At 67.7% G+C, this 40566-nt stretch carries 35 protein-coding genes and 1 pseudogene; 15 read left to right on the plus strand and 21 right to left on the minus strand.

The genetic code is table 11. The features are described 5' to 3' along the window. Positions 1–70: 70 nt before the first annotated feature. Together AB0I10_RS29560 and AB0I10_RS29565 are read right to left on the minus strand one after the other, a co-directional pair. Positions 71–1696, minus strand: a complete 1626-nt coding sequence (locus AB0I10_RS29560; protein WP_363155718.1) for an FAD-binding protein — start codon at positions 1694–1696, stop codon at positions 71–73. A 404-nt stretch (positions 1697–2100) separates the two neighbouring features. Next, positions 2101–2727, minus strand: coding sequence for a DNA-3-methyladenine glycosylase I (locus AB0I10_RS29565; protein WP_363155747.1), 627 nt, complete (start codon positions 2725–2727; stop codon positions 2101–2103). Positions 2728–3448: 721 nt separating this feature from the next. Between AB0I10_RS29565 and AB0I10_RS29570 the strand changes: the two genes are divergently transcribed. Beyond that, positions 3449–4165 (plus strand): hypothetical protein, encoded by a 717-nt coding sequence (locus AB0I10_RS29570; protein ID WP_363155719.1) that lies wholly within the window; start codon positions 3449–3451, stop codon positions 4163–4165. Positions 4166–4437: 272 nt separating this feature from the next. Here AB0I10_RS29570 and AB0I10_RS29575 read toward each other — a convergent pair whose 3' ends face one another. Next, positions 4438–4623, minus strand: a complete 186-nt coding sequence (locus AB0I10_RS29575; protein ID WP_363155720.1) for a hypothetical protein — start codon at positions 4621–4623, stop codon at positions 4438–4440. Between the two features lie 490 nt (positions 4624–5113). Between AB0I10_RS29575 and AB0I10_RS29580 the strand changes: the two genes are divergently transcribed. Then, positions 5114–6244 (plus strand): MFS transporter, encoded by a 1131-nt coding sequence (locus AB0I10_RS29580; RefSeq protein ID WP_363155749.1) that lies wholly within the window; start codon positions 5114–5116, stop codon positions 6242–6244. Between the two features lie 190 nt (positions 6245–6434). Here the strand turns inward: AB0I10_RS29580 and AB0I10_RS29585 are convergent, their stop codons facing one another. The 3 genes and pseudogenes from AB0I10_RS29585 to AB0I10_RS29595 form a co-directional block, all read right to left on the minus strand. After that, positions 6435–6782 carry a hypothetical protein gene (locus tag AB0I10_RS29585; protein WP_363155721.1) on the minus strand — a complete coding sequence of 116 codons (348 nt, stop codon included), beginning with the start codon at positions 6780–6782 and terminating at the stop codon, positions 6435–6437. A gap of 239 nt (positions 6783–7021) precedes the next feature. Further along, entirely contained in the window at positions 7022–7747 is a 726-nt protein-coding gene (locus AB0I10_RS29590) for a hypothetical protein (RefSeq protein ID WP_363155722.1), read from the minus strand. Between the two features lie 284 nt (positions 7748–8031). Further along, a pseudogene (locus tag AB0I10_RS29595) lies at positions 8032–8781 on the minus strand (helix-turn-helix domain-containing protein); the annotation flags it as partial. A gap of 513 nt (positions 8782–9294) precedes the next feature. On the opposite strand from AB0I10_RS29595, the gene AB0I10_RS29600 reads away from it, so the two are divergent. Then, positions 9295–10017, plus strand: coding sequence for a haloacid dehalogenase type II (locus AB0I10_RS29600; RefSeq protein WP_363155723.1), 723 nt, complete (start codon positions 9295–9297; stop codon positions 10015–10017). A 488-nt stretch (positions 10018–10505) separates the two neighbouring features. Then, entirely contained in the window at positions 10506–11711 is a 1206-nt protein-coding gene (locus tag AB0I10_RS29605; protein ID WP_363155724.1) for a cytochrome P450, read from the plus strand. 48 nt (positions 11712–11759) lie between these two features. On the opposite strand, the gene AB0I10_RS29610 is transcribed toward AB0I10_RS29605, so the two are convergent. The 4 genes from AB0I10_RS29610 to AB0I10_RS29625 all read right to left on the minus strand — a co-directional run bounded on the left by AB0I10_RS29610 (position 11760) and on the right by AB0I10_RS29625 (position 15388). Continuing rightward, positions 11760–12770 (minus strand): glycoside hydrolase family 19 protein, encoded by a 1011-nt coding sequence (locus AB0I10_RS29610; RefSeq protein ID WP_363155725.1) that lies wholly within the window; start codon positions 12768–12770, stop codon positions 11760–11762. A gap of 681 nt (positions 12771–13451) precedes the next feature. After that, positions 13452–13832 carry a hypothetical protein gene (locus tag AB0I10_RS29615; RefSeq protein WP_363155726.1) on the minus strand — a complete coding sequence of 127 codons (381 nt, stop codon included), beginning with the start codon at positions 13830–13832 and terminating at the stop codon, positions 13452–13454. A gap of 370 nt (positions 13833–14202) precedes the next feature. Further along, positions 14203–14718, minus strand: coding sequence for a secondary thiamine-phosphate synthase enzyme YjbQ (locus AB0I10_RS29620; protein WP_363155727.1), 516 nt, complete (start codon positions 14716–14718; stop codon positions 14203–14205). A 163-nt stretch (positions 14719–14881) separates the two neighbouring features. Beyond that, the gene (locus AB0I10_RS29625; RefSeq protein ID WP_363155751.1) at positions 14882–15388 is read right to left on the minus strand and encodes an SMI1/KNR4 family protein; all 507 of its coding nucleotides are present in this window, start codon (positions 15386–15388) and stop codon (positions 14882–14884) included. A 550-nt stretch (positions 15389–15938) separates the two neighbouring features. Between AB0I10_RS29625 and AB0I10_RS29630 the strand changes: the two genes are divergently transcribed. From AB0I10_RS29630 to AB0I10_RS29645, 4 genes are read left to right on the plus strand one after another with little or no spacing between them, the layout of a single operon-like run. Beyond that, on the plus strand, positions 15939–17561 hold the full coding sequence (locus AB0I10_RS29630; protein WP_363155728.1) for a Y4yA family PLP-dependent enzyme: 1623 nt from the start codon (positions 15939–15941) through the stop codon (positions 17559–17561). Continuing rightward, positions 17558–19012 (plus strand): pyridoxal-phosphate dependent enzyme, encoded by a 1455-nt coding sequence (locus AB0I10_RS29635; RefSeq protein WP_363155729.1) that lies wholly within the window; start codon positions 17558–17560, stop codon positions 19010–19012. The genes AB0I10_RS29630 and AB0I10_RS29635 overlap by 4 nt, the downstream gene beginning before the upstream one ends. A gap of 1 nt (position 19013) precedes the next feature. After that, positions 19014–20231 carry an aminotransferase class V-fold PLP-dependent enzyme gene (locus AB0I10_RS29640; protein ID WP_363155752.1) on the plus strand — a complete coding sequence of 406 codons (1218 nt, stop codon included), beginning with the start codon at positions 19014–19016 and terminating at the stop codon, positions 20229–20231. Between the two features lie 54 nt (positions 20232–20285). Next, positions 20286–21041, plus strand: a complete 756-nt coding sequence (locus AB0I10_RS29645; RefSeq protein WP_363155730.1) for a methyltransferase domain-containing protein — start codon at positions 20286–20288, stop codon at positions 21039–21041. Between the two features lie 15 nt (positions 21042–21056). Here the strand turns inward: AB0I10_RS29645 and AB0I10_RS29650 are convergent, their stop codons facing one another. The 7 genes from AB0I10_RS29650 to AB0I10_RS29680 form a co-directional block, all read right to left on the minus strand. After that, entirely contained in the window at positions 21057–21902 is an 846-nt protein-coding gene (locus AB0I10_RS29650) for a YrhB domain-containing protein (RefSeq protein WP_363155753.1), read from the minus strand. A gap of 177 nt (positions 21903–22079) precedes the next feature. Continuing rightward, the gene (gene argF / locus AB0I10_RS29655; protein ID WP_363155731.1) at positions 22080–23057 is read right to left on the minus strand and encodes an ornithine carbamoyltransferase; all 978 of its coding nucleotides are present in this window, start codon (positions 23055–23057) and stop codon (positions 22080–22082) included. 102 nt (positions 23058–23159) lie between these two features. Next, the gene (locus AB0I10_RS29660) at positions 23160–24458 is read right to left on the minus strand and encodes an MFS transporter (RefSeq protein ID WP_363155732.1); all 1299 of its coding nucleotides are present in this window, start codon (positions 24456–24458) and stop codon (positions 23160–23162) included. Next, a complete protein-coding gene (gene pdxA / locus AB0I10_RS29665; RefSeq protein WP_363155733.1) occupies positions 24455–25525 on the minus strand; it encodes a 4-hydroxythreonine-4-phosphate dehydrogenase PdxA in 1071 nt (356 codons plus the stop codon). The genes AB0I10_RS29660 and pdxA overlap by 4 nt, the downstream gene beginning before the upstream one ends. A gap of 4 nt (positions 25526–25529) precedes the next feature. Beyond that, positions 25530–27155, minus strand: coding sequence for a four-carbon acid sugar kinase family protein (locus AB0I10_RS29670; protein WP_363155754.1), 1626 nt, complete (start codon positions 27153–27155; stop codon positions 25530–25532). Between the two features lie 224 nt (positions 27156–27379). Further along, complete coding sequence (locus AB0I10_RS29675) at positions 27380–28114, minus strand: DeoR/GlpR family DNA-binding transcription regulator (RefSeq protein ID WP_363155734.1); 735 nt, start codon at positions 28112–28114, stop codon at positions 27380–27382. 561 nt (positions 28115–28675) lie between these two features. After that, the gene (locus tag AB0I10_RS29680) at positions 28676–29377 is read right to left on the minus strand and encodes a 2-phosphosulfolactate phosphatase (RefSeq protein WP_363155735.1); all 702 of its coding nucleotides are present in this window, start codon (positions 29375–29377) and stop codon (positions 28676–28678) included. Between the two features lie 45 nt (positions 29378–29422). Here AB0I10_RS29680 and AB0I10_RS29685 point away from each other — a divergent pair, with 45 nt between their 5' ends. After that, positions 29423–29743, plus strand: a complete 321-nt coding sequence (locus AB0I10_RS29685; RefSeq protein WP_363155736.1) for a DUF6333 family protein — start codon at positions 29423–29425, stop codon at positions 29741–29743. A 429-nt stretch (positions 29744–30172) separates the two neighbouring features. Here the strand turns inward: AB0I10_RS29685 and AB0I10_RS29690 are convergent, their stop codons facing one another. The 3 genes from AB0I10_RS29690 to AB0I10_RS29700 all read right to left on the minus strand — a co-directional run bounded on the left by AB0I10_RS29690 (position 30173) and on the right by AB0I10_RS29700 (position 31130). Beyond that, positions 30173–30406, minus strand: coding sequence for a DUF6296 family protein (locus AB0I10_RS29690; protein WP_363155737.1), 234 nt, complete (start codon positions 30404–30406; stop codon positions 30173–30175). A 254-nt stretch (positions 30407–30660) separates the two neighbouring features. Next, positions 30661–30891, minus strand: a complete 231-nt coding sequence (locus AB0I10_RS29695) for a hypothetical protein (RefSeq protein WP_363155738.1) — start codon at positions 30889–30891, stop codon at positions 30661–30663. Then, complete coding sequence (locus AB0I10_RS29700; protein ID WP_363155739.1) at positions 30888–31130, minus strand: DUF6400 family protein; 243 nt, start codon at positions 31128–31130, stop codon at positions 30888–30890. The genes AB0I10_RS29695 and AB0I10_RS29700 overlap by 4 nt, the downstream gene beginning before the upstream one ends. A gap of 615 nt (positions 31131–31745) precedes the next feature. On the opposite strand from AB0I10_RS29700, the gene AB0I10_RS29705 reads away from it, so the two are divergent. Together AB0I10_RS29705 and AB0I10_RS29710 are read left to right on the plus strand one after the other, a co-directional pair. Further along, positions 31746–33446 (plus strand): amidohydrolase, encoded by a 1701-nt coding sequence (locus tag AB0I10_RS29705; protein ID WP_363155740.1) that lies wholly within the window; start codon positions 31746–31748, stop codon positions 33444–33446. A 12-nt stretch (positions 33447–33458) separates the two neighbouring features. Continuing rightward, positions 33459–34541: a hypothetical protein gene (locus AB0I10_RS29710; protein ID WP_363155741.1), complete on the plus strand. Its 1083-nt coding sequence runs from the start codon at positions 33459–33461 to the stop codon at positions 34539–34541. Between the two features lie 21 nt (positions 34542–34562). On the opposite strand, the gene AB0I10_RS29715 is transcribed toward AB0I10_RS29710, so the two are convergent. Further along, positions 34563–35834, minus strand: coding sequence for an ROK family protein (locus AB0I10_RS29715; RefSeq protein WP_363155742.1), 1272 nt, complete (start codon positions 35832–35834; stop codon positions 34563–34565). Between the two features lie 152 nt (positions 35835–35986). Here AB0I10_RS29715 and AB0I10_RS29720 point away from each other — a divergent pair, with 152 nt between their 5' ends. The 4 genes from AB0I10_RS29720 to AB0I10_RS29735 are packed head-to-tail and all read left to right on the plus strand — an operon-like array spanning position 35987 to position 40521. Continuing rightward, positions 35987–37303 (plus strand): sugar ABC transporter substrate-binding protein, encoded by a 1317-nt coding sequence (locus AB0I10_RS29720; protein ID WP_363155743.1) that lies wholly within the window; start codon positions 35987–35989, stop codon positions 37301–37303. Continuing rightward, positions 37300–38226 (plus strand): sugar ABC transporter permease, encoded by a 927-nt coding sequence (locus AB0I10_RS29725; RefSeq protein ID WP_363155744.1) that lies wholly within the window; start codon positions 37300–37302, stop codon positions 38224–38226. Before AB0I10_RS29720 ends, AB0I10_RS29725 begins: the two co-directional genes overlap by 4 nt. Further along, a complete protein-coding gene (locus AB0I10_RS29730; protein WP_363155745.1) occupies positions 38219–39106 on the plus strand; it encodes a carbohydrate ABC transporter permease in 888 nt (295 codons plus the stop codon). The genes AB0I10_RS29725 and AB0I10_RS29730 overlap by 8 nt, the downstream gene beginning before the upstream one ends. After that, positions 39103–40521 (plus strand): GH1 family beta-glucosidase, encoded by a 1419-nt coding sequence (locus tag AB0I10_RS29735; protein ID WP_363155746.1) that lies wholly within the window; start codon positions 39103–39105, stop codon positions 40519–40521. Before AB0I10_RS29730 ends, AB0I10_RS29735 begins: the two co-directional genes overlap by 4 nt. The last annotated feature ends 45 nt before the right edge of the window (positions 40522–40566 follow it).

Here is a 40566-nt window from a genome sequence, read left to right on the forward strand (position 1 = left end):
GCAACCAGCCCCGGGCGAGACAACTCCACCGTGCAGCCCGGTCTACACAGTCCGGTGCACGCGGCCCGGTCTACGGCAAACGCACCGACTGCCGGTGGCTGAAGTGGTTGCCCGGATCCCACTTCGCCTTGACGTCCTGCAGCCGTGGATAGTTGTCCCCGAAATACAGGGTGTGCCACGGCACTCCGGACGTGTTGTGACGCGGGTCGTTGAGATCGATGTCGGCGTAGTTGACGTAGCAGCCGTCGGTGGTGTCGTCGAGGACCGGCACACCGCCCGTTTGCTTGTACACGTCCTCGTAGAAGTCCCTGAGCCACGAGATGTTCGCGTCATCGTCGGCCGGATCATTCCAGTACGTCTGGTACAGCAGCTTGAAACGTGAATCACGGTGCACGCTCGCGGTTTCCCACGGCTTTACGCTGTTCACCGCACATCCGAACGAGCTCAACTGGACCATGGCGCGCGGGTTTTCCAGATCGGTGTGAGCCAAGTGCTCATACAGTGCCGCGATCTGGACGTCCGTCATGGGGAGTTTGTTGTAGGCCGACTTGTAGTCGGCACGCAGCGTCGGGTCGACCAATGTGTTGTTGGTGGTGCCGAAGTACCGTGTGGCCTGCAACCACGGCATCCGCTGGGGCTTGTGGTACTGCGGCATCGGTTTGTGCTCACCCATTGTGTTGGTGACCGGGCCGTGCTCAATATCGACACCCTCGGTGACCGCGGCGATATAGAGCTCCAGCAGTTTCTCCGCGTTCGGAGCCGCGGCATCCATCTGGGACACCAGCCCTATCTGGCCGTTCGACCTGTGATTGAGCAGCAGCGAACTCATCAGCCCGCTGTAGGAGCTGCCCGGCATGGAGTTCTCGTCCGCCACATGCCAAGCCGCGTAATTCTGCGTGAGCCTGGTGAACGCTTCCTTGGTCATGTCGTCCCAGGACCAAGCAACGGCGCTGATCAGCACCTCGTTGGGGGGTTTGATGAGAGCCTGTTCCGGCCTGCGGCCCGTGGCCTGCGGGGAACGGAACCAGTACCGGGTAATCGCCCCGAAGTTGCCGCCGCCGGCCCCGGTGTGGGCCCACCACAATTCCCGGTTGGGGTCGGACTCCTCACGCGTGGCGATCACCGTGCGGGCCTTCCCGTGGGAATCGACCACGACGACCTCGACCGCATACAGATGATCGACGACCAGTCCGTGCTGGCGGGCGAGCATGCCCCACCCGCCACCGCTGACATGACCACCCACACCCACCGAATAGCACATGCCACCGGGGACGGTGACGCCCCACACCTTGTACAGCCGCTCGTAGACGTCGAGCAGCGTCGCGCCGGCCTCCACGGCGAACGCAGATAACCGTTCGTCGTAGTAGACCGATGTCATCTCCGACATGTCGAGCACTATCTGGGTGTCGGCATTGAAGACGAAGTCCTCATAGCAGTGCCCGCCACCACGGATCGTCAGTTTCTTGCCGCTTCGCACCGCCTCTTGCACCACGGCCACGACCTGCTGAGTGGAGTCAACCACCCGCACGGACTCGGGCCGCCCGACCCAGCGCTGATTCATACCGCGCACCAGGTCCCCGTAACGGGGGTCGGCCGCCGCGATCTTCGTCGCACAGAACTCGGCCGCGGGAGCCTTCTCGGGCCGATGCCCCTTCGGCTTCCCACCCCGTACCTGATTCTCGTGATCGTTCGTCATGGCTGTTGTCGAGCCCTTCCTCAGTGAATTGCCCCGGATCTACACGATCCCCGCGAGACGGGAATCCCTGTTCTGTCCGCAAAGCAGCAGCGGACGGGTTGGCGCGTACGCCACCAGGGCCGAAGGTGCAACCTTCGCGCGATCAATGTCATGTCGCAGACAGACAGAGCGCATAGAGGTGCGGAGAGGCGCATAAAGCGCACGGAGCGCCAAAGAATCGCCAAAGAACAGATCTCCCCCCGGATCCTGGACACCCTCGGTATAGGGCTCAATGGCCCCGTGCGAACGGGAGTCTCCGCGATAATGAATCGCAAGCCGCCGGATTTCAAGCCGGTAGCGGATATTCCCACAAACTTTCTGCAAGGCCGGCAGGACATCTCACCGAGCGGCAGACGTGGGCCGCCCTACTCGTCGTACTGTCCCGAGGACCCCCGCCGATGGCACCCGACCAGATGCGTGTCGACCATGCCAATGGCCTCCATCAGCGCATAACTCGTAGTGGGCCCGACGAACCGGAAGCCGTACGAACGCAGTTCGGTGGCCAGCACCTTCGACTCGGCGGTGCTGGTCGGCACTTCGGAGACCGTACGGGGCACCGGGGTGCGACCTGGCTTGTGGGACCAGATCAGCCGATCGAGCCCGCCGTGCTCGCGCAGCGCCAGAACGGCGCGGGCGTTGGTGCGCGCCGCCTCGATCTTCGCGCGATGACGAACGATCCCGGCATCTCCCATAAGGCGTTCGACATCACCGTCCGTGTATGCCGCTACGACGTCCGGCTGGAAATCGTCGAACGCCGTACGGAAAGCCGGGCGCTTGGCGAGAATCGTCAGCCAACTCAGCCCGGCCTGAAAGGCCTCCAGCGTGATCCGCTCGAACAACGCCTGTTCCCCGCGGACGGGCAGCCCCCATTCGGTGTCGTGATACCGCAGGTTGAGCGGATGCGAGACGGCCCACAGGCAGCGCCCCAGCCCGTCCTCACCCAGCACGGCCTCCCCCACCTTGGTCTCCCCGTCTGCCGATTCCCTCTCCATCGACTCATGCACAGCCTCCGTCGGCGCGGCGGCCGACGCGCTGGTGGACGTACTGGTCACGCGCTCACTCTCTCTTCCGGGGCTGCCCTGGCGCGGGAGCCCGTTCCTCTCAACCCTCCACTGTGCGTACTGACGGGGCATGCACACCGCGCACGGTCGGTATCCCGCCGCGACAGCGGTGCCTTCGTCGGCGAAGAAGACCCGGTGACGTACGTAATGACCGCGGGCGATGGCGCGGAGCGCGGAGGGGCAGTCGAGCCTCCCGTACAGCTTGCCTGGCCGGTATCCACCCAACGAGCCGGGTGCAGCACTCCGGTAGGGCCGGCCATCGCGCCCGATCAGCGTGTACGTCGCACCTGCCATATACGCGATATCCGCCATGCACATTCACTCGTCAACCGGCGCGGCCCAGTCGCCGCAGTCCAACCGCATACGCGGGGTCGCCCCCAGCTGGGTGGTGCTCATGTTTCTCTCCAGAGGACTGGGGCCAGACGGGGGCCACCTGGGCCGACCGCAATGCGGCCACCACCGCGGCACCGGATGCGGCACCGGATGCGGCACAGCCGAGTGTGTACGCATCGGGGCACTGAGGTCCGGCGGTATTCGGACATCGTGCTGCCTCCGTCGGCGTACAGCCCCCGGATTCCGGGTGCCTTCCTCGTCGCCGGCCGGAACAATCACGGTCTGGAACATCAGCGCGAGAGAGACAGGTGAAGACAGGATGACCGCATCAAGGGCTGCCATCGGCCGGGATGACCTGCGGCTGAAGATCGCCGTCCACCAGGTGCGGCTGGGCGCCGAGGAATTCCGGGTGATCCGCCCGGCCAAACCCCTCAAGAACGGGGCGCTTTACCAAACCCGCAACTCGTACGACATGTATGTGGACCGGACGGACGGCCGGCGCATCGGCACCCTGTGGCTGCTCGCGGCACGATCCCCACGGACGTTGATCTATCTGCCGATGCGCACCACCCCGACCGCACCCGGGATCGGCTGGGAGGACGAGAAACCGCTCGATCTCGTACTGGCACACCGGTCGATACAGTTCCGGCCGACCCGCTGGAAACGGTTGCGGGAGCGCATCACCGCGGGGAACGCTCCCCAGGAGATACGGACCGCGAGCGTGCCGGAGAGCGACCTGCCCTCCGATGAGGGGACCGAATACGCGGCCCCGGCCAACCACGAGAACGAGGACTTGCTCCGCCAGCACGTCTTCGCCGAGACGCTGTTCCTGACCGGTGGTACGGCGGCATTCCGGGAAGCGGCGCGAGAGATGTTCGCCGTGACGAAGGAGGGGCCGCCGGCCGCCGCCACCGAGTTGTACATTCCGGGCGGCTGCAACTACCACGTCTGCCGGTCCCTCTACGACTGGCCAGATGTGACCACGCACGACTGGGAACCGTTCCACGTGGAGTTCAGTCCGTCATGGACGAGGTGAACGGGACGACCCGGCGGCCCACCAAGCCATCGAGCCATCGACCTACCTAGCCACTTACCTACCGAGCTACCGGGCTTCCGCGCCATCGGACTGCACGCGGTGGCGGTGCCCGTGACTCAGGCAAGGAAGTCAATCGTCGTGCCGATACCTCGGCCCTCGGCGTCCTGATACGCGGCCCAGCCAACGACGAGGTCCTGCCAGGGCAGGCCGACGGGAGCATAGACCGTGATCTCCTCGGGGCGGGTACGTCCAGGATGATCGCGGCGAAGGATTTACGCATCGAGGCAGGCGCCGGGATCGAGTACGGCGAGCAGATCACGGCGGGCGAGTAGGCGCGTCATGTCGACCATGCTGCCGGGGGTCAGCGGTACGTTGTGGCCACGCCCAGTGCCGGTACGGCGGCTCTGGGCGACCGACGCGGGAGACTCGCCGCTCTTCGCCGCCTCCAGCGGGATCACCGGGCCGGGAGGGAACGAGCGCGCTGGCCGACAGGGCGAGTGCCGTGATCCCGGCGGCGAGGGCCCGTAAGGCTCCTAGGACTTACTGGCCCCATGAGTCTCCACGGTGACGCAGAAACGTGTCGGGTTCGTTTGCCTCGGATAGCGGCTCCGGTCAGAGCTCCCGTCAGCGATTAGATGGAGCGGGGTGGAGTGGAGCGGGGTGGAGTGGGTGGACGACCGTGACGGTTATGACGCAAAACTGCCAGACCTCGGCCGGTGATTACGGTGAACTGGTTTGCAAAACCAGCGAAATGCATATCACTGGACGGATTCCATGACCGCAAGCACAACCGCTTCCGCAACCGCCAAGGGACCTGCGGGGTCCACGGACTCCAGAGGCTCCACGGACTCGGCGGGCCGCACTGCCGCCTCAGTCTCCACCTCCGCCGACGATACTGCCGTATCAACTCAATCGCCCCTGATTGGCTGGCTCGCCGTGATCTCGGTCATGATGGGGATCTTTTCGATTGTCACCACCGAGATCCTGCCCATTGGCCTGCTGACGTCGATAGGGTCCAGCTTCCGGATCTCGGACGGAACGGCGGGTCTGATGATGACCCTGCCGGGATTCCTTGCCGCGATATCAGCTCCGGCCGTCACTCTGGCAACCGCCCGGATCGACCGCCGCCTGATGCTGTGTGCCTTGATGTTCCTGCTGGCGCTGGCGAACTTCCTTGCCGCGGCGGCACCAACCTACTGGCTTGTGCTTGTTTCCCGTGTCATGGTCGGGATCACCATCGGTGGATTCTGGTCGATCGGCGCCGGTCTGGCCACACGTCTGGTCCGGTCGGAATCGGTCGGCAGAGCAACTGCGGTGATTTTCTCGGCGGTTCCACTCGGTTCTGTGCTCGGCGTCCCCGTGGGCACGTTCATCGGCGATCGCGCCGGCTGGCGGACGGCGTTCGCTGTGATGGGAATTCTGGCATCCGGGGTGTTCCTCATGCTGCTCCTGGTGCTCCCCGCGCTGCCTGCCGTGCAGGTCACACGCCTGCGTGTGCTTCGTGACATGCTTCGGAGCATCAGTACCCGCTTTGCGCTTCTCGTGACGTTCCTCATCGTGATGGCGCACTTCGGAACGTACACGTACGTGGCCCCGTTTCTTGAGCAGGTCACCCACGTGGGTCCGGGCCTGATCACCGTGTTCCTGCTGGCATACGGAGTCGCTGGTATCGTCGGCAATTTCGTGGGAGGCGCTATGGTGGCCCGCCGTCCGCGTGCCGCTTTCGGAGTCGCCGCAGGGATGCTCGCCGGTGCAACCTTGCTGCTTCCCGTCCTCGGCCGGTGGGAATTCGGTGCGATTGCGCTACTGATCGTCTGGGGAATTGCCTACGGCGCCGTGCCTGTCTCGTCTCAGACATGGTTCTCCAGGTCAGCCCCGCACGCACCGGAGGCCGCCTCGGTGCTCTTCACCGCTTCATTTCAAGCGACGATTTCCCTTGGGGCGCTGGCCGGCGGGGTCATCGTGGACCGCGCTTCTCCATCGACGGTCATGGCGCTTGGTGGTGCGACGGCGACCCTGATGGTATTGACGGTGTGGATCCACTTCACGAAGCGCATTTCCTGGGCCGAGGACACCTGACGTCAGGTCCGATTTGCTCACCATCCCTCTCAGGTGAGTTGGCCTTTCAGGCAGGACATGGGGATCTCACGGGCGGTCATATCCATGGGCCGGTCAACTCCAGATCCGGGTGCCCACACGGGCGGGACACCAGCTCAATCAGCGGATTCCCATATTCGTACCAGCTGGAGAAGACCGACCCGCCGCCCCCTCAGCTCCCATTCACTCCCGGACTCCCGTTGATCCTCTCGATCGCCTGCCGGGCCTGTTCACCCGGGGAGCCGACAGGGAGGGCGGCTCCCGCGGTGGGCTGAAGTGCGGCGGCGGGTTGCGGCCGCTCCTGGGCGGCCGCCGGTTTCGCGTGAGCTGCGGTAGGCCGGGTACGCAGCCGGTGGCTGGCGGCCTCGTCCAAGGTGACCGGCCGCTTCAACTGGGCGGCGAGCCGACCGGCCTCCTTGCCGAGTGCGGCGACGTCCTCCCACTGCAGGCGGAGCACCACACGGATTTCGGCGTCTCCGTCCGGCAGGGCATGGATCGGTGAACTACCGGGGTCGGTCATGGGCCCCTCCTCACGTCTCGGAAGTAAGAGCTGAGCCCCCACGGGAGCGTGACGCCCCAGGCCGGGGGCGCACAATGCGTGATCACGATGAGGAATACGGGAAACTGACCGGTTCCGTTCAATCCCTGGCGTCATCGGGCCCAGTGCGACGATGCCCGCGCTCCAAGCTTCCCCACTTCCCCGCTCCCCCCGCTCCCCCCGCTCCCCCACCAGGCAATCGGCAATCGGCAACGCGGCGGCTACACAAGAGAGTTCAGGTCCTCATGGCCGATGCCCGGCGCGCTGAGCGCCAGCCAGCCGTGGCCACGCACCCGGGTGGCGGGGCCAAGGGCCGTCGGATCCACGGACAGCCGGGCGCAGGCGTAGGCGGCCCTCGCCGTGCCCTCGTTCGGCTCGGCGTGGTCGTGGTCCGGATCGAAGTACTCGTCATCGATACGAAGGTGTTCCCATGGAAGCGGCTCGCCGATCCACTCGGGATCGTCCTCGGCTGTGTAACGCCTGCGGATCCGGCCCTTCTCGGCGACCACCCAGATGTCTGTACCCTCCGCATTGTCCTCGTAGAACATCTGCGCTTCGCCGCAATGGGCACTCAGCCGCTCGACCGCACCCATCCAATCGCTCCAGTCGTAGCCGATCACGTCGACCAGGTTTCCGAAGATCAGCCGCCAGCCGTCCAATTCAGGAGTGATACAGACCGGCAGCGCACCCTCGCGCCACGGCAGCTCCTCCACATCGGTGCCTTCCCACAGCGTGATGGGGAATCGGTCGTGCAGGTCGAGCGCTTCGAAGAGCCCTTCGTACGTCGCGGCGGGCACCGCGTACCACCACCCGCGAGGGTCGAACGGAAGCAGCTGGTCGCCGCTGGTCATTATCAGCGCGCGGCGTTCCAGCAGCATCCTGTCGCGGGCGTCGAGGCGGTCGATCAATCCGACGGAGAGGAGGTCGCGGAGCCTGTTGTGGGTCATGGAGCTGTCCTATGGGCCTAAGGGATGGTTTGGGAAAGAGGAGCACGCGTGGTGTGTTGCTGAAGACCGGCGATGGTGGTGTCGGGGCGGGCATGGCGGCGGATCCCCATGCTGGCTGCGCTTTCACCGCGCGGGCGAGGCAGGGGTCCTTGGGTCTCTCTGAGGCCGTACGTCGGCTTCCCTCTCCCCCTCCCCTCTCATCACGCCACGAGCCTCATCCCTCATCACCGTCAGTTCCCTCATCACCCTCAGCTCCGTCAGGTCCCTCAGCTCCGTCAGGTCCCTCAGCCATATCCATCCCGCTGAGCCTTCACCAACGCTTCACCGGCCTCCGTACGGTAATAGAGCACGGACCGCCCGGCACGCCGGCGCCGGACCAGGCCGGCGTCGAGCAGGACCTTGAGATGACGGCCCATCGATCCCGGCACCTGGCCGGTGAGGGCCACCAGCTGTGCCGTGCTCTTCGGGGTGTCGAGGAGGACGAGGGCACCTGCCCGTGCATGGCCGAGCAGCGCTCCCAACGCCTCAGGTACCGCCGCACGTCCCGCTTCCGTCAGAGTGCCCGAGCACGGATACACCACGGCGTACCGGTGCTGGGGGCTGCCCCGGCCGGAGGCCTCAAGAGCGTCGTCCCACGAGGCCCAACTCTGGCGTGGTGTAACGGGAACGGACATCAGCCGCGTGCCTGAGAGGTCTCGCGGCGGGTGGTCGCGCGTACTGATCTGCAGTCGGCTCTCCCCGAGCCAGGACATCCCGGGTCGCATGTCGTCCAGGGCCTCGGCCCAGCCTCCTCGGCTCAACTGCGCCGTACACGCGATGACATCGGCCTCGATGATCCGTCGGCGTCGTGGCCAAGACGGGAGCACCGTTTCCGTCCACACCCACTCCATCAGGTCGGCGGTACGTTCCGGCAGATCGGGGCGCTGTAGCGGGGCGGGGAGCGGGCCGCGCAGCGACACCGTGAGATCAGCGCGGGCGATCTCAGGCGGTGTCTCACGGATGCGCACCAGCTCCTCCGCGAAGGTGACCGGGGGCGCGGCGCCGGGAGCCCGAGGCGGCAGCCGATGTTGTCACGGCCCCAGCAAAGAGCCAGCGCCGTGGATCGGCGGTGAACCGTCGTCAGTGGGCGTGGGTGCCGCCCTCGCGGGCGCCGTCGCCCAGTGCGCGTCGCCCGGGACAGCGGTGGCCGCGATGGCAGCGGTCTCCGTCGCCGTCACCCTGATCCTGGCGCCTGGGCTACGGCCGTACCCAAGACCGGCGGAACGTGCGGAACTCCGCGGACTTCCAGGAGCACGTGCAGTCGTCGCTAGGGACGAGCACCGAGGGCCTGGGTAGCTGCTGTGGACCGGACCGTGCGAATGGGCGAATTGCCGAATGGGCCGTATGGCCCCCGGCGGGATGGGGCCGCACCGCGCCCACGAGCTCCGCAGGGTTGAACTGCGGTCCGAGAGAACCGTGTTGCATGATCAAAAGCAAGTTGCGGCATGATCGGAAAGCACCAGGCCACTGGTTGCAATGACAAGCTGAGGGGTGGGTGGGTACGTCTCATGGACGTTGATGCCGCCGTATTCGATGTATTCGGGACGATGACCGACTGGCGGTCCAGCGTGACGGCCGAGCTGGCCGACATCGGCGGCCGGGCCGGGTTACGTGCCGACTGGCCCGCGATCACCGACGCCTGGCGGCACCGATACCGCCCGGTCCTGGGCAGGTTCTTGAGCGGAGAGCTGCCCTGGCAGCCGCTGGACGACATGCACCGGCTCATGCTGGACGAGGTGTTGGCCGAGCACGGGCTCAACGCCCTCGGCAAGGCCGAGCGGGACAGGCTCGTGCGGGCCTGGCACCGTCTGCGCCCCTGGCCCGACGCGTCGCCCGGATTGGAGCTGCTCCACAAGACGCCAGTGGTCACCGCGACGCTGTCCAACGGAGGAGTCGGCCTGCTGACACGCCTCACCAAACAGGCCGGGCTCCGCTTCGACTGCATCATGTCGGCCGAGCTGGCCAGGTCCTACAAGCCCGACCCTCAGGTCTATCTCACGGCCGCCAAGCTACTTGAGGTGGAGCCACGACGGCTCCTCATGGTGGCCTGCCACCCCGACGATCTCGAAGCGGCGGCCAAGGCCGGACTCCGCACCGCCTACATCCCGCGCCCGCTGGAATGGGGCCCGGACGCCGACCCCGTCGATCCTCCCGCCGAGGTCGACCTCGTCGCCAACGACGTCATCGACCTGGCCGGGGCGCTGGCGGGGACCAGGACGAATGAGGGGTGATCGAGCTTGGGCGTGCTCGAAGGCGGTGTCGCCGCCGTGACGGAGTCCGGCGAAGTAAGGCAGACGCGTCAAAGGTCACCGGTCCCCCGAACAACACGGCCGGGAGCTCGACAATCAGCAGGCTGGAGTCGAGGCCACCTGCCATGAACGCACATCGAATGGCCATAGTTCCCGGCGAAGCTGCTGTATTCCCCAGCATTGGGCTGCAAGGGCGGATGAAGCCGAGTCAATGCACAACCAGCGGAGGACGAGGCTTGGTTGGGATCATCCGCTGGGGCGATGTCGGAGCCCACGAACCTGCGTACGATGACAGGGAGTGCAGCGTCATTAGCAGAATCTCAGCTGCGGAACACTCAGTAGCCAGCAACAGTAAAATGAAGCGGCAAGTAATCAGTTGACAGTCAACAGTTACGCGAATCGTCGAGCCGGCTATCAGAATTGACGATCCCGCTACTGGAATTGATTGTCGAGAGAAGCGGGGGCGGCACATGTCGGAGATCGTCGATCTGGGGGCTTACGGAGCGGATTTTGTCGCAGACCCGTATCCCTACTACGCAAAACTGCGCGCCCAGGGACCGGTGCACCGTGCGCGGATTCCTGAAGGGATGGAGACGTGGCTGGTCGTCGGCCACGAAGCGGTTAGGGCCGCGCTGAGCGACCCTCGCCTCAACAAGGACTGGCGTGCTGCCGGATTGTTGAACGGCGATGACGGCGATTCGCCGCTGTTCAACAACATGCTGGACGCGGACCCGCCGCGCCACACCCGCCTGCGGAAGCTGGTGGCAAAGGAGTTCACCTCGCGCCGCGTCGAGGCGCTTCGCCCGCGGGTGCAGCAGATCACCGACGAGCTGCTCGACGCGATGCTCGACGCCCCTGACGGCCGTGCCGATCTCGTCGAGGCGTTCGCCTTCCCGTTGCCGATGACCGTCATCTGCGAGCTGATCGGCGTCCCCTCCGTGGAACGGGACGACTTCCGCGCCTGGTCGAACGAGATCGTCGCGCCGACCAGCCCAGAGGCGGGGCAGGAGGCGGTCCGGGCAATGGCCGAGTACCTCGTCGGCCTCATCGATGACAAGCGGGGCGCCCCATGCGACGACCTGCTCAGCGCCTTGATCCGTACCAGCGACGAGGACGGCGACCGGCTCTCCCGCGACGAACTGGTCGGCATGGCGTTCCTGCTGCTGGTCGCCGGTCACGAGACGACCGTCAGCCTGCTGGCCAACGGCGTGCGTGCCCTGCTGCAGCACCCCGCCCAACTCGCCGCCCTGCGGGCCGACCCCTCCCTCCTCGACAACGCCGTGGAGGAGATGCTGCGCTACGACGGCCCCGTGGAGACGTCCACTTGGCGCTTCACCTCGGAGCCGGTCGAGATCGGCGGCACGGTCATACCCGCCCGAGCCCCCGTACTGGTCGTCCTCGCCTCCGCCTCCCGCGACCCTGAGCGCTTCACCGTGGCCGACGACTTCGACATCACACGCGAGACACGCGGCCATGTCGCCTTCGGCCACGGCATTCACTTCTGCCTCGGCGCCCCGCTGGCCCGCCTGGAGGCGCGAATCGCCATCCGCGCCCTCCTGGACCGCTGCCCCGACCTTGCCATGGACGCGGACCCGGACGCGCTGGCCTGGCGCGCCGGGATGCTCATCCGAGGGCCGCAGCGTCTTCCGGTCCGCTGGACGGGGCGGGGCGCGTAGGCCGCCGTTGGGGACCGGCAGCCTGCCCCGCCGACGCCGAGACGCGTGTCAGCAGCTCAAGTTATCGCCAGGAGTGGTTCCCAGAATCTCCACGAAACTCTTATAGCTGTTGATCCGACTCTGCACCTGCTCGGGGTTTCCGCCGTTGCACTCAAGAGATCCGTTGATGCTGCGGATCGTCTCGCCGAAACCGGCTCCGGTGACCATCGCATTGTGCGGGGTCATCGTGCCGGGCCCCGTTTGCGTATTCCAGTACCAGAGGGCGGTCTTCCAGGCGACCGCAGCATCCTGCTCCACCAGATATGGGTTGTTGAGCAGGTCGATGCCGAGCGCGTCACCGGCCGCCTTGTAGTTGAAGTTCCAGCTGAGCTGGATCGGACCCCTGCCGTAGTACGCAGCCTGACCGGCAGGACAACCGTACGGCTGGGTGGCGTCGCAGTAGTGCGGATAGTTGCCGGTGTCCTGCTCCACCACGTGGACAAGACCGCCGGTTTCGTGACTGACATTCGCAAGGAAGGCCGCGGCCTCCTGGCGCTTGACCGTGTCGCTTCCGGTATTCGCGAATTCCGGATAGGCGCTGAGCGCGGCGGTCAGGCCACTGTACGTGTAGAACGAATTCCGGTTCGGAAACATCTGGTTGAACTGCGCTTCGCTCACGACGAATCCCTCGGCTGTCACATCGGCTCCGGCCTTGGACGCCGCCGGAGCTCCGCCGCACTGCCCTTGATCCGACCAGCGGTCGGAACGGCTGGGCGTATCACTATCGCTACCGCTACCACTACCGCTATTGCTATTGCTATTGCTATTGCCGAAGCCGTCGCCGCTGCCCTTGCCGCTGCTACTGCCGTTGCCGGTTATGCCGCTATGCGTCGGCCGTTTCGCCGACCAGTTGTGGCCGTCGTACGACACGGTCCTGCCTGCGTCGTACGCGGTCGAAGCACTCCACGGCGTAGCGCAGTCGGCTGCGGCTGAGGCAGGTACGGCCGGCACGAAGACCGCTACGCCCACGGCCATGGTGGCAGCGCCGAGCAGTGCGACTGTGCGTGATCGTGAACTCATCGGCTGGCTCCTTTGCGCGGCCGAGCAGGGGGCACTGGACGTCACGCAGGGGACGTCGGCCTCGGGCTGGAAGCGGCCACTGTGGGGGGAGTTGGAGGAGATGGCTCTGCGGTGCCGGCCTGCTGACCAGCTTGACCAGATTGACCAGTGGTCGAACCAGTTGCTCAACTAGGCGGCACAGCAAAGGCGTTACTGAGGTCTAGACCAGCATCCGGCATCAGATTATGGCGGGCCCGCCGATAAGTCCAGACCAACGCACGGGTTGGCTGGACACCCTCCGTGCCGTCAGCGCACGGTCGATACGGGGTCAGGACCATCGATGCGGGCAGGCGGGCAGGCGGGCCGGTCGCGGACAGCGGTGGGCCGATGAGGAAGAGAACACAAACCCCGCCGCCACGCCACGGCTCGTGTGTACGTAGATAAACGGCTGCGGCGGGCAACCACGAACGGCTCCGCAAGGCTTCACGCGAGACAACTTCATACGACACAACGCACGAGACAACGCACGAGACGACGCACGAGACAACGGGGAGGTCTTGATCATGCCTGGGTGATCATCTGCCAGGTCCGCTCCTGGGCTCTTCCGGATTCGCCTTACGCCTCTGGGGCGCGTGGGCGGGCGGCGCCATCCCCTGTACGGCACCGCCCCACCTACGCGCACCACCCCAAGAACCACCCGCCCTACTCGATGACCCTCGGCACCGTGTTGCGGCGCGGTACCCAGGTCTCCTCGTCCTCGACCAGAGAGTTCCGGCGGCGGTCGTCGCGGCCCGATCGGCCCGTACGAGGCTGGGCGCCCGCGCCGTACGCACCAGGGGCGCCCGGCACCCCGGCGGCGGGTCCGTTCCGGGCCGCGGCCGCACTGCCGCCGCGGCTGCGGTGCAGACCGGAACCGCCCTGGGCGACGCCCCCCGCCGCGCCGCCGGACGGACTGCCCGCCGTACCACCCGCCCGGGTCCCACCGGCGCCCCGGCCTGCTGCGGCTCCCTTGCCCGCCGCGGCGCGGGTCGTCGTCCAGCCCGACGAACCCCAGGTCAGCGAACGCGCCGAGACCGGCCTCACGCAGCTTGGCGCACAGGTGGTCGTGGGGCGCTGCGGTGATCTGCGGTTCACGTAGTTCAAGTGCCCATGGGCAGAGCCATTTTCGGCGATCCGGTGATTACCGCACCCCGGTGACCGGATCGCCTTCACCGCCTACGGAGCGCCGAATACAGGGCACCTGCGGGGCACCACCTACGGGACGCCACCTGCGCGGCATCACCTGCGGGGCTCGGGCGGCCCGGTCTCCTGGCCCCCCACATCCGGCGGCGCGGCCACCTACGCGAGCTGACCGCGCCGCCGGCTGTCGATCAGGCCGAGCCGCGGTTGCCGGATGGACGAGTGCCCTGACGCTGAATCAGCCACGCGCCCAAAGACCAATTACGAGACGGCTTCAGGCTCTGTGGACGCGTACCAGTAGCTCTCGTGTACGTGGCCCGTCGAATTCGGCCATCATGATCGCTTGCCACCGGCCCAGGTACAGCTTGCTTGCCGTGATCGGAATGTTCAGCTCGGGGTGAGTGGCGAGCAGGGCGCGAGCGTGGGAGTGACCGTTGTCGCGTTCGCTGTGAACTGCCCTCTCGGCCGGGGTGCGTTTTTTGTCATGGGCGTAGTAGTGAGTGCTGCTGTGCGGGGCGATACGTTCCAGCACAGCCTTCATGTCCGTGGCCAGGCCACACTCGTTTTCGTTGATGGTCAGACCGCATGTGGTGTGTCCGCAGTACACGTGCAGCGTGCCCTCGGTGACTCCCGACTCGGCGACCAGCCGCCGGAGTTCGTCGGTCAGGTCGATGGAGTCTTCGGGAGTGTCGATGGTGACGGAGAACCGTACCGACACGGCGATGGAGCTTCCTGCCGGAAGAACGTCGTGTGAGACGACGCGTATCCGAGTGTCCGAGATGGTCGCCATAGCGCCTCCATAACGGTGTGCTTCAGGGGTGGAAAGCCCCAGCCCCGCCGTGAACGGTGACAGGCGCTCACGGCAGGGGCAACGGCCATCTCGGCCAATCTGCTACGCGAAACGAACCCATTGCACGACGTGTCTACTGTCCGGCCATCCAACCTGGTGGTTTTCACGCCGAGTCCAGTTGGCGGAATTCGTGGACGGGGAGCGGGAAGAAGGACGAGAGGATATCGGAGTGCAGCTCACCGGTGAGGACGGATACCAGGAATTCCGTACAGGTAATGGGAAAGTGTTTCCAGCGATCGCCACGGGCTTCGTTCACCATGACGGTCCATTGATCTGAGTTCTCTCCCGGGCGAACGAGCCAGTACAGGCACTCTCCATTGTCGGTGGTTGCCCAGGGGATGACCCGGGTTCCATTCTCTGCCAGCTCAGTTGGCTTCCTCTCGAATTCCCAGAGGTCTTCGAGTGCCTCGGCTTGCTGTTCGTACCACTCGATGAGGTCATAGTGTTCATTGCGGCAGCCGGGCTCCAAGAGGTTGAGGTAGTCGTCCCAGTTGCTCCCTCCGTATGCCTGGATGAGCTCTTTGTAGTCCGACGGCAGCTCTACGCCAAGTGCCTGTTCCACGGACTCCCAGTCCTTCTTCCGAGGGGCCGAAGGGCGCGGTGGGACCAGTTACGTGAGGCGTCCGAGGGAGGAACTCACTGGAATGTCCTTGCTGTCGCTGGTGCTTCGTCTGGTTTGGGCTGCTGCCGGTTGAGCGCTGGCACCAACATGGTGGCCCCGACATGGACAGGCGACGTGGCCGACTCGGCCCATGCAGCCCATCCGACCCATCCAACCCATCCAACCCATCAGCCCATGCAGCCACTGTCGTCGATGAGTTCGCTGGGCGTACCGACGAGGACGTTACGGTCGTGAAGAGACCACCCCGTCAGTAGCGAAACAGGTCACCCCAGGGCCACCAGCCTCGGCCGCCAGTGCCGGCGCCATCCACGCCGGTGCCGTCCACACCAGCGCCGTCCAGACCAGCGCCGTCCACACCGGTGCCATCCCCGCCGGCACCACCCAACCGCAACTACAGCGCGACTCCATCCCAACTGCACCGCCGACAGGGCACGTTCGCCCTCAAACCTCCCGGGCATGAACACCCCTCATGTTGGATACACGTTATTGGGGCCCGCGCCGACAGTGGTCCGCAACTTCACAGGGAGGAACACGTGGGATGGACGGTGCCCCCCTATACCTGGAACCGCACCTTGAACCGCCGCTGGCATCCTTGCTGGAGTCGGCCGCGTTCCTTCACACGCTCGTCGACGCGCTCGGTTCACCCCTCAATGTCGTACTGCCCGAGCAGATCGCGCAGAACGTCGAGCGGTTCCGCGCCGCCTACCGTCGCCACAACCTGGCCGGCCAGGTGTTCTTCGCGCACAAGGCGAACCGTTCCAGCGCCCTGGTACGGCGGCTCGCCGCGACCGACGCCGGCATCGACGTAGCATCGCTCGCCGAACTGCAGCACGCCCTGGGCGCCGGATTCACCCCGGACCGCATCCTGGCGACCGGGCCCAAGAACCCGGAGTTCCGGTGGCTGGCCGCCCGCTCCGGGGTCACCGTCAGTGTGGACGGCCCCACGGAGCTGGACGAACTCGACGCCCTCGTACGCCGGCACAGCCTGGCCCGTGTCCGGGCCCTGCTGCGGCTGTCGGAGTTCGAGGCGCCCGGTGCCAAAGTGCTGTCCCGGCAGACCCACTTCGGGACCTCCGTCAGGTCGCTGGACCGGCTGTTGGACGTGGTGGAGCGCCACCAGGAAACTGTCCAGCCGATCGGCGTTGCCTACCACCTCGACACCACCAGCCTCGACGAGAAGGCAATCGCGCTCGAAGGCTGTCTGCTGGCCATGGACGCGCTGCGGAACCGGGGATTCCAGCCGCGCGTCATCGACGTCGGCGGCGGCTTCGGCGTCAACTACCTCGCCCACGCCGCCCAGTGGGAGCGCTATACCACTGAACTGACCAATTCGGTCCTGGGCAAACGCCCGCCCATGACCTGGTCCGGGCACGGCTACGGCCTCCGCGCCGAGGGCGGTACTCTCCGGGGCACCCTGAGCCTCTACCCGGCCCATCGTCCGGTAGCCGGCGCCGCCTACCTCGACGAGCTGCTGTCGCTCCCCGCCCCGACCTTGGGCCGTCCACTGGGCACCCTGCTCCTGGAGAACCTCTACGACCTGCACACCGAGCCCGGCCGGTCGCTGGCCGACCAGTGCGGGCTCTCCCTGGCGCGAGTGCTGGAGGTACGCCGTACGGCCACCGGTGACTGCCTGGTGCGCCTCGGGATGAAGGCGAGCGATGCCAGCTTGGAGGAACACGGCGTCCTCATGGACCCGGTCCTCCTCCCCCGCCCGGGTGCCGCCGCCGGCGTGGAAGGCGGCGGAGAACGCAGAGAACGCAGAGGACGAGAAGCAGGCGGAGAAAGGGGAGCAGGCGGAGAAGAGGGAGCAGGTGGAGAAGGCGGCGAACGAAGCGATGCAGGCGGAGGAGCCGCAAACCCGCAAGGAACCCAAGACGCGGGCACACCGGCAAGCCCAGTGGCCGTACACCTGACCGGCAACCTATGCCTGGAGGCCGACCTGATCACACGCAGAACGGTCTACCTGCCACGACTGCCGCAGCCGGGTGACCTCCTCGCCTTCGCCAACACCGCGGGCTACTGCATGGACTTCAGCGCCACTCATGCTCAGCAGCAGCCCGTCGCGCGCAAGGTCGCCGTCCACCGGGACGGCGGCTCCTGGCGATGGTGCCTCGACGAGCAGTACTGGCCGATCACACGTCCTGGGGGGCAGCAGATATGAGATACGACAGCATCACCGAAGCCATCGGCGGCACCCCACTGGTCCGTATCGACCCGGCCGTGCACGGCCTGCGCCATATCGACCTCTACGCGAAGCTGGAGATGCTCAACCCCTTCGGCTCGGTGAAGGACCGGGCCGCCTGGAATATGGCGCGGCCCGGCCTGACCGACGCCAGGGAACGCGGCGCGACGGTCGTGGAGCTGTCCAGCGGGAACACCGCCAAGGCGCTGGTCGTCATCGCGGGCATGCACGGGTTGTCGTTCAAGAGCGTGACGAATCGGATGCGGGTTCCGGAAATCAAGGACTTGCTCCTGCTGCTGGGCGCGGAGATCGAGGAGTTGCCCGGCCAGACCGAATGCCTCGACCCGACCAACACCGAGGATCCGCTGACGCTCTTCCACCAGAAGCTGTCCGAGCCCGGCAGCGCCAACCTCCATACGGATCAGTACTTCAACGCACTCAACACCGAGGCGCACGAAGCCGGCACCGGCCCGGAGATAGTGGCCGATCTGGACGGCCGGTCCCCGGACTGGTTCATCGCCTGCGTGGGCACCGCCGGCTCGTCGACCGGGGTGGCCAGGGTGCTGCGGGAGAACGATCCGACGGTGCGGGTCGTCGGGCTGGTCGGGGAGAAGTCGGACTTCATCCCGGGGATCCGCAATATCGACGAGGTCAACCAAGTGGGCCTCTTCGACCCCGCCACATACGACTCCATCGAAACGGTCAGCGCCGAGGATGCACTCGACGGAATGCTGACGCTGGTCCGCCGCTGCGGCATACTCTCCGGGCCCACCGGCGGAGCCGCGTATTTCGGGGCCGTACGCCAACTCCGCACGGTCGACGCGGAACTGGACGCGGAACTGAACGCGGTGGCGGACACGGAACTGGACGCGGTGCCGGACGCGGTGCCGGACACCAAACAGAACGTTCAACCTGGCTCTGCACCGCCCCAAGGAGTCGACACCAGCCCCGGCACCGCACCACCAGCGCCCCGCAGGACCGCCGTGTTCATCGTCTGCGACCGGGTGGAGAGCTATCTCAGCTATGTCCGGCAACGTCGGCCGGAGCTGCTGGGCCGACCTCCCGTGAAGAATTCCGTGGCCACGCTCACCGAAGCCGAGCTCCAAGCGGCCACGGTCATCGACACCGCCGACGCGCAGAAGTGGATCGCGGCGGAACGGCCGCTGGTGGTCGACCTGCGCGGCCCGTTCGCGTACGCCGCGCTCCACATCGAGGGAGCCGTCAATATCGTTGACGAGCTGTTCGACGAGCTCATACGCGCCGGCCTGCCCTTCAGCAAGCGGCAGCCGGTGCTGCTGGCGTGTCCGGTCGGTGAGAAGTCCGCCCAGTACGCCGCGCTGCTGACCCGTATGGGCCATCCCGATGTGCGCAGCCTGGCCGGCGGCATCATCGCCTGGCGCGACGCGGGCGCACCTCTGGTGCGTGACTGACATGACCGGTGCGCGTGACGTGACGGACATGGACTGTCCTCTGGACGACTTGGCATCGTGGCAGCGCCCGCTGCGTGCGCAGTTCCCGATCATCGGCGACCATCCGGAACTGGCCTATCTGGACAGCGCGGCCACCACACAGAAGCCGCAGGCCGTCCTGGATGCCATGCAGAGCTATCTCACCACCACCAACGCCAACGCGGGCCGGGGCACATATCCCTGGGCCAACGCCACAACGGCGCTGGTGGAGCGGACCCGCGAGCGGGTCAAGGAGTTCCTGGGCGACCCGGCCCCGGACCGCTCGTCCGTACACTTCACCGCCGGCACCACCGACGGGCTGCGCACCGTCGCGCGCGACTGGCTGACCGCCTTCCTTACCGACGGCGACGAGATCGTGGTCCCGTACGCGGACCACCAGGCGAATCTCTCCCCGTGGCTGGAGGCGCGTGAGCTGCTCGCCCGCCAAGGAGTCGGCATCCGGGTCCGGGAGCTGCCGTACCAGGAGACGTCCGGCGACTACGACCCGGCGGCGCTCGCCGGGCTGGTCGGCCCGCGCACCCGCTTCGTCGCGGCCACTCATGTGCACCATGTCTACGGAAACGACATGAACGTGCACCGCATACGGCAGGTGGTCGGTCCGGAGGTGCCGATCTGCCTGGACGCCGCCCAGAGCGTCGGCCATATGCCGGTGTCCGTCGCCGACCTCGACGTGGATTTTGTGGTCTTCTCCGGTCACAAGGCGCTGGCGCTGCCGGGCACCGGCGCGATCTGGGCCCGGGGGACGCGCGGACCGCGGTTCCGGCCGGGCGGATGGAGCGGCACACCGAACACCGTCGGCATCGCCGGCCTGGCGGCGGCTCTCGACTGGCTGGAAACGGCGGGCCCGGACCGGATCGCACGATGGACCTCCGCCCTGACGTCCCGGCTCACCGACGGTCTGCAACGGCTGGCCGCCTACGACGTCCTGGGCTGCCAACTGAGCCTGGCCGCCGAGTCCCCGACACAGCGGCGCACGAGCATCGTCACCTTCCGGCATCACGAGATCAGCTCGGGCGACCTCGGCTTCATCCTGTTCAGTGACGGCTTCATGGTACGGAGCGACAGCCACTGCCAGGCCGGTACATCCGACACGGAAGGGTCTGTCAGGGTCAGCCTGCACGTCCACAACACCCCTGAGGAGATAGACGCGTTGCTCGCCACGCTCTCCAATCTGCAATGATTTCCAATAGCAGATAGGTGTGGACGGACAAGAGGGCGAAGGCGGCACGACCGGATGGGCTTGAGCATGGCGACGGCCGCGCGATGGGTGGAGCGCTGGGAATGTCAGCAGCAGCGGTATGCGATCGACCGCCAGGAGAGATGCACGGTGATCGCGGATGTGGTCGAGCATATGACGGCTGGTCACCCGCGGCCCCTGGTCGTCGACGTCGGCTGCGGCCCCGGGGCGCTGGCGGCCCTGCTCGCCGACCGTCTGCCGGAGGCGGAGATCCTGGCCGTCGACGCCGACCCACTCCTCCTGGAACTGGGCCGGACCCACTACGGCTCCGCCATCCACTACGTCGAAACGGTGATCGGCGAGCCCGACTGGCTCAGGGCCCTCGCCCTGCACCGCCCTCTGGACGCGGCCGTCTCGACCACGGCGCTGCACTATCTCTGCGAGCACACGCTGCGCCGGGTCTACCGACAGCTCGCCGCCCTGCTGCGCCCCGGAGGCGTCCTGGTCAATGGCGACCACCTGTGCCAGGACGCCGCGATGATCTCCGAGATCGCCGCTGTCGTCGGACGTCGTCGGGCCGAGCGACAGCGGGCGTTCGCGCACGAGGACTGGGACTCCTGGTGGTCGGCAGCCGCCGCCGACCAGGAACTGGCCGACCTCCTCGCCGAACGCCGCAGCCGCCGGCTCCCGAGCAGCAAGGAAAACGATCTGACGCTCTCCGAACACGTCGCCCTGCTGCAGGAGGCGGGGTTCGCGCACGTCGGGCCGGTTTGGCAGTTCGGGAACAGCCAGGTGTTGGTTGCTGTGCGGTAGCGCCCGAACGCCTTTTCAGCGGGACAAGGACTCCTCGTCGTCAGTCGGCGGTTGGACGGCTACACCGAACACAGTCCGATGCCCGCTGCCCGCTGCCCAGTCCAATTCGTCGCCTAGAAACGGCTGATCAGAAACTCGGTTCAGCGCGGAACGTCTTCCGGACAGCGCCCCGACCGGGCCGGACAGCGCCATGCTGTCGGCGCGCCACCGCCCCGGCCGCGGCGGCCGGCTACTACCTGAATCGTGGTTGCCGGGTCCGGGGCCGGGGCCGAGGCCGGGGCCGGAGACGGGGCCGGAGACGGGGCCGGAGACGGTGACGATTGGCAGGTCGAAACGGCGCTCGACCGGTGCTGTGGTCAGCCTGACCAGCTCCGCCGACGGTGCCTCGCCGCGTTCCACGGCAGCGACGTATATACGGGCCTGACGCAGGCTCAAGAGTGGGAAAAGCTTTCGAAGTTGCTGCATAGCTGAAACCCTGCCGCTCGCCATCAGGACTTCCGACACCACTTCCGGAAGCGGAACGGGTGCGCCTGGCAGAGGAAGCCCCTTGACCCGGTGGCGATAGACATCTGGCCATTCGTCCCTGATGAAGGTGGTAACGGGGATCATGTGTACGCTGCCGTCCTCGCCATCCACGAGGTAGGGCCCCACGCCGATGTACATATCCCGGTCGTCCCGGCTGGCGACCCATTTCCTGGACTGGCAGAACACAAGCCAGCCCAGCGCATGCCGCTCCACCCGCCAGATGACCATGGCGAGTCCGTCGTCTTCGGTGTCCTGAGGTTCAGCCCACTCTCGCACCAGCACCTGATCAACAAGTTCGACGGCACGCTGCATGGGGATCGGCATAGAGATCGGCATGGGGGTCACAGGTTAATGATGCGCGCTTCGACGCGAGCGGAAAATCCGATTTCGGTTGCGGTAACTGCCGGCCGCGTCGGGGTGAGTGACGAGTCGCGCAATCAGTCGCCCAAACAGTCGCCCAAAAATAGTCGCTCGAATAGTCGCCCAGACTCTTCCCAGGTGCTTCGGTTTCGCTCAGATCTGGTTTCCCGTGATGAGGGTGTACAGCACGGCTTGAGCGGTGGGCAGCCGGTTCTCGGCCTGGGTCCAAACGAGCGAGTTCGGGCCGTCGAGCACTTCTGAGGTGATCTCTTCTCCGCGTACCGCCGGCAGGCAGTGCAGGACCATCGTGTCGGGCTGGGCATGAGCGAGCAGTCCGCGGTCCACCCGGTAGCGGGCGAAGTGCTCTGCCCGCTCAGCCCGTTCGTGCGGCCTGTCCATGGGCACCCACACCTCGGCGTAGACCACCTGAGCCGTACGGACCGCGTCCACTGGGTCGGCGGACACGGTGACGGATCCGCCGGTGCGTTCCATCGTCTTCCGGGCCACGGCGAGGGCGTCTTCGTCGACGGTGTGGCCACGTGGGGAGGCGACGATCAGGTGCATGCCGACGAGCGCACAGGCTTCCAGGAAGGAGAGGCAGGTGTTGCTCCGGCCCTCTCCGATGAAGGCCACGGTGAGCCCGGCCAGGCTGCCGAAGTGCTGGGACAGAGTGAGCAGATCGGCAAGGGACTGGCAGGGGTGGTGGGTGTTGGAGAGAGCGTTGATGACGGGCACCGACGCGGCGGCGGCCAGTTCCTCGACCACTGTGTGCTCGAAGGTGCGCAGCGTGATGGCGTCCAGGTAGGAGGAGAGCACCCGCCCGGTGTCGGCCCAGGTCTCGCCGTGGCCCAGCTGCATCTCGTCCTTGTTGAGCGTGATGGCCGCCATGCCGAGGCGGTGGGCCGCCGTGGCGAGCGAGACGCGCGTACGGGTCGAGGGCTTTTCGAAGACGCAGCCGAGGACGGCTCCGTTGAGGCTGTGCTGCCACCCGAGTGGTTCGTGCTTCATCTGCGCCGCCAGCTCCAGGAGTTGGGTGAGGCGCGCCGGATCGAGGTCGCTGACACGTAACAGGTTCTGCGGGACCTTGCCGTGGCCGGACGGAATCGCAGGGGGATGGATCCGGGTGGTCATCTGGCCTCCAGGAGGTCGGACTTCATCGTCACGATCAGCGTCGACATCACCTTTTCTACGGCACCCCTGCCCACCGAGGTAGGTGGCCGTGGCCCGGCCCCCTCACACCCGCTCCGCCACCGCAGCCGTACGCCGCGTGCCCCGCTCCCTCGGCCGTAGTCCGATCGTCACCAGCGCTACGGCCACCGCAAGGAAGGCGGCGAGGACGGCGAAGCCCGTCACGCTCGAACCGGTCGTGTCGGTCAGCCAGCCGACGAGGTACGGACCGGCGAAACCGCCGAGGTTTCCCAGGGCGTTGATCAGGCCCATCGCCACCGCCACCACCTCGAAGCGCAGCAGCTGGCCGGGGATCGCCCAGAACGGGCCGTACGGTGCGTAGACCGCCGCGGCCGTCACGCACAGCAGCACCATCCGGGGGAAGGCGCCGTCCACGGCCTGTCCCAGCAGCAGTGCCGCGATGCCCACGACGAGGGGCACCGCCACCGCCTGGCGCCGCTTTCCCGTGCGGTCGGACCAGGCTGCGTTGGCGATCATCGCGGCCAGTGCGATGGTGAACGGGATCGCGGTGAGCAGTCCGACCTCGGTGGACGATCCATTGTGGGTCAGCTCTTTGATCACCGAGGGCAGCCACAGGCTGAACCCGTAGAAGCCGGTGATCCAGAAGAAGTAGACGCCGATGAGGACGAGTACGGACCGCTGCTTGACCGCGTCGAGGTACGACCCGCCGCCCGCCGCCGGCTTGGCGGCCTCGTCGCCGGCGATCGACCGTTCCAGATGGTCGGCCTCGGCGCGGGAGATCCATCGGGCCTGCCCGGGGCGGTCGGCGACCGCGAACCACCAGACCACCGCCCACAGGAGTGGCGGAATGCCCTGGAGCACCAGTACCCAGCGCCAGCTCGCGTGGTCGAGCATCCAGCCGGACAGTGGCGCCATGAGGATCGAGGAGAGCGGCAGGCAGGTCATCCACAGCGCGTTGGCGCGGGCCCGCTCGCGCAGCGGGAACCATGAGGCGAGCAGGATCAGCACGGCCGGCCACACACCGCCCTCGAAGAAGCCCAACACAAGGCGCGCAATGTAGAACTGCGTCTTGCTCTGCACGAGTCCGGACAGCATCGCGGCCAGTCCCCACGCGATCATGAGGAGGACAACGGTCTTGCGGGCACTCCAGCGCTGGGCGAGGACCGCCGCCGGGATCTGCAGGAAGACGTAGCCGACGAAGAAGATGCCGCCGACCATTCCCTTGTCGGCGTTGGAGAGGGCCAAGTCGCCGTGCATGTAGGGGAGGATTACGGAGACGTTGTTGCGATCGAGGTATGCCAGCATGTACATGATCGCGGCGACGGGAATGACGTACATCCAGCGCTTGGCCGGAACTGCCTGGGGCATCGCGTCCGTCGTCATGCGGCCGCCGTCCCGTAGGCGGTCCGGATCCGGTCCGTGAAGCGGCTGAAATGGGCGGCGGCGCGGAAGGCCGCGGCCATGGTGCCGTGCGAGGCGCGGCCGGTTCCCGCGATGTCGAACGCGGTGCCGTGATCGACGGAGGTGCGCAGAATCGGCAGACCGACGGTGACGGACACAGTGCCGTCGAAGTCGACCGTCTTGGCGGGGATATGGCCCTGGTCGTGGAAGTGGGAGAGCACTCCGTCGAAGCGGCCTTCGAGGCCCTGGTGGAAGACGGAGTCGGCGGGGATCGGTCCGACGACGCCGAGCCCCTGCGCGGCCGCCTTCTCGACGGCCGGGCGCAGCACGGTGATCTCCTCGTCCCCGAAGTGCCCGCCCTCGCCGCCGTGCGGGTTGATCGCGGCCACGGCGAGGCGGGGTTCGTCGTGCCCGAAGACGCGTAGTGCGGTGACCGCATGACGGATGCTCGCCGCGACCCGTTCCTCGGTGATCTGGTCGAGTGCTTTGCGGAGCGACAGATGGCGGGTGGTGAAGAAGATCTTGAGACCGCGGACGACGAACATGGTGTCGAAGTGCGCGGCACCGGTGAGTTCACCAAGCATCTCGGTGTGGCCGAGGTGCCGCGAACCGGCTGTCCAGATGGCCTCCTTGTTGATGGGCGAGGTGACGACCCCGTCGACCTCGCCAGCCAGCGCGGCGCGGGTCGCGGCCTCGATGGCGGCCACGGCGGACCGGCCGGCCACCGCGTTGACCTTGCCCCACTGCAGGTCGGCGGGGGCGATGCCGAGGTCGAGTACGTCGATGGTGCCGGGCTCGTGGCGGGCCTCGGCGGGTGAGGCGACCGCGTTCACCCGGACGTCCAGGCCGCAGATGTCGACGGCGCGGCGCAGTACCGCGGCGTCGCCGACGGCGAGGCCGCGGCCGAGCGCGGCGATGGCCGGGTCGGCGAGCGTACGGGCGGTGATCTCGGGGCCGATCCCGACGGGGTCGCCCAGGGTCACGGCGAGGGTGGGGAGTTCATGGGGGCTTGTGGGGGGTGTGGCGGCTGTGGGAGTCGTCGGTGTCATGGAGTTACCTCTCGGGGTGTTGCGGGGCGGGTGCTGGGGGCGGGTGCTGGGGGTCGGCGTCTGGTTCGGGCGCTGGTTCGGGCACCTGGCTCCGGCTCGGATTCGGATTCAGGTTCAGGTTCGGATTCGCCAGGTTCGTACCGGGAACGTTGAGTTGGCCCGCATCAGGGACGCCGAGTTGATCCGTGCCGGGGTGATCCTCCGTACGGGACTGGGCTGCACAGGGCTGCTCCGCACGCAACTCGCCCGGATCGGGCTGCTGCTCCGCACGCAACTCGCCCGCACCGGACCGCTGCTCCACACACCACTCACCCGCACCGGACCGCTCCGCGCCCGACGGATACGCGCCCGACGGATACGCGCTCAGCATGTTGCGCGTGCAGGCCGCGCGCAGGTGTTCCAGGCAGTCGCGGGTGGCGTCCGGCCCGCCGATCAGGCCGCCCTTTGTGGCGAAGGGCAGCCCTTCGTACGGCCCTCCCACCAGGTGCCCCGCGACAGCCAGCGGCAGCACCTCGGTCTCGATGGCGAAGCCGTCCGCGCCGAGTGCGGACGTGACGGCGGCGGCGACGTCGCCGCCCGACGCGTACAGCCCGCCGGGCCCAAGCCCGGCCACCGCGCGGCGGGCGACCTCGGCGAGGCAGCGCAGGATGCGCGCGGCGCTATCGGGATCGGACACGGCGGCCGCTCCAGGGGCGGCACACCACGGCTCGGGCGCCACCCGGACGCCGAGGACCGTGGCCCCCTCCTCCGCCGCCGCCCGCAGCGCTCCCAGTATCCGATCGGGGTCCGGGTCGGCGGGGTCGAGGTCTGCCCAGCGGGCACCGAGAGCGGCCTCCGTACGGGCGAGTTGGTCACGCGTACGGTCCGTGACGCTGCCGACGACCGCCAGGATGCGAGCGGGCGGACCGCCCTCGGGACGAAGGCCGAGCTCGGCGGCGAGGGCCGCGCCGAAGGGGCCGGAGTCCACCGCGACCCAGCGGACCCCGTCCTCGTCGGCCAGGCGGGCGGCGGCCACCGCGACGGTCCTCAGGTGTGCGTTGTCGGTGGCGTCGCAGACCACGATTTCGGCCCGGCTCTCGCGCAACGCCGCCGCGACCGCGTCCGGTCCACGCTCCACCACATCCAGCGTCAGCTCCGCCGCACTCCGTCCGCTCTGCGCCCTCAGCACCTCCGTGACCCGTGAATGCCGGACGGGGTCGAACGGGTCGCGTGCGACGGCGGTACGAGTGAGCGGCACACCGTCGACGAGGTGCAGTCCGCCGATGGTGGTGCGGCCCGCGTCGGGGAAGGCCGGGACGGCGAGCACCCGGATACGGCCCGAGGGGGCGCGTGCGGTGAGCACATCGACGACCGCATCGAGTTCGGTTCCCGGATTGCCCCGCAGTGTGGTGTCGACCCGCTTCACCACAAGGGGCACGTCGCCCGCCGTTTCCGCGGCTGCACGGACAGCCGCGTAGGCGCGGGCGGGGGGCCAGTGCCGGGAGGAGGTGTTGACGACGAGTACGTCCACCCGGTGCGTGTAGCGCCGCACTTGGGCAAGGTCCCCGACTGTGACGGCCCGTAGACCGAGCCTCGTGTAGAGCGCTCCGGTCGCGTTGCTTCCGGTGAGGTCATCGCCGATGACGAGCACCTGTGCCAAGAGGTCCCCTCCCGTCGCCTCCGGTGCCAGTTCCGAGAACCTGACCTCGCCCTCAACCCTGAGCCCTGAACCCCGAACCCGACCTGAACCGAAGTGACCGAACCACGCAATCCATGATGCGCGATTCACGCAATTCAGAGTGACGATCCGTCCGACGGGCTGTCAAGGGTTTGCACGGCCGTGCTCCAGGCCGAAAACGGGCGGCGAGGCACCGGCTACGTCGCGTGCACCGACCGCACCGACCGCACCGACCAAGCCGCTTCGGCGAACACGGCCAACTGCTCGCCGTCGGCCCCGGATATCAGCCCCGTTCCGGCCGGCATGGCCGCCCAATAGGGAAAGCCCCCTCCACCGGCGAGCTTGGAATGGTCGGCGAGCACCCAGCAGTCACGGGCACACTCGGCCATCGTCTCCTTCAGAGCGGCCTGTTCGTAGTCCGGGCAGTTGATGCCCCGGCCGGGATCGAGGCCGTCGACGCCGAGGAAGGCGATGTCCGGGGTGAGGCGACGCAGCGCCTGTTCCGTCCGGGTGCCGAGGAGTGACTCATTGGGGCGCCGCAACCGGCCGCCCAGCACCACGACATCCACCTCGGCATCCGCCAACTCCACCAGTGTGGAAAGCCCGTTGGTGACGACGGTGACATCGGTGCGGTCCCTGAGCTCATGCGCCAGCCTGGCGACGGTGGTACCCGCGTCGAGCAGCACGACATCGCCGCTGCGGACCAGCCCCGCCGCGGCGCGGGCGATGGCATCCTTCTCGGTGCGCTGGACACGCTCCTTGTCGTGCCAGGACCGCTCCACCACACGGTGGTCGACGGCACCGCCGTACGTACGGGTGATCCGGCCGGCATCGGCCAGCGCGGCCAGGTCACGGCGGATGGTGGACAGTGATACGTCGAACTCGGCTGCCAGATCGTGCACGCTGACGTCGTCATCACCGAGCAACGCCACCAGGCACTCCCGACGTCTCCGGGTGGCCGAACGTTCCCCATTGCTCATTTCACTGCCCGCCTCTGCCTGCCACCGCCCGTCTGCTCGCTCGCACGGCGGTCCAGTTGCGTGAATCGCGCAAGTCGAGATTAGCAGTCGCCCACAGTTGCCCCAGGCTCCGTATCCAGGTCCCAGATGAACAACGACCCCAGATCGTTGGTCCTGTTCGATCTCGTTGGACCACCGCCGCCGGATGGTGTCCCAGTTGGCCGGGGCGGAGACTGATTTCTCACGCGATGTTGTCGCTCAGTCGGATTCGCCCCAGCTCTGCGCTCCCGTGGCCAGGGCAGGTGATCCGAAAACGCTGCCGTGGAAACGGGGTTTGTGACGGATCTCGTGAGCCATTGCCGCACGAGGAGATCATCCGGCTCCGCGAAGCCGCCGCCGTCGCCGTCGCCGCAACAACAACTCGGGTCAGCCGCCTGCCGCCGCCCCGAACCACCGCCATCGGGACATGCAGTTGATACCGCATACCCGACAGGGTGCTCGCTCCCGCATGCTGAAAGTAGACCTCACCAGCGATCAGACCGGGTCCTCGTCAGTCAGCGAAGCCATCGCGCGTGGACGCAGGACCATGAGCGAGTCTTCCAAGGTCGCCACCATGGCAAAGGGGAATCGGTCGACCTCAAGACAGAGTGCAACGTCATCAGGATGGACTCCTTGGCGCACCCCCTCCGCCAGTTCGGCGGCGGCGCGCGACTCGGCAGCACGGCGGAGGAACTCAGCAGCATCCGTCCCCGCCTCGGTGGCCCTCCGAGCGATGTATTGAGCACACGCCAGATCTTCATCGGCCTGCCCATCCTCGCCAGTGACCACGAACGTGACACTGTCACTCTCGCGCGTCCGCAAGAGCTGAGCCGTTGCCTCCGCCACCACGAAGCTGGCGCACAGCACCAGCGGCGCTTCCTTGACCGCAAGGGCGCCGACCGTCCCTGCCGTGGTTTTCTGCACAACGGTCCGTCCGCCAAGGTCAATAGACCGCAGCAGGCCCGGGGAGTTGACGGTGTCGAACCCGGGCGCGGGCGGACCGTCTTTGAGCGCCACCCAATCCGGGTGGCGGGACTTGAGCGCCAGGGCTTCGTCCAGCGACTCAGCAAGAACGATCTTTTCCGCCCCCTGGGCAAAGGCCCAGGCAGCCACGGTGAAAGCACGCATGACGTCGACTACGACCGCCACGGACGGGGCTTCGACCAGATCGGCGATGCCAAGGAAACGAGTGTCCATTCTGGTCATGATCGCGCATGCCCGACCCGAGGCACCCAGAGAGTGATGCGCGTCACATCGACGGTCTCGGAGTGCAACACCTCCAGCCGACTCCCGCCCGGCCTGCCGGACGGGTTGCCGTCCGGAGAAATCGTCTCCGCCCTCGGCGTCACCGCTCAGGAGCTGGAGGACATCGGCATCGACCTGGAGGAGGATCCCAGCGAGATCGAGTGGGCCGATTTTGTCGCCCTGGCGCTGGGCGAGGCGGACCCCTGGCCCTTGGGGCAACTTCAGCCCTCCGCCTTCCGCGTGCGTCACGCCGAGTCCTACACCAGCTGTGAGTCCTACACCAGCTGTATGGAGTACCTGTACTTCATCGACGGGTGATCAACACGCTTTCCCGTCACGCCGGTTGACATGTCGACGCACCCCTATCCCCTATCAGCTATCCCCTCTCTACTCGCCTGCGGATGGGTCCAGGGTGGGTGGGCGGCGCGTAGACGTCACGGGGGCCTCACGCAACGAGACCGACCGGCCGCGGCACATCACCACTACGGGCACCGACGTCGGCCTGCCAGCATCCGCCCGCCGGTACACCGTGCGTGACCTGCGGTGTCAGATCAGCAACCACACCGCCGGAACGCTGACCGCCACGGCCCCGGTCCACACCACGACCCTGCCGCGCGTGAACGCGGCCCCTTGAGCAGACCGTCGCCCCTGAGCGTCATCCCCACGCATCTTCCATGAGCGTCGCCTGTCAGGATCGCCCATCGGCTCGTTCCATGCGCAAGGCAGGCGCGGTGGCTCGCCCCCTGGTCAAGGGGTCAGTGGCCGCGCCGCCAGCGGTGCCCGAAGCACTTGATGGCCCCCACTGGCCAGCATGCGCACTTCGCCTCGGTCGCTGATCTCCGCGCGTACGATTCCCGATTCGTCCTCGTAGATCGGGTACCCGCCCGCCCCCGCCCTTTCGGTGCGCCGGACGACCACCACGTCGTCTTCCACGACGGACGCTTGAAATACCAGCTCGTAGCTTTCCGGGTAATCCTCCATGGTGGCCTCCCGACAAGGCTCTGCAGGGGCCTGGAGCGCCGCTCCGTCCTCCGCCGCCGCGCGCCGCCGTACCTGGGCGCATATCCATCGTCTCCCAGGCCCGCCTGCCGCGCCTCAGGAGGACAAGGAGGGGGTCTACGGAAGGGGTCTACGGAGGGGGTCCATGGAGGGGGTCCATGGAGGGGGTCCATGGAGGGTCTACGGAGGGCGGATACCTGATGACGCAACGCGACCGCTTCCGGGGCGAAATCGCCTCAGGACGTCGCGCGGCCGCCCGCTCCGAAACCCGACTCCCAGGCCCACAGGTGGGTGCAGTTGGGGCACTGCAGATGCAGCACGCTGCCCTTGTTCGACAGCAGATAGCGCCAGTGGTCCCTGCAGGTGCGGCCATCGACGCAGCTCGTGCAGTCCGTGTGGTCATGACACCCCGGGCAGGGCACCCACGCCCGACGGCCGATATCGGCGGTGGGGTCGAGCGGAATCATGATCGTTCCCGGCCAGCGGCCGGCAGGACATCAGCAGCGACCAGCATGTCGTAGGTGGCCTGCTGCTCCGCGTCCAGGCCGGAGTAAAGCAGCCGGTGAGCCTCCGTCTCGGCCGCCATCACCGCAATGGGGTCCCAGGTGTCCCCCAGCGCAGCGAGTACTTCGGTCCGCCGCCGGGCTTCGTGCTCGGTGAGGTCGAACTCGAATATCTGGTGGTCCGAGGTATTGCGGTCGATCATGGTGCGCTTCCCATGCCACGTGCGGATGATTCGGACGTGTCTACCAAGGGGGACGGCATTGAGGAAGCGTCAGACCAGGAAAGGCGAGCGACATAATCGGCATAGGCACCCAAAGTCGTGTCGTTGACGGGTGCTTTTATTCCTAATTTTCCGTTTTGTCAACAATGGAAAGGGTGATGGATCTCATTCATGCCATGGTGGCGAGAGTCCGACATTCGATACGGCCGTCATGCGGCGCGCCAATGGTGACGCTTCCCGTCCTCTCTGGCGCTTGGGGCCAGAGGGCGGCCTGAGCGTCAGCCGGGCAGGCGCCGGACCGCGACGGTTCTCGGCACTCAGGACGCCACGCGCGATGCCGATGAACACCTGGGCGGCGACGCCAGCGCGCCGATCGCGGCCGCGAGGCGGGGGCCCGCGAAGGCGGCCGTGATGGCCGGCGCCCCTCCCACTCCGCCGCCTCCACCTCCAGTGCGGACCGGGACTCGCTCGCTCTCCGCCACATCGGCCCCGCTCCGCTCGGCATTCGTTCACCCAGGCCCGGGCCCTGGCGAGTTAATCAGCACGCTACGTAAACAACGTTGACACAAAGTGTCACGACCTGTTCCATCGGCGAACATGGCCACGGAATCGACGGACCTCACCACCACCCCGGCTCCCAACCCCACCCCGGACACCGCAGATCTCGTCTTCCTCTCCGGCCCCGTGCACACCGTCGACCCCGCGCGCAGCCGGGCGAGCGCGGTGGCGGTGCGCGGGGACCGTATCGTCGCCGTCGGGCACGAGGGGGAGATCCATGACCTCATCGGCCCTGGTACGGAGATCGTCGATCTGCAGGGCAGGCTGCTCATCCCCGGCTTCCAGGATGCCCATGTCCATCCGGTCGGCGGCGGGCTGGAGTTGGGCCGGTGCGATCTGAGTTCGGCGGTCACGGCCGACGCATATCGGGAACTGATCCAAGCGTATGCCGCGGCGCATCCGAACGTGCCGTGGATCACCGGTGGCGGCTGGTCCCTGGAGGCGTTCCCCGGCGGCCGGCCGACTCGGGAGTTCCTGGACGCCATCGTCCCCGACCGCCCGGTCTTCCTGGTCAACCGCGACCACCACGGCGGCTGGGCCAACTCCCGCGCCCTGGAACTGGCCGGCCTCACCTCCCGTACGCCCGACCCTGCCGACGGGCGCATCGAGCGCGACGCCGCGGGCGCGCCGTCCGGCATGCTCCAGGAGGGGGCCATGGGACCCGTGGCCGACCTCATTCCGGAACCGACCCTCGACGAACGCACCGCGGGCCTGCTCAGGGCCCAGCGCCTGCTGCATTCGTACGGGGTGACCGCCTGGCAGGACGCGATACTCGGCCGGGCTTGTGGAATGGCCGATCCGACTCCCGCCTATCTGGCGGCCGAGCGCGACGGAACGCTGACCGCCCGGGTGACGGGGGCACTGTGGTGGGACCGGTCCCGTGGCGTGGAGCAGATTGCTGAACTCCTGGAAAAGCGAGCGGAGTTGACGGGTGGTCGGCTGCGGGCGACCAGCGTGAAGATCATGCAGGACGGGATCGCCGAGAACCACACGGCGGCCATGCTCGGCCCGTACCTCACCGCGTGCGGCTGCGTGTCCGACAACAGCGGTATCTCGTTCATCGAGCCCGAGGAGCTGCGGACGTACGTCAGCCGGCTGGACGCCGAAGGGTTCCAGGTGCATTTCCACGCATTGGGCGACCGGGCCGTGCGCGAGGCCCTGGACGCGGTCGAGGCGGCCCGGCGGGTCAACGGCCGGCGGGACACCCGGCCTCACCTCGCCCATCTCCAGGTCGTACACCCCGATGACGTGCCGCGTTTCCGCAGGCTCGGGGCAACAGCGAACATCCAGGCACTCTGGGCGGCCCACGAGCCGCAGATGGACGAGCTGACCATCCCTTTCCTGGGGCCTCAACGAGCCGCCCGGCAATATCCGTTCGGCGATCTGCTGCGCTCCGGTGCGACCCTGGCGGCGGGCAGCGACTGGCCGGTCAGCTCGCCCGACCCGATGGCCGCCCTGCACGTCGCGGTCAACCGCCGGACGCCGGACGCACCGCCCTCGGCGCCGGTCTTCCTGCCCGAGCAGCGCATCGACCTCGGCTCTGCGCTCGCCGCGTACACGGCGGGCAGCGCGTACGCCAACCACCTCGACGACACCGGCAGCATCCAGTGTGGAAAACTCGCCGACCTGGTCGTCCTGGACCGCGACCCCTTCGACGGACACAGTGCGGAGATCGCGGAGACGCGCGTCCTGCAGACGTTCGTCGGGGGGCGACGGGTGTACGCGGCCGATGATGCGTGAGAATCGCCGGTGATGCGTACCCCACCCCGCCCCATCGACGTCACCGCGGCGCTGCCCGAACTGGCCGCCCACGCCAGGGAGACGACCCGGCTGCACCCGAGGCCGGGAGCACCGACGACCGCCGACAGTTCGATCGGCGGTCCCCTGCTCTGGCCTGCCGACGAGCCGTGGCCGGTCTGTTCCGCTCCGCGCATGGTGCGTCGTGGCGAGCCGGTGCCGCCCACACTCACAGCCGGGCTGAAGCAGGCCCAGGCCGAGCGGGAGGAACGGCGGCGGTCAGGTCTCGGGTCGAGGCCCACCCGGGAGCAGCTGGCGCTGCTCGACGACCCTGCCCTCCGTGGCAAGAGCGTCAACCTGGTCGACTACACCGCGCATTGGTACGAGCCCGAGGCCCATCCCGAGCCCAACCCGCTGGTCGCCATCGCCCAGCTGCACGCCCGCGACATCCCCACGGTGGCCTTCCCGTCGGGGACCGACCTCCTTCAGGTCCTGTGGTGCCCCACCGATCACCAGGACCTGCCCGGCCAGACCCGCTACTGGGGCCCGGCCGTACACCTCGTGTGGCGCCGGGCGGCCGACGTCACGCCCGCGCCCAACCACCGCGGCACAGCGCCTCCGGATCCCCATGACGCGAACGACTCCTACCTCCCCGCGCCGTGCGTACTGCATCCCGAGCAGGTGACCGAGTACCAGTACGCGGATCTGCTCCCCCACTCGCCCCCGGACGCGCCCCTCGACGCGCTCCGCGACCGCCTGCACGCTCTCGATGATCTGTGGGAGAGCGAGACCGGGTACTCGTACCAGTACGACCTGTCGATCGCTCCCGGTTGCAAGGCCGGCGGCTGGGCGTCCTGGCATCTCACCGACCCGGTGGCCGTCGACTGTCGGTGCGGTGCTCCCATGGACGTACTGCTCACGCTCGACAGCCGCGAGTGGGACGGTGGCAGCAAGAGCTGGCGGCCGGTCGAAGACGTGGTGGCGGACCAGGTCGGCGCCGCCGGGCCGACGGGGTTGACCCACGGTCGCTGGGGTGCGCTACGGATCTTCGTCTGCCCCACCGACCCCACCCATGCGCACCGGCTCAACATCCAGTAACCCGGGATCCGGTAACCCCACTCACCTCACGGGCCCCTGCCCCCGCCTCCCCCCGTTCGCGAAGAAGTCCGCGAGCGGCAGGGTCGCGGCGCCCACCGTGACCGCATCCGGCCCGAGCGTCCCCATGTCGATGGTGACGCGTCCGGCCGGGTGCGCCAGGGCGTATGCGGTGGCATGGGCGCGGACGGCGGGCAGGAGGTGCGGTCCGAGCTGGAGGCCGGCCCAGCCGCCGATGAGGACGCGTTCGGGGCTGAAGAGGTTGATCAGGTCGGAGATGCCCGCGCCGAGGTACTCCGCGGTCTCCTCCAGGACGGAGCGGGCCGTGGGGTCGGGCGGGACGGCGGCCTCCTGCGGATAGGCGGCGGCCACCAGCGCCGCCACCGCCGTCTCCTCGTCGGCGCCCTCGGGCGGTCGGCCGCCGGCTTCCTGCCAGCGCTCCAGCAGCGCCTCGGCTCCGGTGTACGCCTCCAGGCAGCCGCGGGCGCCACAGCGGCAGCGCCGGCCGCGGACGCTGACCGTCAGATGCCCCCCTTCGCCGGCGCTGTCGCGTTCGCCACCGTGGATGACGCCGTCGGTGACGATGCAGGCGCCGACTCCGGAGCCCAGCAGCACGATCACCGCGTCTTTCGCGCCCCGGCCGCCGCCGAACCACATTTCGGCCTGGCCTAGCGCCTTGGCACCGTTGTTGAGGAAGAAGCGCACGCCGGCGGGGAGTTGGACCGCCTGGCGCAGCAGGGCTTCCAGGGGGACGGCGTGCCAGCCGATGGTCTGGCCGTGTACCACGGCGCCGTCGGGGCCGCCCCGGTCGAGGATTCCGGGGACTCCGACGCCGATACCGAGCAGCCGGTCGGGGGCGACATCGCCGCCCTTCAGCACCGCGGCTATCCCGTCGGCTATGTGATCGACAATCAGGTCCACGTCGTAGCCGTGGCGGTGTGTCTGATGGTGCGTCAACAGACGTTCAGCGCGGGCGAGTTCTACGAGAGTGATGTCGAACAACTCGACCCTGACCCGGGTTTCGCCGACGTCCACGCCGATCAGGAAGCCACTCGACGGGGCCACCCGCAGCAGGGTGCGTGGTCGTCCGCCGTCGGATTCGACCATGCCGGCCTCCTCCAGCAGCCCTTCTTCGGTGAGTTCGGCGACGACGTTGCTGACGGATCCTGAACTGAGTCCCGTTTCGGGGACAAGCGCCTGCCGGCTCATGGGGCCGTCGGAATACAACTTTTGCAGAACCGCGGTGCGGTTGGCACGTCGCAGGTCACGCACGGTTCGTTGGGCGCGCTCGGCCATCTGGTCCCCTCCCGGCCCGCAACCCGCAGGCGTCGGATCTCTTGACGTGACCTTCTCTCGGGCTTTAACTCACACCCTAAGTTAAGCCATGAAGCCGTTCAGGAACTGAACATGGCCGACCTCCGGACTCCTCAGAGAGAGGCGTATCCGTCATGCGCATACTCCGAGCCGCGACCGTCACCGCCACCGTCACCGCGCTCGCCACCGCGGCCTCCGGATGCGGCGGTGGTACGACCTTCGGCGGCGGTGGCAACAACGACTCCCCCAAAACGCTGACGTATTGGGCGTCCAACCAGGGGCCGAACGTCGAGGCGGACAAGAAGATCCTGGGGCCTGAACTGAAGAAGTTCGAGCGGCGGACCGGGATCAAGGTGAAGCTGGAGGTGATCCCATGGCCGGATCTGCTGAACCGGATCCTGGCCGCCACCACGTCGGGCCAGGGTCCCGACGTGCTCAACATCGGCAACACCTGGTCCGCCTCGCTCCAGGCCACCGGTGCGCTGCTCCCCTGGGACAAACGGAACTTCGACAGCATCGGCGGGCGTGACCGGTTCGTGGCACCGGCACTGGGCGCCACAGGCGCGGCAGGCAAGGACCCGGCCGCGGTGCCGCTGTACTCGCTGACCTACGCGCTCTACTACAACAAGCAGATGTTCAAGGACGCCGGGATCAGTCGACCCCCGTCCACCTGGGACGAGTTGGTGGCAGACGGCAAGAAGCTGTCCAAGGACGGAAAGTGGGCTCTGGGAGCCGAGGGCGGACAGCTCGCCACCAACATCCATCAGGCCTTCGTTCTCGGCAAGCAGCATGGCGCCGACTTCTTCGACAGCGCCGGCAAACCCACGTTCACCTCGGACGGCGCGGTCGCGGCGGTCAAGCAGTATGTCGACTTCATGGCCAAGGACAAGATCATCGCCCCGGGCAACGCCGAGTACGGACAGAACCAGTCGCTCAGGGACTTCGCCAAGGGCAGGACCGCGATGGTGCTGTGGCAGGCCGCGGCCACCACCTTCGCGGCCGACGGGATGAAGCCGGCGGAGTGGGGCGTCGTCCCGGTGCCCGTCGCGTCCGGCACACCGGGCACCGGCAGGCAGACCAACTCCATGCTCGCCGGCATCAATATCGCCGTCTTCAAGAACACCCACAATCTGAACGGCGCACGGAAGTTCGTGAAGTTCATGACGAGCGACGCCGAACAGCGGCTGCTCAACAAGACGTATGGCGCCATTCCGCCCGTCAAGGCCGCCCAGAAGGACCCGGCGTTCAACAGCCAGGAGACGAAGGTGCTGCGCGAAACCCTCACCAAGAGTGCCGCGCCACTCCCCCAGATCGCCGACGAGGCGCAGTTCGAGACGTCCGTCGGCACCGCGATCAAGGATCTGTTCGCCGATGCGGCGGCCGGCGAACCCGTGACCACGGAATCGGTCAAAGCGCGGCTGGCCAAGGCAGAACAGCAGATGGCGCAGTGAAGCCGCGCCTTGCCCGCCTGCGTCGTAGCGGGCTGCCGTATCTGCTTCTGCTGCCCGCGCTGCTGCTGGAGCTGCTGGTCCACCTCGTGCCGATGGCCATCGGCATCGTCATGAGCTTCAAGGAGCTGACCCGGTTCTACATCGGCAACTGGGGCGCGGCCCCGGGAAAGGGACTGGGCAACTACCGGATCACCGTGGATCTGGACGCGCCGGCCGGTGCCGCGCTGCTGCACTCGTTCCTGGTCACCTGTGCGTTCACCGTGCTGACCGTCGGGCTGTGCTGGCTCCTCGGCACCGCGGCCGCGATCTTCCTTCAGGAGAACTTCAGGGGCCGCGGCCTGCTGCGGGCCGTCTTCCTCACCCCGTACGCGCTACCGGTCTACGCCGCGGTGATCACTTGGGCGTTCCTGTTCCAAAGGGACAACGGCCTGGTCAATCATGTCCTGCACGACCAGTTGCAACTCACCGACGAGCGGCCGTTCTGGCTGCTGGGCGGCAACAGCTTCGTCGCGCTGGTCGTCGTCGCCGTCTGGAAGACCTGGCCGTTCGCGTTCCTCATCGTGATGGCCGCGCTCCAGAACATCCCCAAGGACCTCTACGAGGCCGCGGCCCTCGACGGCGCGGGCGTCCGCCAGCAGATCCGCAGGATCACCCTGCCGTCGCTGCGGCCCATCAACCAGGTCCTGGTGCTGGTGCTGTTCCTGTGGACGTTCAACGACTTCAACACTCCGTATGTGCTGTTCGGCAAGGCCGCTCCGGAGGCCGCCGACCTGATCTCCATCCACATCTACCAGTCCTCGTTCGTCACCTGGAACTTCGGCACCGGCTCGGCCATGTCCGTCCTGCTGCTGCTCTTCCTGCTCGTGGTGACGGCCGGCTATCTCCTGGCCACGTCGCGAGGAAGGAAGCACACCGATGGCTAGCCCGTCCGTACGCGCCTGCGCTGCCCGCCGGCGCTCCCCCATGGCGCCGCCCCGGTCCTTCATCTGGACCCGCCGGATCTTCCTCACCGCGCTGATCGGCTTCGTCCTGCTGCCCGTGTACGTCATGCTCAGCAGCTCGCTGAAGCCCCTGGAGGACGTGTCGGGTGCCTTCCGCTGGCTGCCCAGCGAGGTGACGATCCGTCCGTACCTCGACATCTGGAAGACCGTCCCGCTGGCCCGGTACTTCACCAACTCGCTGATCGTGGCGGGCTCGGCGACGGTCTGCTCGGTGGTCATCGCGGTGTTCGCCGCGTATGCCGTCAGCCGCTACCGCTTCCGCGGCAAGCGGGTCTTCACCGTCACGGTCCTGTCCACCCAGATGTTCCCGGGCATCCTCTTTCTGCTGCCGCTGTTCCTGATCTTCGTCAACATCGGGAACACCACCGGTATCGCCCTCTACGGCTCGCGCGGCGGCCTCATCCTGACCTATCTGACCTTCTCCCTCCCGTTCTCCATCTGGATGCTGACCGGGTACTTCGCATCGGTGCCGCGCGAGCTGGACGAGGCCGCCTACGTGGACGGCTGCGGTCCGCTCGGCGCGCTCTTCCGGGTCGTGGTACCGGCCGCGCTGCCAGGGATCATCGCGGTCGCCGTGTACGCGTTCATGACCGCCTGGGGCGAGGTGCTGTTCGCCTCCGTCATGACCAACGACACCACCCGCACCCTCTCGGTCGGCCTGCAGGGCTATGCCACGCAGACCGACGTCTACTGGAACCAGGTCATGGCCGCCTCCCTGGTCGTCAGCGTCCCGGTGGTCGCGGGGTTCCTGCTCCTGCAGCGCTATCTGGTCGCCGGGCTCACCGCCGGGGCCGTCAAATGACCCATGCCGAAAGGACCTCCGTGACCGACCGGACCGACTCCGCCCGGACCGACTTCGCCCGGATCGACTTCGCCGCCCTGCCGGACGACTTCGCCTGGGGCGTGGCCACGTCGGCGTACCAGATCGAGGGAGCCGTCGCCGAGGACGGCCGCGGCCGCTCCATCTGGGACACGTACTCGCACACCCCGGGGAAGACCGACAGCGGCGACACCGGCGATACGGCCTGCGATCACTATCACCGGTGGCGCGGGGACATCGGGCTGATGCGGCAACTGGGCGTCGGTGCCTACCGGTTCTCGATCGCCTGGCCGCGGATCGTCCCGAACGGCGTCGGCCCGGTCAACGCCAAGGGCCTGGCCTTCTACGACCGGCTCGTGGACGGCCTCCTCGAAGCGGGCATCACCCCGTCCGCCACCCTCTACCACTGGGATCTTCCGCAGGCGCTGCAGGACCGCGGCGGCTGGCCCGAGCGGGAGACCGCCGAGCATCTCGCGGCGTACGCCTCGGCCGTCGCGGAGAAGCTCGGTGACCGCGTCCGCCACTGGGCCACGCTCAACGAGCCGCTGTGCTCCGCCTGGATCGGCCATCTCGAAGGCCGGATGGCGCCGGGCGTCACGGATCTCACGGCGGCGGTGCGCGCCTCGTACCATCTGCTGCTCGGGCACGGCCTGGCCACGCAGGCGATACGGGCCGCGGCGCCGGAGGCCGAGGTGGGCATCGTCAACAACCTCAGCACCGTCGAGCCCGCCACCGGCTCGGAGGCCGATGCCGCGGCGGCGCGGCGGATGGACGGGCACACCAATCGCTGGTGGCTCGACCCCGTCCACGGCCGCGGCTTTCCGGCGGACATGCGCGAGGTGTACGGGGTGGACCTGCCGGAACGGGCCGGTGACCTGGAGACCATCGCCCAGCCGCTGGACTGGCTGGGGCTGAACTACTACTTCCCGGCCGTCGTCACCGGCGAGCCGTCCGGCCCGCCGCCGTTCGCCCGCCAGGTGCGCCGGCTGCACGTCCCCAGGACCGGCATGGACTGGGAGATCGACGCCGGGGGCATCGAGACACTGCTGCTGCGGCTCACCCGCGAGTACGCGCCGCGCAAGATCTATGTCACCGAGAACGGCTCCGCCTACCCCGATGTCGTACGCCCCGAGGGCACGGTCGAAGACCCCGAGCGGACCGCATATCTGCATGAGCATGTAACGGCGTGCGCCCGCGCGGCCCGTAAGGGGGCGCCCCTCGCGGGCTATTTCGCCTGGTCGCTGATGGACAACTTCGAGTGGGCCTACGGCTACGACAAGCGCTTCGGCCTGTTCCATGTCGACTACGCGACCCAGCGCCGCACGCTCAAGGACAGCGGCCGGCACTACGCCGAGCTGATCCGCAGCCATCCGCGCCGCACCCCGCGAGCGGCCTGAGCCGCGGACGTGCGACGGGCCGGCCCCGCGACTGCACCGCGGGGC

This window comes from Streptomyces sp. NPDC050636, assembly GCF_040654775.1.
Taxonomy (GTDB): domain Bacteria; phylum Actinomycetota; class Actinomycetes; order Streptomycetales; family Streptomycetaceae; genus Streptomyces.

What these genes read in the sequence shown, in the direction of transcription:
- AB0I10_RS29720 (WP_363155743.1), top strand. Translation starts at nt 35,987, where the DNA reads ATGCGCATACTCCGAGCCGCGACCGTCACCGCCACCGTCACCGCGCTC.
- AB0I10_RS29690 (WP_363155737.1), bottom strand. Translation starts at nt 30,406, where the DNA reads ATGGAGGATTACCCGGAAAGCTACGAGCTGGTATTTCAAGCGTCCGTC.
- AB0I10_RS29640 (WP_363155752.1), top strand. Translation starts at nt 19,014, where the DNA reads ATGACCGGTGCGCGTGACGTGACGGACATGGACTGTCCTCTGGACGAC.
- AB0I10_RS29680 (WP_363155735.1), bottom strand. Translation starts at nt 29,377, where the DNA reads ATGGACACTCGTTTCCTTGGCATCGCCGATCTGGTCGAAGCCCCGTCC.
- AB0I10_RS29580 (WP_363155749.1), top strand. Translation starts at nt 5,114, where the DNA reads ATGATGGGGATCTTTTCGATTGTCACCACCGAGATCCTGCCCATTGGC.
- AB0I10_RS29560 (WP_363155718.1), bottom strand. Translation starts at nt 1,696, where the DNA reads ATGACGAACGATCACGAGAATCAGGTACGGGGTGGGAAGCCGAAGGGG.
- AB0I10_RS29645 (WP_363155730.1), top strand. Translation starts at nt 20,286, where the DNA reads ATGGGCTTGAGCATGGCGACGGCCGCGCGATGGGTGGAGCGCTGGGAA.
- AB0I10_RS29700 (WP_363155739.1), bottom strand. Translation starts at nt 31,130, where the DNA reads ATGATCGACCGCAATACCTCGGACCACCAGATATTCGAGTTCGACCTC.
- AB0I10_RS29610 (WP_363155725.1), bottom strand. Translation starts at nt 12,770, where the DNA reads ATGAGTTCACGATCACGCACAGTCGCACTGCTCGGCGCTGCCACCATG.
- AB0I10_RS29705 (WP_363155740.1), top strand. Translation starts at nt 31,746, where the DNA reads ATGGCCACGGAATCGACGGACCTCACCACCACCCCGGCTCCCAACCCC.
- pdxA (WP_363155733.1), bottom strand. Translation starts at nt 25,525, where the DNA reads ATGACACCGACGACTCCCACAGCCGCCACACCCCCCACAAGCCCCCAT.
- AB0I10_RS29620 (WP_363155727.1), bottom strand. Translation starts at nt 14,718, where the DNA reads ATGGCGACCATCTCGGACACTCGGATACGCGTCGTCTCACACGACGTT.
- AB0I10_RS29715 (WP_363155742.1), bottom strand. Translation starts at nt 35,834, where the DNA reads ATGGCCGAGCGCGCCCAACGAACCGTGCGTGACCTGCGACGTGCCAAC.
- AB0I10_RS29735 (WP_363155746.1), top strand. Translation starts at nt 39,103, where the DNA reads ATGACCCATGCCGAAAGGACCTCCGTGACCGACCGGACCGACTCCGCC.
- AB0I10_RS29635 (WP_363155729.1), top strand. Translation starts at nt 17,558, where the DNA reads ATGAGATACGACAGCATCACCGAAGCCATCGGCGGCACCCCACTGGTC.
- AB0I10_RS29585 (WP_363155721.1), bottom strand. Translation starts at nt 6,782, where the DNA reads ATGACCGACCCCGGTAGTTCACCGATCCATGCCCTGCCGGACGGAGAC.
- AB0I10_RS29630 (WP_363155728.1), top strand. Translation starts at nt 15,939, where the DNA reads ATGGACGGTGCCCCCCTATACCTGGAACCGCACCTTGAACCGCCGCTG.
- AB0I10_RS29600 (WP_363155723.1), top strand. Translation starts at nt 9,295, where the DNA reads ATGGACGTTGATGCCGCCGTATTCGATGTATTCGGGACGATGACCGAC.
- AB0I10_RS29565 (WP_363155747.1), bottom strand. Translation starts at nt 2,727, where the DNA reads ATGGAGAGGGAATCGGCAGACGGGGAGACCAAGGTGGGGGAGGCCGTG.
- AB0I10_RS29730 (WP_363155745.1), top strand. Translation starts at nt 38,219, where the DNA reads ATGGCTAGCCCGTCCGTACGCGCCTGCGCTGCCCGCCGGCGCTCCCCC.
- AB0I10_RS29660 (WP_363155732.1), bottom strand. Translation starts at nt 24,458, where the DNA reads ATGACGACGGACGCGATGCCCCAGGCAGTTCCGGCCAAGCGCTGGATG.
- AB0I10_RS29590 (WP_363155722.1), bottom strand. Translation starts at nt 7,747, where the DNA reads ATGACCCACAACAGGCTCCGCGACCTCCTCTCCGTCGGATTGATCGAC.
- AB0I10_RS29570 (WP_363155719.1), top strand. Translation starts at nt 3,449, where the DNA reads ATGACCGCATCAAGGGCTGCCATCGGCCGGGATGACCTGCGGCTGAAG.
- AB0I10_RS29710 (WP_363155741.1), top strand. Translation starts at nt 33,459, where the DNA reads ATGCGTACCCCACCCCGCCCCATCGACGTCACCGCGGCGCTGCCCGAA.
- AB0I10_RS29605 (WP_363155724.1), top strand. Translation starts at nt 10,506, where the DNA reads ATGTCGGAGATCGTCGATCTGGGGGCTTACGGAGCGGATTTTGTCGCA.
- AB0I10_RS29650 (WP_363155753.1), bottom strand. Translation starts at nt 21,902, where the DNA reads ATGCCGATCTCTATGCCGATCCCCATGCAGCGTGCCGTCGAACTTGTT.
- AB0I10_RS29695 (WP_363155738.1), bottom strand. Translation starts at nt 30,891, where the DNA reads ATGATTCCGCTCGACCCCACCGCCGATATCGGCCGTCGGGCGTGGGTG.
- AB0I10_RS29685 (WP_363155736.1), top strand. Translation starts at nt 29,423, where the DNA reads ATGCGCGTCACATCGACGGTCTCGGAGTGCAACACCTCCAGCCGACTC.
- argF (WP_363155731.1), bottom strand. Translation starts at nt 23,057, where the DNA reads ATGACCACCCGGATCCATCCCCCTGCGATTCCGTCCGGCCACGGCAAG.